This is a genomic window from Candidatus Thorarchaeota archaeon (assembly GCA_013388835.1).
GTDB lineage: Archaea > Asgardarchaeota > Thorarchaeia > Thorarchaeales > Thorarchaeaceae > JACAEL01.
Genome location: JACAEL010000026.1, coordinates 115,343 through 167,857 on the forward strand (window position 1 = coordinate 115,343; position 52,515 = coordinate 167,857).

Sequence of the window (52,515 nt, forward strand, 5' to 3'; positions counted from 1 at the left end):
TCCCTCGACGAATTCCGCTATCTCCTCGACGACCTTTCGGAAGTTGCGACCCTCTTTGGCCACAAGCGATGGGTTTGTTGTCACTCCGTCACACATGCCTCTGTCGTGGGCCTGACGGATTGCTTCAACATTAGCCGAGTCTATGAAGAACTTCAAGTATGGTCTCCTCCTTCAACTCTCCCCTGCAGCCGCCCGTAGCTCCCTCACTGCCTTCGATATGTCGCCTGTCCCAAAGACCGACGAGCCTGCAACGAAGAAGTTAGCACCTGCTTCCCTCAGGCTTCTGATGTTGTCCTTGCTGACCCCGCCATCAACCGCAATCTGGACTGATGGCTTGCTGCTGTCCAGAAGCTCTCTGAGCCGACGAATCTTTCGGATGGAGTCCGGCTGGAACTTCTGTCCTCCGAATCCCGGGCAGACTGACATCACCAACACGTAGTCAATCCTGTCGAGCAGAGGTTCCACCCACTCTGCAGGTGAGCCCGGGTTCAGCGTAATGCCCGCCTTTGCTCCGAAATCGGTTATCAGCTGCACTGTCCGATATACATCGTACGTCGCTTCCACGTGGGGGTATATCAGTTCCACCCCGGCATCCACAAACTCAGGAATGTACTTGTCGGGGTTCGTGATCATCAGATGGGCATCCAGAGGGGTCTTTGTGATTCTTCTCATCGTGCGTGCGACGATTGGCCCAAATGATATATTCGGGACGAAGTGACCATCCATCACGTCGATGTGGAAGTAGTCAGCTCCGCCTCTCTCCGCGGCCTTGATGTCGTCCTCCAGACGAGCGAAGTTGGCAGACAATATGGATGGAGCAATTATGGTCTTCATGTGTACGGTCTCCCGCTGGCATGGGGGCTTGGGGGGAGGTCGATGAGGGACCAGCCGTCGTGCCGTATATCGTTTGCTATTAGGCGACAGAGACAGCAGGCATAGCCAAACCGGTCTGGGGATTCTTCAGGAGATGTCGACGCATCAGGATAGACTGGGTGCTCCTGCGTGAGGCGGTTGATGTGTGCAGTCTTGTGTGCTAGCAATCAATCCCGTCAAGGCGATGACTCGCGGCGTCCCCTGTGCCATACAGCGAGCGGCAGACTGACATCCCGACTCTGCAACGAGCGGCGCATTGTAGACACGGGCTCATGGTGGAAACGCGTTTTGCCACAACTGGGAACAAGAAAGAGGGGTATGCAGAGGATTGTGCCCCTGCATACATATTCCTAGACTAACAGCGTAGGTCTACCAGACAGTCATGCCGACGCCGTACGCCTTGTAGTAGTGGTAGAAGTACGCGTCATGCATGGGGTTGAACTGGTATCCGAACATGTAGTCGGCTTCCACATGGAATGACTGTGCCTGGTACGCCCAGATGTAAGCGCAGTGATCCACTATGGCGTCCTGAATCAGACCATAGTACTGCAGTCGGAGGGTGGCGTTCTGCGTCTGAGCTGCAGAGTTGATCCAGCCATCGACCAAGGCGGCATTCCAACCCGGTGAACCCGTAAGACCGATTCGGAGCGGGTAGGTACCTGTGCTCTTGACGAACGGACCAACGTAGTTGTCAGGGTCTGCGTAGTCAGGAGCCCAACCCAGGAAGAAGAGCGGGAGCTGCTTGTTCCTCACCTGGTAGAGGTATGACGCCCACTCAAGCGCATTGACATTGATTGTCAGTGTCTGTGCCGGCTTGGTGGAGTCCGGGTGGTTCAGGATGGCAGTGATACCGTCCTTCATGAGGAGACAGGCTCTCTCGCGGTTGGTGTTGCCGCTGTTGTAGTATATGTCCAACGTGTAGCTCATGTTGGCAAGGATTGCGGGTAGACCCTTTGTCATGGCCTCGTTCCACTTATCAACAGCCTTCTCGATGTCGTACTCGTACATGAAGAGACTGTCGTTGTGGCCGAACATGCCTATTGGGATTGGTCCCTGTCCTTGCTGACCAAAGCCATTCAATACGTTGTCAATGTATGTTTTGTAGTTGAATGCGTAGGACAGTGACTCACGGAGCTCCTTTATCACAAACGGGCTAAGTACTGTATTGCCGGAACGGTTCAAGTACTGGTTCATGTTAAATCCGAGGAACATCACATCGTAGGTTGGTTCTTGGGCCCACAGCTTCAGGAACGGATTGGCTGACTTCAAGTTGCCGTCGCCGCTGGGACCAGTCACACCATTATAGATTTGTGTTGCGTGGCTGACAGGCCAGTAGCCGATGTCAGTCGTGTGGGACTGGAGGTTCAGAATCCTGCTGCTGACATCCTCGTTGGTCTTGATAGTGACCCTAGTGATGTTGCCTGCGTACGGGGTGACCTCTGTCTTTGCTGAAGCGGCACGCCAGTAGTTGGGGTTGACATCAAGCTGGATGTACTGGTCTGGCACCCACGCCGTGACCATGTACGGTCCGGTGCCACAGGTGTGCGAGTCGACGTAGTCGTTGTGTTCACCTATTGTGATGCCACCATGCGCCTCAACCCATGTTGGGCTCATCTGCGCACCGACTTCGTAGGTAATCGCGGCAAGGAATGCAGCGTATGGGTAGGCAAGGCGGAACCTGATGGTGTAGGTGTCAAGGACTATGATTGCACCTGTCCCTGCGTCATTAGCAGCCTTCCATGCAGTGTAGTTGCCGGCATGTTGTGGACTTCCCTCACCATACTCGTATGCGGCATCCTCAATTGCCTGTCCACCAAGGATTGGCTCGGCAAACATCCAGGCCGGTCCGAAGGTGTCGAAGAGTGCCATCACGCGCTCGAAGTTGTACTTGACACAGCTTGCATTGAAGGGTGTCCCGTCGTGGAACTTGACATTCTGGCGGAGAGTGAAGGTCCAGTTGAGGCCATCACCGGATACGGTGTATCCTGTAGCAAGCAGCGGCACTGATGGTGAGGTGTCAGCTGAATCCCAATCATACGTGTACAGGGTTTCATAGACATTGTACGAGATCCATGAGCCGAATGACTCGTAGTCAGTATGGGGATCCAGATACTCGGGGTTACCGATTGTTTCATACACGATTTCGTTCTTTGCGGTCTTTATCTCCGGTCTGACGGGTTGCATGAACAGATAGGCCACACCGACAGAACCGACGATTACTACCACAATTACTATCGCGATAATCTGGTTCTTCTCCAATTTTCTTCCTCCTTAGAGAGGCTACTCGTCCGGGGCGCAACCACGCCCGGATCCCTTGTGTAGTCCCCGCCATCTGAACAAAGTATCACTAGATGACGAGTCGTCACACATAGGCCAATGCATCCGGTTGTGGCATCTAATATAGCTTACTACTTCCGCTTAGTGGTTCTAGTTAGAGAACTGGTTGCAATGCTGCGGAGATTGGACATATGAAACGCACTCTTGCAAGACTCCTATCTTTGAGTGCGAACGGTGTTACCGTTCTAATGCGCTTCTTGGTGAAGAGCGCATCCCCGGGCGGTTGCCAGATGTCGCTAGAACGATCTCAATCTTACAACGAGCACCCACATCGGGTGAATGGTAGAAACTCATCGTAGATGTGCCGCGATACTGCTTGCCTGTGCGTACTAGACTCAGGCATCAGTGCACATGCAACATGTGTATCTGATAGTAGTTTGTATAAAGCAACCGCAGCCTCATTGTGCTTAATCCGTAGTCGTTTTAAGGTGCCCACGATGGCATCTAATGTGCTGGGAGTGTGCCCCGGCAGTCAGTTAGCCTTAAGTGTCGATTCAGTGTGGCGGGGCACAATCCACAACAGGCAGGACCGTGAGCCTGCTTCATAGTCCCCGAGGCACAAGACATGAAGTTGCGTGATTTCATAATCAGGAGGATTCTCCTCGCCATTCCAGTGATTTTTGGAGTGGTCACAATCACATGGTTCCTGGCTTACATCGTCGGTGATCCGGTTGCGATGTTCGTCACTGAGAGAACACCTGACTCTGCCGTGCCCGGAATACGGCTCAGGTACGGGCTTGATGAGCCATTGTATGTTCAGTACTTCATATACCTCCGGAACTTGCTTCAAGGTGACTGGGGTCGAAGCTACAGCGAGGCTCAAGACGCGCCCGTCTTGACCGTGATTGCACAGAAGTTCCCTGCGACCATTGAACTTGCGATGATTGCCATGGTATTCGCAGTGATTCTCGGCATCCCACTGGGAATTCTCTCTGCCACCAAGAAGGACAGACCGGTAGACCATGTGACGAGAGTGTTCTCGCTTGCTGGCGTTTCCATGCCCATCTTCTGGTTTGGGCTGATGCTCAAGTACGTGTTCTTCTACCAGTTCTGCATCAGCGGACTACCATATCTACCCGGAGACTCGCGGTTTGATCCAAATGTGTGGAGAGTTATGCTCGGGAACAATGAGGGGTATGTACCTATCACGAATTTCCTGCTGCTGGACTCCCTTCTCTATCTATCCCCGGCGTGCTTCGTTGACGCGCTCAGGCACTTGATTCTTCCCGGATTCTGTTTGGGTTACTTGACACTGGCCATAATAACAAGGATGATGCGATCCAGTATGCTTGAGGTCCTCAAGGAGGACTACATCACACTCGCCCGGTCCAAGGGGCTGAAGGAGCGGACGGTCATCTACAAGCATGCTCTGAGGAATGCTCTCATTCCTACAGTCACGGTAGTTGGTCTTGCATTCGGTGGCCTCATGTCAGGAGCTGTGCTAACCGAAACGATTTACAGCTGGCCCGGACTTGGTCGCTGGGCGACTAGGGCCATACTCCAGTCGGATCTCGCCGCCATCAACGGGTTCACTCTGCTTGTCGCTTTCATATTCGTGACAGCCAATCTACTCGTTGACCTGCTCTATGGAACACTGGACCCACGAATCAGGTTCGGATAGGAGGATGAAAAACGTGAAGAATGACCAAGGTGCGACCTCTCATGTCTCTGAATATGGGTTATGGGGAAGACTCCTTCCGATACTGCAGACTGTGTTTGTCTTGACTGTCATTGCTTGTTCACTGATTTCGCTCGTGGGGCCCATAATCAGCTTCGTAATCTCTGTACTCGGATACACCATAGGCATTCCAGCAGTCTTGACTGGTTGGCCTCTGCAAGCATTCATTCTCATAATACTTGGCTTCATTGGCTTTGGCAACGCCAAGGCCATGTCTAGCTACGAGTCTTTTGCTTACTCCTCCACACTGCAGATGAACCTGCTGAGTGCAGCTGTTCTCATTACGATCGGTCCCTTGGGCTGGACACTGGCTCCAGTGTCCGTACTTCTGGTTGTCCCCATGTTTCACAAGAACCTCAAGCCCCTCTGGTACGCAGAGTTCAGGGAGGACATGGGGCCCCGAATGAAAGAGCTGAGGTATAGCCTTCACCTGGTCCGCAAGAGCCCGCTTGTCGTCGTCGGTATTCTCATCATACTTGTGTTCGTGGGGATCGCAGTACTGGCTCCGTTCATTGCACCTTATGGCCCAGAGGAGCGAGTCTGGACGGACCCCAAGGCTCCCCCCGGTGCAGTGTCTAATTCTCCCAAGTTCTCCCAGAGATACGTCGAGCGGATAAACAACACGGCTCCGCTGTACCTGCCGAACGAGACCTACATTCAATTCACTGTGACACCTGAGGAAGTTCGACTCCTCGAAGAACTCCCGAATGTGTACATGTCTCTGTCCGTGCGTGGGACAAATGAAACATACTATGCGCAGATTTATGCTGCCGTATACGATGTTGGGCGGGCACAGCTCCTCTCCATGACCCCTGAGCAGAGAGCCCTCCATAGAATCGCCGAGAAGTACGATACCAACACACTTAGAACAACAGTCACTCTCAAAGACGATTCCCGTGACTATACCTGGCACTACTGGTTGAACGTCAGTCATCCTGCGATGCCTTGGAACCTCACAGGTGCACTGGTATTGAGATACAACCACTACTATCCGATTCACATCTGGGGTGCCGACGAGAACGGTGGTGACATCTTCAGCAGGATTGTCTGGGCCGCGCAGGTCGACCTTAGACTATCCGTGACCATAGTCGTCGTGGCCGTAGTGATAGGTGCGATGATAGGAGCCGTCGCAGGATACTACGGTGGAAAGATAGACGAGCTGATGATGAGGGTCACGGACATATTCTTCGCATTTCCAGGCCTGATACTCGCGATGGCCATTGTGATGGCACTGGGACAACGAAACCTGGAGAACATATCTTTGGCTCTAATGGTGACATGGTGGCCCGTTTATGCAAGACTTGTGCGGGGGCAAGTGCTTACGGAGCGTGAGAAGCTCTACGTTGAGGCCGCGCGGTCGGTCGGAGCCAGCGATATGAGGATTCTGCTTGTTCACATCCTTCCTAACACATTCCAGCCTCTGATAGTGCAGGCCACCCTAGACACTGGTGGAGTACTGCTGACTGCTGCAGGCCTGTCATTCATAGGTTTTGGAGCACAGGCTGGAGTCGCTGAATGGGGGTTGATGATTTCCACAGGACAGCTGTACCTCACTGAGGCTCCATGGATGTCCCTCTATCCGGGTCTTGCCATTCTCATGACTGCGCTCTCTTTCAATCTGGTAGGAGATGGAATAAGGGACATATTTGATCCCAAGCTCAGACGGAGGTAGAGAGAGATGACAATAGCACAGAGTGAACTTGCCCTGAAAGTGAAAGGACTTCGTATGAACTTCTACACGTACGAAGGTGTTGTGAAAGCGCTCGACGGAGTCGAGATACGCCTCAAACGTGGTGACACAATGGGCATCGTGGGAGAGACTGGCTGTGGCAAGTCTGTCACTGCCAAGTGTATCCTTCGTCTGATAGAGCCGCCCGGACGAATAGAGGGCGGCCAGGTCCTGATATACGACACCGACCCTCAGACCGGAAAGGTTGTGGAACGAGACATTCTGAAGCTGACAACCGAGGAGATGCTCGATATCAGGGGCAACCGCATCAGTATCGTCTTTCAGGACCCTGCCACCTACCCGAACCCGGTCTTCCGTGTAGGCGACCAGATAGCAGAGGTTGTCCTTCTGCACCAAGATCTTCGGAGAGATGCACTTCAGCTGAAGATTGACGAGCTGCGAGGAATGCTGTCTGCAGCAGAAGGCGATGCAACACAGGTTGGTGAGCACAAAGACTCATGCGAGTCAGGGGAACCCGTGAGAGCAAGGAGCCTGTCTCCAGAGAAGATGGCGAAGATACGAGAGCAGATTGCCAAATACGAGTCGATGCTTGAGAATCCTCCAAAGCCTGACAAGAAGTACGCCAAGAAGGCGGCCATGCGTCGAGCAATAGAGATGCTGCGGATGGTTAAGATGCCCTCTCCCGACAGGGTAGCAATGCAGTATCCCCACGAGCTCTCCGGAGGTATGCGCCAGAGAGCGCTAATCGCCATGGCCTTGGCGAGCAACCCCTTACTCTTGATCTGTGACGAGGCTACGACGGCACTGGATGTGACTGTCCAAGCTCAGGTCCTCAATCTGCTTAACGAACTCAAGAAAGAGATTGGCAGCTCAATCATGATAATCACGCATGACCTCGGTGTCGTGGCGGAGACGTGCAACTCGGTCACTGTGATGTATGCGGGCAACACAGTCGAGAGTGCCTCTACGAAGGAGCTGTTCGAGAATCCTGTACATCCATACACAATTGGGCTGCTCCAGGCAATACCCAAGCTCCATGAGAACAAGGAGCGGTTGGACCAGATTCTGGGCACGGTGCCCAATCTAATCAACCCTCCTTCAGGCTGCAGATTTCACCCTCGGTGTGAATATGCCACAGCAGAGTGCTCCGGGGTCAAACCGGAACTGAAGGAGGTGCGCCCCGGTCACTGGGTCGCGTGCTACCATCCTCAAGGCAGAGTCGGAGGCGAATGAGATGACAGAAGCACTTGTGAAGGTCATAGGCCTTAAGAAGTACTTCCCGCTGACTGGCGGCGTCTTCAGAAAGGTCGTAGGCAAAGTACACGCGGTTGATGATGTGAGCTTCGAAGTATACAGGGGAGAGACCCTTGGGGTTGTTGGTGAGAGTGGTTGCGGCAAGACGACACTGGGCCGAACCATCCTTCGTCTGATCAATCCCACGGCCGGACAGATCATCTTCGACGGCCAGGACATCTCACGCCTCTCAGCAAGGGCGATGAGAGAACTGCGCGGTCAGATGCAGATAGTCTTCCAAGATCCCATGGCATCACTGGACCCGCGAGTCACCATCAAGAACTCTGTTGGAGAACCTCTTGTTGTCAATGGCGTTGCGCGTGGCCCAAAGATGCGTGAAATGGTACTCTCGTTGCTCGAAAAGGTCGGTCTCACAGAGGATCACCTGAACCGGTTCCCGCACGAGTTCTCTGGCGGACAGAGACAGCGCATTTGCATTGCCAGGGCCCTCGCTCTGAACCCCAAGTTCGTGGTCATGGATGAGCCCACCTCGAGCACTGATGTTTCAGTCCAGGCGCAGACACTGAATCTAATGAAGGACCTTCAACATGAATTCAAGCTCACATACATGTTCATCTCCCACAATCTCAGTGTTGTCAAGCACATGAGCGACAGGATTGCAGTCATGTACCTTGGTAAGATAGTTGAGCTCACACCGCATGACATCTTCAGGAAGACCCTGCATCCCTACACGTTCGCTCTGGTGTCAGCAGTACCTGTGCCGGACCCGAAGTTTGCCGGGAGAGCACAGATCCTTCCGGGAGAGGTCCCCAGCCCCATCAATCCACCTGTGGGATGCAGATTCAATCCACGTTGCATATTCGCACAGGAGATATGCAGAACGCAGGAACCGGAGCTTAGAGACATGGGTGATGGGCATCTGGTCGCTTGCCATTTCGCGGGTGAGCTTGACTTTGGCAAGAGCTCCCAGATGGAGTATGCTCAGGCCGACACTGCGGCGCAAGGGTTGTGACAGCTCGCCCGGGAGAGCGCCCAGAGAAGCCTCAGTACCTCAGGAGGTCAAAGACCCCGTGAGAGAGAATGAAGACGGTGACCACACCATAGAAGAGCGTACTGATTGGGATGAGTATGTGCACATCCCGGAAAACAGGCAGGAGAGCGTGAGCCTTGAGCTGAAGGACTATGTCGCGCTGTTCATAGCAGCACTGCAGACAGTCTTCCTGCCGCTGGTCATTCTCTCCGTACTTCTCGTCGCAGCCGCTCTGGCCTTCACATTTCTCTGGTGAACCATCATGCCTATCGACTGGGAACGGTACAGGTCTGTCATGGAGCCAATGGCAGTGGCCTCTGCCATCTCTGTCTTTGACCTACTCCTAGCACTGGTTGTCTTTCTCTTCGACCCCACGAGGAACGTGTATTTCATTGCCTCAGATGCGCTCTTCCTGGAGTTCGGCGTAATGCTGGTTCTAGGGGCTTGTTTCATGTCTAGGGAACCAATCTCCGAGGCGGCCCGGCAGAAGGCGGATGGGACTCCTACGACGTCATGGCGTCTCTCACAGTTGGGCAAGAAGATACTGTATTCGACGGTCTTTGTCTTCCTCTTTGGCCTGTTGTTTGTAATTGTCGGCTATGCACTGAAATGACTACCATCGCATTCCTGACGCCATCTCTTCCTCTTCCGACCGCCCTCCACTGAAGCGAGTCCAGACTGCCCGGGGTATGATGTAGAAGGCAAGCACTATCACCAGACCAATGTACACCATGGCAAGTGCCAGACTCCAGCCTGCGAGTGTTAACGCGGGGTACAGGACGAGATACACTATCAGAGTGGAGATGCAGTGCGCTACCAGTGTTGGCACTTCTTGAGCCCAGGGCGCCAACAGGATGAACGTGATGCCAATGATGGCGGACCTTGCAGTCCACTGACGGACGGAATCCACTGCAATCTTGAAGTAGAGATAGTCATGCGCACACAAGCTCCTCCAGTCTGCTTTGCCCAAGTCCTCAAGGTACTTCTCGGAAATGCGGGGCCCGGAAGGTCCCAGTATTACCAGAAAGGTCATGGCGAAGACCGCCACTGCTCCACCAAAGAGCGCGATGGACTCTACTAACAACAACGTGAGAATGACTGCTGCACTGCTCATGACCAGTGCAATCACAAGGAAAGCGGCTAGCGTACGAGTGTTCAGAATGTCCTCAAAGAAGAGTCTCAGGTGGGTAGGTCTGTCAGAACTGATGTTCTCCATGGCCCACTTGTGAGAGTAGCACTCAGAGGGAACACCCTGCGCTGATGGGTCGAGGGATGAGACATCATAGTACTGGCGAATCCTGTCTCCGTGCTTCTCCAGTTGTACTAGTCCTCGTCCTCTGATTGCCGTTCGCACCAAGACTAGTACACCGCTGACAATGAACGCAACACCGAGGTCCAACTCTCAGCATCTCCAGCTCTACAGTGAATACCTCTCCCGTACCAGTCCTTCCAGTACGATGAGCCACATGCATCCAAGCAGTTCTCTTGAGGAGTCACCGCCTGTCTGCGCAGGCAATCCCAGAAGCAACACGACGTCCCCTCTGAGGGCGTTCTCAGCGTACTGCCCAGTCTTGAGTCTGAAGAGGCTTCCGTCTCCACTGATAGAAAGCCCCAGATCATGAAACGTCCTTGGACTATCACAGTACCTGTAGTCGAAGTCACGACTGAGGTCCGGCAGAATCTGGGTGTCTGGTCCAGATACTCGTATCCGAAGCCTGAACTGGCGCAAGACATAGTGAGCGACCAAGTCCTTCCGACCAGTTCCAGCCGGTATCAGAATGGGCCTGCCCTCCGGCCTCTCGACCAGACGCGCCTCGACAAGACCGGAGAAGTCACCACATTCACCTGTGAACACAACCTCATCATGGCGGTCGATGTCTACAGCGAGATCCCCTATGACTTCTCTCTTCACTCCCTCAGGGTTGTCCTTGGTCTCGGCGCCAGGTTCCCAGTGAAACCACGGGACGGTCAGCATCGGGAGCATCTTGTCCGGGTATGACCGCTTCCGCTCCATGATCTTCTGCGTGGCTGGATTCGTCACAAACAGAGCAAGTGAGAGAGGACGAACGCTTCTCAGATGTTCCTTGAGGAACTGAACCGCAGCTCCTCTGTCCGGGCACAGCGACCTTGTCGCTTCCACAAGCTGAGCAATGGTCAGCTGAACCTGTCCTGCGGTGTCTATCTCCTGTTGCTGCGAGTAGTTCAGGGCGAAGCTGACTCCAAGTCGCTCTGACACAGCGTCAAGAGATCTGGAATCCAATCTGACTCGGGCTGCCACACTCGAATCGTCTGTGAGTCTAGCATAATCCTTCCGGTCTGCGCCACCCAATGGATATCTTGAATACCGCTACGAGTCTGGCAATCCCGAGCCGATTTGACAGACGAAGCCAGTCACACACGCAGCAGCCATATCGACAGATGGCTGAGAGTCTTTAACGGAGGCCAGAGGAACAGTGGCGACACTCAGCCATTGATTCAACAGGACTTGGTGCGACTCGTAAGAGACCGTGTTGTGGACTTCGACGCGCTTCATCTCTCAACCAGAAGACGGACCCCCGTTGCTGCTTGCAGACTGAGCGTTTCACCCGTTCGAGGGTCGATGGCTCTTGCAGACCTAGCATACCTTCCCGGGGAGCGCGAATCCGCGGAGTCGTTGATGGAAGTCGGTCTTGCAAAGGCGAGGGAACAAGGTCTCTCAGAACTGGTGATGTGGGTCAGCGAGAAGGCAACAGCAATCGCTGACATGACTGCGTGCTTCTGCTTTGAAGCGAGAAAAATACGGGCTAGGTATGTCAGAACACTGGCCGCCGAAGGAGAACCACCGACAGGTGAGCAGTCGTGCCGCACGGAGCCTGCAACAGGCCCTGGCCGCCTCTCTCAACTCCTTCTTGGGGGCGTCCCCAGTCTTACAGACCTCGTCTCTGAGTGGAAGAGCCCGTTCACAGTCGCTGTCAAGGACACAGATGTCTCCGTGAGCGTCTACGAGTCCGAGGACTCTAGGAGAGAGTGCTGGATTCACTTTCATAGCAAGAATCCGACAGACTGCAGAATGAGCATCTCCGTATCCACCCTCGAAGCCGTATTGGCTCTGCTGTACAGAAGAGGGGTCCGAAATGTCAACACCGAGGTGTGTCTTGATCATCACTTGAATGACTCACTCTCGCAAGCGGGATTCGAGCTCGTTACAACATACTATGAGATGGTGATGTCGTTACAACAGGCCGAGGACTAGACGCTACAGAATTACTCACACTTCGTCTGTCGGTATGCTCGTGGCTGTCGAGCTTGAGGTAGTGTTCTACATCTTCACATCGTCTCACATGGCATACCAGTCGAATGAGCCAGTCCACACGGTGTTATGAAGAGACTCGACAGAAGCTCGGCGCCTGTTGGCATCCAGCAAGACGATGAAAGACTAAAATCCTCGTTGTTAGCATGCGCGGGCGTGATGAACACTATATGTTATCCCGCTCTGCGATCGTGCTGATGTTATTGCTTGAACTCATCTGCGGTCTGCAGGTCTATCAGCGGCTTTACCAGGTCTTCTTGGTGGATGGGGGAGTGATATTTGGAGATGTTACTTGCCACTACTTCCCGGCAGGCATGGCCATCATCAACGGGCATTCTCCATATGATAGTCCATTCATTACTCATCCGCCGCTGATGTTGCTGTTGTTCGCGGCTGCCGTGTATGTACATCCAGCCCCGTACTCGATTGGCATCCTCATCATGTGCACATACTTCCTATTGCCTCCGCTGGCTCTTGTGACTGCATTGCAGCGTCTTAGCGAGCGCCTATCGGTTCTGACTGCGTGGGTTGTCACGCTCAATCCACTGACTACTCATGGATTCGTTGTGCTCATCGACGATGACGTGATTATCATGCTCGGGCTGCTGGTAGTCGTATGCCTCTATCCTCGTCACCGTGTTGCATCCTCATTGGCTGCTGCCATCTTTGGGGGAATGAAGTTCGTTCCCCTTCTGGCTGGTGTGTTCTTGGTCATGTTGGACAAGAATACCTGCCTGGCGTGTCGTCTTCGTCTTCTGTGCCTTCAGGCTGTGGTCTTCTCATGTATCATGGTGTTGGGCACCGCGCTCTGGGGGTCGGTGACTCTGACTCGCTTGCTTCACTACACTTCCTACGTGAAGATTGACTATCCCGCCATGAACCCCTACTACGTCCTCTTCGTCTTCTGCCATGTACCTGAGTACCTGCTTAGACTAGCGTCGGGCGTCGCAGCGGCCGTTCTAGTCAGCGCCTACTTCCTCTTCCGGAGGAGATCTCAAGGCGAGGGTCCGGATTGGACTGTGCTGGACGCAACTGTCGCCTGTGTAGTGGTGCTCTTGGGCAACGTTGAGACGAGCTACATGTACTACTCTTGGTTGATACCACTTGCCTCACTAGTCGCGCTTGGTGCTCTGGCCCAGAAGCGTATCGTGACTTCCCTCTGCCTGCTAATTGAGTGCGTGGTATTTGGCTATCTTGCCTCCGAGTGGGCCTACTACACATGGGCCTACGGGGAATCCTTCTTGGTATGGGCATACGTGGCGTCATGTATTGCCCCGTTCGTCCTTCTGTGCGTCCTGGCAGTCGCTTGTACATCAAGAACGCAGCAGGATGCGGGCTCAGTTACCTTCAAGAGGACTATGCAGTGGGAAGGAGTCGTTGGAGTGCGATGAATGACGAGGTCATCCTGCGCGTCAGGAATCTGAGAGCGTTCTACACATCTTCTAAGGGTCTGGTCCGGGCTGTAGACAATGTCAGCTTCGATCTGAGAGAGGGCGAGTGCATCGGCATACTGGGGGAGTCAGGATGTGGTAAGAGTTCCATGGCACTCGCGATAATGGGTCTTTTCGAGAGAGTCGCTCGCTATTCTGCAGGTACCTCGAATGTCCCTGGTCTACGTCAGGAGTTTGATAGAGGTCTTACTGCAGCGGGAGAGAGTCGGCCGGGTGTTCAAGGGAAGGTGTTCTTCAGGGACTTGGAACTGACCGCCCTTCCGGAGGAGGAGTTCGTAAAGATCCGGGGGCGGCAGATCTCATTGATTCCCCAAGGTCTCCAGCATGCGCTCAATCCTCAGTACAGCATCGGCTATCAGACTGGGGAGCCTGTTGAGGTCCACGAAGAGAACATTCGTCTGATACAGCTGAAGCGTCGTGTACTGGAGTACCTCGGACTGGTCAGCATCGCAGACGCAGGCACAAGGTTCGTCCTTGACCCGAGTTCTTTCTCTGGTGGCGAGGCGCAACGGATTCTCATTGCAATGGCCCTGATAGCCGGGCCCCATGTGGTCATAGCTGACGAGCCCACGTCTGCACTGGACGTCACCATACAACGTCAGATCATGAACGTCATGGCGATGATTCGTGATGAGTTCAGTGTTAGCCTGATACTGATAAGCCATGACGCTGGTGTGATTGCTGAGCTTGCTGACCGCGTCGCTTGCATGTACGCAGGCAGGATCATGGAGATTGGAACCGCAGAGCAGATGTTCCTGAGACCTTCACATCCTTACACTATGGGTCTGATGAGTTCGTTCCCCACCATTGCAATGATGAGAATGAAGGCAGGCGGGAAGAGACCCGTCCTACGAGGGATTCGGGGCGACCCGCCAGACCTCACGAACGTGCCGAGCGGATGTCCCTTCCATCCCCGCTGCGACTACGCCATTGACCGATGCAGGACCGAAGTCCCGGAGTTCAGAGAGGTGGAGAAGGACCATTGCATAATGTGTCATAGGTATGGAGAACTCACCACCTGACCTGCAATCACGACCTGTCCTATCGCCACACAGTTCAGCGTTGTCCAACCGCGCGTTGCCAGCGACCTTCCGACAACAGGACGATACTGAATCGGTAGTGCCTCCTGCCGTTGGGCTAAGTTGCGTAGGCGACACCGAGGACTCACGCTCAGCCTGATGTTGCGGTGGACCTGACTGCTGAAGAGGCGACTAGAACTCGGGCAGTCGCTCGTATAGGTGGCAGGCAACCCAATGGCCCGGTTCGACCTCTCTGTACTCTGGCACTTCCTGACGACAGACCTCATCGCAGTACTCGCACCTGGGGTGAAAGACGCATCCCTTAGGGGGGTTGGTCAGGTCTGGGGGCGAACCCGGGATGCCTCGTATTCTGAGCCCCTTCTGACGTATCCGCCACATCATCTCCATGGAGGGATTGCTCATGACGAAAGCCCTGGTGAATGGATGACCGGGTGACTTCAGGACGCGCACGGTGCGGCCGAACTCCACAATCTTTCCCGTTGTCATCACTGCAACGCGGTCAGTGACGGCAGCTTGGAGTCCTTGGTCGTTGCTTATCATGAGAAAGGCAAGGCCGACCTTCTTCCGAATGAGGTCAATGGCGTCCATCACACGTTGTTGAACACCTGGATCGAGTCCTGTTGTTGGTTCGTCTGCAATCATCAGAGAGGGTCTGGTAATGAGAGCCATGGCTATCATCACACGTTGGTCCTCTCCAACGCTGAAGTCACTTGGCTTGAGGTCCTTTCTCAGGTCCACCTCCGCCAGGTCCACAAGGTCTAGGACCTCCAAGACCCTCCGAAAGACCTCACGCTCAATCAGTATGTTGTCCTCATCGTGGACCCAGAGAGACTCGGCAGTCTGGATGTTGATGGTGGTGTAGGGGTTCATTGACTTCTTTGTTCCCTGCGGTACGTATGTGATCTCGTTTCCCCTTATCTTGCGATAGTCCTCCTCGCTCAGAGCAAGCAGGTCTTTTCCCTTGAACCATATGTGACCCTCGACACCAGGGAGTGTCACTCCGAGATCGGTTGATGACAGACCCTTCCGTCTTGCCTCGTCCCTCATCTCCCAGAGTCGCTTGTTGTGCTCGTCTCCCGACGATGAGGCGTAGTACCTCGAGACTTGGTCGAAGATGCCCATTATGGCCAATGCCACAGATGTCTTGCCCGCACCAGACTCTCCGAACAGCCCGACTGACTCACCCTCGCGAATGTCAAACGACACATCATCGACTGCCCTTACAAGTCCCTTCTTGGATGTATAGTACGCTCTGAGGTGTTCAACTCGAAGAACGGTCTCATCGTCTGCACCAGACATGCTCCGCTGCTTGGACGTCGAGTAAGAAATATGCTGTGGCTGGCGCATCGCAGGGATTGTGCTGTGGACTTGACTGAACACGAACTGCTGGAGCTCCCTCGGTGTAGTAGTCTTTCGGCGAGGCAATCCATGCGCCCGTCAGGTCGAGACTGTGTTGAACGGACCACTACCTTAATACTACCGCCACACGGCGAAAGACGGGCAAGGCACAGTCCATGTCTGATTCTTCCGCTCGACTGCTCCCAGTCTACGTACCATACCTGCTCCAGTCAATGGCGCAGGCCATAAGCTGGCAGTTCGTTACGTACTTCGTCAAGCACGACCTCGGCGTCGAGTCCTTCCTGCTTCTCACCGTAGTGTGGGCGGTTCCTGCGCTGGTCACAACGGTTGCCGTGAACGTGTGGGGGGCGGTTTCCGACCGGATTGGGAGGAAGAAACCATTCATGCTGGTCGGTTTCATCGGATATGCTTCCACATTCCTGTTGTACTCTCAGGTCACGGACGCTGTCCAGTATCTTGTCGTCGCCTGCTTCGGAGCGCTGATGGGCTCTGCCTCAGTGCCGGTCGGTCAAGCATACGTGACGACAGGGACAGAAAAGCGGGGTGAACGCCTTGGGTACTTGCTTGTCGTGCAGTCCGCCGGATGGTCCGTCGGAGCATTGTCCAGTGGTGTCTTGTATGACGTGGTCGGAATGCGCGTCCTCTACGTTGTGGCTGCCTCTCTGGCCATCGTAGCCACGGTGAGCTGTGGGCTGTTCGTCATGGACATGCGTATCCATGTGACCTCGACGGAAGAGCGTGTCAGGTTCTCAGTAGTGATGAGACGGCCGGGGATGGCCAGACTGACTCTTGCGGCCTCTCTCAGCGCTATCGGGAACAATGCCATTGCCTGCATGCTGATGATCATGGTTGTCGATGAGCTGGGCGGCACAGAGGGCATGGTTGGCCTTGCCAATGCGCTGGCGACTCTGCTTGCCGTCGTGTTTACAGGTTTCGTTGGTAAGCTCACCGACCGCAAAGGCCCTGTCAAGGTGCTCGTGATAGCTTACTCATCGTATGTCTGCTTCGCCACGGCATTTGCACTTGCGACGGACCCGTGGGTGGTCACTGCGCTCTATGCATTGCCAATCTACCCGTTGGCGTCCACCGCCGCATTCGCCTATGCAGCAAGGGTCTCGAAGGAGTCTGAGCGGAGTACATCAATGGGACTAGTCAATGGAGCGCAGAACGCAGGGGCGGCACTGGGGCCCATTATCGGTGGTTTGTCTGCAGAGTTCGTCTTCCTTCGTGTGCAGCCAATCTCGTGGCTGAACATGCTGTTCAACCTGCTTGCACTCCTCTTCGCTCTCTCTCTGTTGAGAGTCTGGGCCGGTCTTCACGCGCAGGACAGGGCCACTGACACGCACTCCGTCAGGAGCCCCATCGAGAAGGTGTCAGGCCTAGTCGAGGGGAATGTCTCGTCCGTTGATGAACACACGGACGGGCTTTGAGTAGAAGTCAAACGGGTCCCCGGACCAGAGGACTATGTCCGCATCCTTTCCAGGCTGAAGAGAACCAACTCTGTCTTGAAGTCCGAGAATCTCCGCCGGGTTGATCGTCACACACCTCAGTGCCTCTTCATAGCTGAGCCCGTGTTTGATTGCATACATGGGCAAGAGCTGGAAGTGAAGCATCGGAGTGAGCGAGTCGGTCTGCAGTGCTACCTTGACGCCTGCACGCACCAGCTTGACCGCGGTCTCAAAAGAACGTTCTCTGGTCTCGGGCTTGCTGACCCAGTACATTGTTGGACCTACAACTGCTGGAAAGCCTGACTTCGCTATGAAGTCCGCAATCTTGTGCCCCTCTGTGCAGTGGATGAGTACCAGTCGCAGGTGGAACTCATTGGCAACACGAATCACTGTGGCAATGTCGTCTGCACGATGTGCGTGCGCATGAAGCGGTATCTCCCTCTTGAGGACCTTGGCGATGGTCTCCAGGCCCAGATTCCGCTTCGGTGGATTTGGCGGGGTCTCGCCCTTCTCTCTCGCCTCTCTCGCCCTGTCCCCGTACAGTGTCCACTCGTTCAGATAGTCCTGGCCTTCGGTGAGAGTCCTCCTGAGCAGAGCTGCGACTCCCATCCGGGTTGAAGGTGTGCGCTTCTCGGTGCCATGCACCCTCTTGGGGTTCTCGCCCAGCGCGACCTTCAGCGCAGAGGGAGCAAGGACGAGCATCTCATCGACGACGCCACTCGGTATGGGCTTGATCACGAACGACTGGCCGCCAATTACATTGCCTGACCCGGGTCCAGTGTTGATGCACGTCACCCCTCCCCGGACCACTTCCTTTAGCGACGGTTCGAACGGGTAGAAGGAGTCGATGCCTCGCATGTCCGGCGTGATGGGGGTGGTCATCTCATTCCCGTCCTCTCCCGCCCAGCCGATAGAGCCATCGAACAGTCCCTGGTGTGTGTGGGCGTCAATGAATCCCGGAGCGACGAACATCCCCTTCCCGTCAATCACTTCGGCTTCTGGTGGCGGCTTGGTACTCTCCCCGACCGCAACAATGCGTTCGTCGAATACTATGGTGCCTCCCGTGATTCTGCCTCTTACAGGGCAGACGACTGTCGCATTGACAATGGCTTTAATTCCTCTGTCTCCCTGTGACCAGGGTCTGCCCTAGGAGAAAAGGATTGCGCACAGCATACCGAATCGCTTGAATTGGCTGCACATGCCGTCCTAGACTGAGCTGAATGGGAGCGCAGTGTCATCACCACGTGGTCCGACGCTCCGGCTGTTGTCACTGTCATCGACTACATTTTCTTGGCAATGATGGAGACCAAGTCTGCAAGTCTCTGCGAGTAACCTGCTTCGTTGTCGTACCAAGCCATGACCTTTGCCATGTTGCCAACCACGAAGGTAGAGAGCGAATCGTAGATGCAAGAGTGAGTATTGCCTATGAAGTCCGAGGAGACGAGTTCCTCGTCAATGTACTGCACAATTCCCTTCATCTTTCCGTCGGCAGCCCTCTTGAAGGCGTCGTTAACGCTCTGCACCGTGACCTCCTTCTCGAGGTCCACCACTAGGTCCACAAGGGACACGTCCATTACCGGAACGCGGATAGCAAGTCCGTCCAGTTTGCCCTTCGCCTTCGGATAGACAAGACCTATCGCCTTTGCTGCTCCCGTCGTCGTGGGCACGATGTTCCAGCATGCAGCCCTAGCTCTCCTCAGGTCACTGTGCTGCATGTCAAGTATCCGCTGGTCGTTGGTGACAGCGTGTATCGTGGTCATGAGACCGCGCTGGATACCGAATGCCTAATCCATTATCTTGACCATAGGAGCCAAGCAGTTTGTCGTGCAAGAGGCGTTGGAGATCATGTGATGCTCTGCAGGTCGGTAGTCGGCATCATTGACACCAATGACGACCGTAAACATCTCCCCCTTTGCAGGAGCGCTGAGAACCACCTTCTTTGCCCCAGCAGTGAGGTGCTTCTTGCAGTCCTCGGCCCCACGAAAGACCCCCGTCGACTCCACCACTATGTCAACGCCCAAGTCCTTCCACGGCAGCTTTGTGGCATCGCGTTCCATCAGTGCCTTGATCTTCCTTCCGTCAACGACAATCTCCCCGGCACCATGAGTCACCGAGCCGTTGAATGTGCCCATCACCGTGTCATACTTGAAGAGGTGGGCCAGTGTCTTTGCATCAGCAAGGTCGTTGAGTGCAACGACCTCGTACTCCTTCTTTCCAAGCGCAGATCGAAGGAAAAGACGGCCTATTCGACCGAACCCGTTGATTGCCACTCTAACAGTCATTTGTCACTCCACCGAGGCCTCAAGAGACCTGAGGGAGTCGCCGTCAGCTCGGCTATATATCTTCCGAAATCCCGACTCCCTTAGACAGCCGAACGACTCCAGACGATAGTGCAGTGTTGGCGATTGGTGAGGTGACTTGCGACTCTCAGTCCGAGGAAGTGACTAGATAGGGCAGTGGTTCGCCAAACTGATGCTCAGGACAGAACGAGCCCATGACGGGTGAGTGAGAGTGGCGACAATCAATGTGGGCGAACAGACGGACCCGGTCACTGTCTGGCACGCCCGCAGGCTGCCAGGGGGGATTCGTCATGGTGCCCTTGGTGGTCGATGCACATTTGTGAACTGTTATTAATGAGGGAGCAGAGAGATGACGAGTGACTCGGGAGGTCACAATATGGGTGATCATAGCAACCACATGTGCGACTACTCAAAGCATCACAGCGTCGAAGAGATGAGAGTCCGGGTGAAGGACCCGAAGTGGATCTGTGAGGTCTGCGGACGGACTGCAAACAACAAAGAGTACCTCTGCAGGCCCGTAGCGCTGTGAACCAAGAATGGTGGAGAGGTGTCCTCGGAATCCGAAACACCTCTCACCTACTATTCGTAGACTACTTGCATATCAGCAGAGGTCATGGCAGTGGCGGGGTGATTATGCAGTCCTTCTCCCACTCCACCTCAAAGCCATATTCCACTTGGAGTTCCTTTCCAGGGTCTATTGTGGCTTCCCACTCGAGTACTCCCATCTCGAACTTCTTCTCCGGAAGCGAAGGGGGTGGTTGCAGAGTGACTGTTATCTTCTCGGAGCCACTGTAAGGAATCCTATCAACAATGCGAATCTCAGCAGGGTTCTTCGAGAAGTTCTTCAGTTCAAGCCTGTACTTGTAGGCCCGCTTCTTCTTCCCCTTGGTGATGCCCGCCTTCTCGGTGTCCTTCAGAGCCAGCTTCTTCTCCGCCTTGATGTCATATGCAGTCCGGGTCCCGATTCTGATCTTCTCACGCGGGGCCACGAGATTGATGTGGGTCTCGCCGATGAAGTCACCGTTTGCATAGACCCTCACCTTCCCTGGGAGCATCACCGAGTCGCCGTTTGTCACCTCGTCCTGAGCTACCACTTCCGACATCGCATAGGCGTTCCAGTAGTATAACACCCTTGACACGAAGGTCTCCTCGGTCAGAGTCACTGGATGAGGCTCCCTTCCGGACTCGATAGTCACACGACCTGGGACCGCGTAGATGACTGTGCCACCCAGTGATTCGGAGACCGCGGCGAATGACTCCTCGATTTCCGTGGCACTCGTTTCCTGCTCTTCAGCACGCTCGTACTCGTATGCACCAGCCTCTTCCTTTGCTCCCGACTGAGGCTCCGCCATCCTCTTTCGGTCTCTAAGGGCAAAGGCCTTTGGTAGCTGTCGCGCCGCCCTCAGCACGTCCACATAGAGTGGTTGGGCCTTCACTGCCTCTACTCGTGTTGCCGAGGCAGTAGACACAGTGAGGGACACATCGTCCCAGTCCTCGAGCGTGTTGTTCCAGACTGTCGCGATTCTCTTCACACGCGAGGACTTCTCAGACGTGTCAATGTCGTACATTGGTGTCCATCCTGACTGTCCCAGCTGGTATGTGACCTCAAGCTCGAGGTCCGTCGCACTGCTCGCATTCACTGTGATACTAACATCGGTCAGAGTCTCTGTGCGCCTCTCTCCTTGGACTCGGTTCAGGTTCTGCTCGGTCGCCTGAATCGCAGAGGTGACCTCTCTCAACTCCCTCGACAGGTCTCTCAGTCTCTTCTTTGCGTCACGTAGTATCGCCGTTGTCGCCTTGTCCATCTCAGACAGGTTGTCCATCTTAGACTCTCCAGCAGCATACCATTTGCCGAACTCGGAGGAGAACTGGAGTGACATTGAAGATGCCCTCTTGACACGTGCTTGCTGTTGCGCGATTGCGTCGTTGATGTCATCTCTTCTGCGCTGCAGTTTGAGGAGTTGGTCTCGCAGCGTCTTGAGTTCTCCCTCTGGTTCATATGTCCTACTCACATGTTTGACGTCAATACCACGCAGGACTGCATTGCCCTTGCCCTTCACTCTGAACGAGTTCTCTTCAGCATATGCGCTGATGCCCGAGACCATCAGAATCTGCTCGCCCTCTACTAGCTTTGCCTTTCCCCTCCTTGTGATCCTAGCACCGTCTCTGAAGACCGTGACCTCAGATATTCTTGTCTCAATGTTCTGTGTCAATACTCACTCATCTCCTATACCAGCGGCGGACTGACTGTCACGCCCTTCTCCCAGAATACCTCGTAGCTGTACTCGATTGTCTCCTTCTTTCCGATGTCGATGGTCTTCTTCCACTGCATGACTCCAAGTTCATACTTCTCAAGACCTAGCCTCTCCCAGTCGACCTTCACTTCAATTGCCGGGTTCAAGCTGTGCGGGACCCGGTCAAAGACTTCTATCTCTATGGGCCGCTTGGAGAAGTTCTCCAGTTCGAGTCGGTAGGTGTAAGACCTTCTCAGCTTGCCTCGTGTTATCCCCGTCTTCTCAACCTCTCTCGACACCATCTTCTTCTTCGCCTTCACGTCATATGCGAGTCGAGTGCCCATCTTGAACTCCTCGCGTGGCGATACGAGGGGCATCAAGGACTCTCCGATGTAGTCCCCCTCGGCATACACTTTCACCTTGCCGGGAAGGATCACGCTATCGTTGTTTGTCACTAGGTCCTGTGCCACGACCTCGGACATCCCGTCTGCATACCAGTAATGTATGGTCTTGGTGGCTAGCTCCTCCTCTACGAGCGTCACCGGATGGCGGTCATCGTCACACGGTATGGTGACAGGCTTCGGGAGCTCGTATACTGACACTCCCGATGCGGCCTCCGATACCTCCGCGAACTCCTCTAGCATCGGCGGCGCGGGCGGTGGTCGGGCTGCTTCGACTTTGAGTGACGGAGCTGCTATCGGCATGGTCTCCCCTGGCATGGAGGGTGGCATGCCGCCGCCGGTCATGCTCCGACTTGGACGTGGAGGTGGAGGAGAGTAGACGTCGATTATGAGTGGAGTGGGCTCGACTGCCTCTACAGGCTGTGCTGTCGCGGATGAGACAACCAGCCCCACTCGCTCCCACGGTTCCATCGTCTGGTTGGTCACCATGGCCACCCGTCGTATCTTTGCCTTTGTTGGAAGGAGGTCCACGTCATAGGTAGGAATCCATCCTGCCTCGTCGCACTGGTACGACACTTCGAGCTCAACTTCGGCTCTCTGAGAGACCTCCAGATTCACCTCGACGTTGTAGGAGACCTTCGTTCGTCTCTGGTACTCGTCACGACCAAGGTTCTGTCGTACTACATTCATCTGGTCCTCCAACTCACGCATCTCTCTCTCAATGTCTCTGAGCTTTGACCTTGTCTCCGCAATCATCTTCCCCGAGGTCTTGTCCATCTCTGTCAGAGCGGTGATGTCCCCCTCGTTCGCGGCAAACACCATGCCAAAGGTGCCTGCAAACTCGTTGTTCATCGCTTCGAGTTGGCTCAGTCTGGCTGTGTGGAGTTCGTGGTCGTCCTTGAGCTGCTGATACTGGTCTTGGAGACGCTCGAGTTGGTCCCGGAGTGCCTGAATGTCCCCTACGGGTTCATAGACTTCGGTGTGGCGCTTGACATCAATACTTGAGAGTGATGCAGGTCCTCGTCCCTTCACCCTGAAGCTGTCCTCATGTGCATACTCGGTTATCCCCATGATCAGTACCTTCTGAGGTCCCGCTTCAAGGGTCCGTTTGCCTACGCGCGTCACGCGGGCTCCATCCCTGAAGACAGTGACACGCTTGATCTTCGTTTCCATTTCAGTCAAAGGCAATCTCCGGTCCTTTCGGTATTCATGTGAGCTTTTATTCTTTCACCATGACAGTCTCTGTTGCGGAAACCAGGTCCGGAGTGAGCAGACGCGCCGGCATTACCAGATTCGCATCGAGTATTGAGACTGAGAACCGTCCCCTGCGTCAGTCTCAGCCATGCGATAATGGTCATGACGACTTATGAAACAGGGTCGTGTGCAGATGAAGACGCCCGAACGCTTTCCAGTCTGCATCCTCTATGCACGGCGAGCTCTCTGAACAAGGGCGATGAGCAGGAACATGAGCAACAGAATGACACCGGTGGAGAGCAGGATCCACTTGATGGCGGTGAAGGAAGCGGACAGCAATACGTTGGCCTCTGCCACAGCAGGATATGAGTGGATCATCATTGCGATTGCTATGTTCTCAAGGTAGTCGAAGAACGCTGCCAGTAGGGACAAGAGCGCCAAGACGCGATAGCGGACAAGGTATTCGATGCCATTTGCCAACCGAAGCGTCATCAGGCAGAATGCCAGGCCATATGCAGCTGGAAAGACCGAGTCGAGGAGCTGCAGCTGCCCGTAGAGTGACAGTCCTTCTGGTCCCAGAGCACCGAAGAGCTGAGTCATCTCGTCATAACTGTAGAATAGCCTCATGTCAAGTATGGGCAGTCCTCCTGACAACCCGACTATTCCGGGTACGAGGAACATCATCGCAGCTCCTGTGACTAGCGCGATGATAGTCACGACATACAGAACGTACGTCCGAGCCCAGTGATCCAGAGATCGAATCAGACGCATGGCTCTCTCGTTCTCGTCCAGACTACATCTCCTGCTTAAAACGATGACTGGGAGATCGTAACGGATGCACACAGTCAGAGACATGCCCTTGATTGTGCCGGAAAAGTGCCTTTCATCATAAGTATGATATCCATTAGTATATCCTTTATGCTCTATATCGCTCTTACAGGACGGAATATACCCAGATTGTGTATTAAATCGTATTCCATTGCATTATGGACGTCAGTGGATATATGAGTGTGTAATGTGGCGATGCAAATCCCATAAGTGCGCTCGTGCCTAAGTCATTGACAGGCTGCGGACACAACGGAGCAGATCTCAAGGCACACCTGAAGTATCACGAGCTAAGGAGCAACTCGCACATGACGATGCTAAAACGACTGGTCAAGATGGTTGCCGAGAAGAAGGCACACGCTATCGACAAGATGCTCGAGCATCAACAGGAAGTGATGGAGTCAAAGCTGACGTCCATACTCCGAAGGCACCATGACACAGTCTATGGAAGAAAGTATGGGTTCGAATCTATCAGAACCGCCGAGCAGTATGCTGAGCGGGTTCCACTGGTTGACGCTGAGAAGCTCAGGCCCTATTTCGGAATGACTTATGTGGACCCGAAGGGGGGAATACTCACCAAGGACCCTGTGATATGGTACCTGCAGACCTCCGGGACAACAGGACACCCGAAGCGAGTACCCATAACCCGCCCCGGTCTGAAGGACTCGTCCAGAGGCTCTGCCATGACATGGATGTCATTCATAAACGCGGAGGAGGAGAACGCAGACATCCTGGACGGGACACTTGTGACTTTCGGTGCTGCATCAGTGCTCGATTGGGTGAACGGAATACCGGTGGGTTATGCGACGGGTGTCTATGCTCGCCACCAGAACCGGCTATTCCAGAGGCTCATCAAGCCGGGTGAGGACATCTTCAACATAACTGACATGGACACAAAGATGAGGGCCTATGCTCGGATTCTTGCGACCGAGAACGTGACAGGACTTCAGGGTATCACGACGCTTTCGCTATCTCTGATCAGACGGATGCAGGACCAGTATGGACCTTGGCTTGCAGAAGAGCTCAGCAATTCCGAAGGCAGGAACAGGATTCTAGCATCTCTTGACGATGAGGGTCGACTTGATGTCAGTCAGCTCTGGCCTAATCTGAGGCTCTTTCTGGCCAGCGGAATCGACACCACTCCCTACAAGGTCTGGATGACGAAGACCTTTCCCAACCTGAGCGTTGTCGAGATTTATGGTGCATCAGAGGGTGTCTTTGCTGGTCAGCTTCTGGAACCCCAAGAAGGGATGCAGCTGTTTGCAAACACGCACTACTTCGAGTTCATTCGAGAGAATGACGCCAACGAACCCAACCCTGCTGTGATTCCTCTCTCCGAGGTCAAGGTCGGAAGCAGGTATGAGATTGTCCTAACTAACATTCAGGGCTACTACAGATATCGCTTGGGGGACGTAATGACCTTCACGTCCACTGATCCCTATTCTGTGAGCCGGATATCAAGAAGGGGAAAGGTGGTGAACCTGTCAGGTGAGAAGGTGTCTGATGCGCATGCGTCGATTGCGATGAGTGAGGCCTGTCGGAGGACGGGTGCACAGGTGGTTGACTACACCCTGTTAGGAGTGATAGAGAATGGGATTGGCCACTACACAATCGCTGCGCTGTTCCGAGACGACTCAGTAGACTCCATAGAGTTTGTCCAGACCTTTGAGGAGTCCATGATGAGCATAAACCCAGAGTTCAGGGTGGTGAGAGAGGTTGGTGCACTGGGCCCAACCGTGCTGAAGAGGCTTAAGGTACCGTACTTCGATGAGGTTGTCAAGCAGAGCCACCTGCAGGCAAAGCCTCATTGTCTGACGACCAGCAAGGACGTACTCTCGCTATGCGAGTCGTGAGCAGCTCTCCGCTCTCATGATGCGCGCTAGGAGCCGACGGAGTGTCCCGGCAGATGGATTCCGAGAGCTCCTAGCCCTCCTGCATACTGGTTGTGGGACTGGGAGCAGAAACGCTCCCATGGTACCACGGATTGATGAGTGCTACTGTCGCTATGAGTGTGGCCAGTACGTTGATGGTGTCTGCGACGAACACAAGCCCCATCGCAATAAGAGATACACGCGACAGCTGGCTGACGATTATCAGTGATAGGGATACCAGCATGAGTTCGCTGCGGACCTCCTTGAGCCGACCGGTTCTCCACGTCACGGCAAAGGTCGCTGCGAGACCGAACATCATCACGACGAGGATTGGAATGAGGAGAGCTTGGACCGTCGTGCTATCGGGAGCCAGAAGAGCTACGAGAATCCAGTAGACCAGCAGGGCCACGAGTATCTTTACGTGGTGGCGCTTCTGTCCAGGGAGCCAGATTATGAGAAGCGCAGTCAGCATGGGGAACGCGGTGCCTGCTATCACCAAAGCCCTTACACGTAGAACCTCCAGACTATCGGGCAATATGGCTGCTGCGACCAGCGTCTGGATGAGCATGTTGATTGCCTGCATGATGAAGGTCACTCCGAACAGAAAGGGAAGGTCTGACAGCAACCTCGCTTCCTGCCTGGACCACTTGAACAGCAGGTAGCCCGACAGTATGAAGCTGATGATCACAGCGAAGAGGGTGGACATCACATAGAGCGTCGTTATCTGCATCTTCTCACCTCGGCGACCGTTTCAATGCCTTTTCTCACGGCCTCCTATTTAAGCACGTTGTGACTGACTCTCACGAACCAATGTTGCCCTCAGCTGCAACAGAGCCCGCTCCATGTCCACGACCGTACGCTTGGAGAATAGCACCAAGTAGAATGAGAACACTACTATGAAGGCCATCGCCATCATGCCCATGAGAACAGGGTCATTGAAGCTGAAGTCCGGGCCCTGAACTGAGCCTTCAGATCCGACCTTGAATCCCTCGTTAAGGAAATTGATCAGAGTGTGTGCAACGATATTACCAACGAGACTGGTTCGTAGAGAGAATCGCTCGTAGTAGACTCCGAACATGGCTCCTAGAAGGCCGGACAGCAGAATCATTGAGACCCACTCGGTCGGAGGCGCTCCATTGGCCATGGGCCAGCAAGCGTGCCAGAAGCCAAAGACTATTGCGGAGAGCAGTATGGCTCGACGGACTGCCATCTTCTGGCGCAGGGAGTTCTGCAACATGCCTCGGAAGAGGGTCTCCTCAAAGACGGCGTTGACAAAGAAGAAGAAGAATGAATACAATAGCAAGGACGGGTAGACGACGCTGAGACTGAGGGAGTATTCGGGATTCACAAACAGTCCGTACGCGACCGTGCTGCCGACGATGACCAAGAAGAAGACTGAGAAACCCACTAGTAACCCGGAGAGGACGAGAGGTCTCAGGTGTTTCTTGCTGAGACCTAGCACCGATTCAATCTCGTTCCGTCTGTAGACCCACACGACTGTCAGAATCACAGTGAGGGGACCAAGCTTGGATGGGAGAATGTTCATCCACGTGTTTCCAAGCTGCAGCACAAACACATCCACGACACGCCACATCGCTGACATGAGAAGAATTATGCAAGTCAGGGTCAGTAGACCGATGCTGCTCAACCGTCTCTTGGTTTCAGTGTGCACAGGCAAGTCATGCTCGGTAGTTGTAGTCATTCCATTCCACCTTATTGTTGCGACATATCGAGGTGCTCTCGGCACAATATAAGGTCCGAAACTGCCCGGTTTCTGAACTCGTCCACGTCTTCATGCCGACTCTTCATTGCCCGTACCGGAGCCGCAGGGCTGCACAGGGACAGTGCGAATGCACATTGCATGAGAACCTGATGGTGCATTCTCCCAGTATTCGGCAGTTCTAGCACTGAGGCACTTCGATGAGTCGTCGCAGTAACGGATCGGGCTGAGGCTTCAGACGTCCTACATGATGGAATCTTGATATGTCAGGCCAACTGCTGGAAGGAGACCTGAGCATGAGGCCGTACAAGTCCCGCACATTGACGGACGAACCAGTGTATTCTGAATCCGGCCTGACTAGCCAACTTTCTCGAAGTCTTCCTTTGCGGCGCCGCACATGGGGCAGACCCAGTCATCAGGTATGTCCTCAAACTTCGTACCTGGGGCAATACCACCATCGGGGTCACCAGTGTCCTCATCATAGATGTAGCCGCAGACCGTGCATTCCCACTTAGCCATCTGTCTTTCCTCATTGGTGATATGGTGTGGCTGAAGGCTGTTCCCTCAGCTTTTCAGTCCAGTCAGCCATCCTGTGTTAAAAGGCTTCGGATGTAGTTCATCGTACGTGGATGTTCGGGTGACGACTCTTGCTTGGTCCTTCTCGACTCTGAGGATGCGACGTTCTGCGCTTGCACCCAGGACGTGACTGTTGTGACAGAGCGTCTGATGGGGAAACGTTAATCTTGAACCACTCTATCAGGTCTTCGACCCCACTTCCGGGATGCCGCAGGGGTGACATTACGCATGGCAGAAGATGGCACATATCTGAGAGCTAAACTGACAGAGATCAACGTTGCTATTGACAGGCTTACGGACATGATGAACCGGATGGTCGAGGTTATGACCCGGCTCAGTGAGTCAACGCAGTCTCTGGACAGTCTGAGCAGGTCCGTGGCGGGAAACAACGAGAGGCTGGACGAGCTGATGAAGACGCTCAAGGGTCTGTCTGCGGGGGGTGGCCTTACTGCTGAGGGGCGCGGTGCTGCTGACAGGGGTCAGCTCTCTTCGCTCGCGGCAGTCCTTGACACACTGGACAGTCAGATAAGGGACGGCGTCATCGCGAGTGACCTGGCCAAGAAGATTGATGACTCTGCAACAATGATGGAGCAGAAGGGAGGTGCTGCAGCCCTGGTGGTCAAGATGCAGCGCTGGGTCCGAATCCTCAGGACTTACGGGAGGGTCGACCCGATAAGCTCCGCTGACCTGTCCAAGCTTCGGGCGGATCTGAAAGAGTGGCAGAAGGAAATCAGCCAGATGCGTACATAGGATTCATCGGTATTGTGTAATGCCAGTCAGTTTATCGTCACCGCATGCAAAAAAGGCGTATCTAAAGCCACATGCTGAATGCTTAATAGGCGAAGAGAGGACAATAAATCTGACTTCGCCGGGATAACCAGAGGTGCACGTTGATGATTGACTCGCGGACTGACGATGCCATAGGTGGTATAATCAACGAGTTCCCACAGCCCTACCGAGATGCGACCATGCGACTGTGGGAGCTCTGGAAGAATACAGACCCAACGCCACCTTATTACCTCTCATGGTCTGAGTTCGCTTCGAATCACGACGACGCAGGAGCACTCTACACAGAACAGAGAGTGTACAACAGAAGAATCACCAATGAGCTCAGGTCGCTTGAAGTACCAAGGACGCTACGCCAGAGAGTAGCACACGCTCTGGCAGCAGTCGCAGGGATCTTCCTGGTCGTGTTTCTAGCGCTGTCACGAGCACTCAGAGCTGCAGAGTGAAGCGAGCACCACTCGCTCTGCCTGAGAGTCCTCCTTATAACCAGTGAGGCAGCTGTGCCCATAAGATATGGTCGAACTGCTAGATGAACTGCCGTCCGACATGGTGTGTCTGCTAGACGAGGCAGCCGCCGCACTGAAGGGCGCTCGAAGAGGACTGGTGGTCTCGCACAATGACGCCGATGGTATATCTGCCCTTGCTATCCTTCTCACAACGCTTCAGCGAGAGGGCATCCCCCACGTATGGAGGAACATCCACCAGCTGAACTCGGACACAGTCCTCGAAGTGGCAGGGCTTGTGAGAGAACACAGTCCAGACCTCGTCGTATTCACGGACCTTGGGAGCGGCCAGATGCCACTGATACTGGACAATGTGACCCCGGAGATGGGTGTCACACGAGTGATTGTATTGGACCATCACCTGCTCCAAGACCGGGCAGAAGACGGTCTCCCCGAACATGTGACAGAGCTGAACCCCAACATACATGGCATGAGCGGCAGCAACGATGTCTCAGGGGCGGGCATGGCATTCCTGTTGTCCGTGGCTGTACGAGCGACCAACACGGATCTGAGTGAGCTTGCTGTGGTTGGCGCATCGGGTGACATGCAGGACTACTACGGCAAGGGGTTTGTCGGACTCAACGCACGCATTGTAGATGCGGCTAAGAGAGCCGGTTACATTGCCGTCGAGAGAGACCTCACATTCTTTGGCATCAACACGAGACCCCTTGCTCAGCTCTTGGAGTACGCTACGGAGCCGTACCTCCCCGGCCTGACGGGCAATCGAGATGCATGTTACAGCTTCTTCACGGAGCGTGGCATCCCATTGAAGAGCGGACCCGACGAGTGGAGGACATGGTCCGACCTGAACAAGGAGGAGAAGCAGCTAGCAGTTCAGGGTCTCATCGACGTTATCCTAGAGCACTATGCGGACCCATCCATCGCACGAGGGATAATCGGTGATGTGTTCGTACTATGCAACAGGCCACGGAAGTCTGAGATGAGAAGCGCCAAGGAGTTCTCGACTCTGCTGAACGCCTGCGGACGGAATAGAAGGGCCGAGGTCGGTGTTGAGATCTGTCTAGGCTCCGAGGAGGCGTATGAACTCGGCAAGGCGCTTCTCCAGAGGCACCGAGCAAACCTTGCTGACGCGCTTCGGAGGCTTGAAACCGGTGGGGCCTCTGACAGACGAGGGATGTATTATGTCAATGACCCGCTGACGCCCGATACAATAGTGGGCATCGTGATTGGCATGGCGCAGGCAGCGAGGATAGTGCCCGATGACAGACCGGTGATTGGTGTGAGCACAAACACGACCGCCAACACCCAGAAGGCAAAGCTGTCCGGTAGGGCTCCACGCCATCTCGTGGACCGCGGTCTCAGTCTCAAGGAGGTCTTCGCCAACTCAGCAAAGAGGCTCAATGAGAGACATGGTGAGATGCTGGCAGAAGGAGGTGGTCATCCGATGGCTGCGGGTGCCTTTGTCCGTGTCGAACATCTCGATGAATACGTCAGTCTGGTCTCAGATGAGATTGAGAGGATGTTGGCACAAAGAAGAGGGTAGCGAATTGGGAGGCCCCCCTCCCCAGTGGACTATTAGTACTCCTCTGCCGTCAGAGAAGCGCCGATTACTCCGGGGATGAAGAGCAGACCAAAGGATGCCGCCAAGTCTATTGCAATTGTCTGGGCGAGGTTGGCAAGTGCCGTGGGTTCGAGTGCCATGCTCAGCGAGAGGGCTGCGTATCCAATGAAGAACAGGACTAGAGCAATGATGGACACGAACAGCATTCTCACTCCGCTCTTAGAGATGAGCCCGGCGATAAACCCGGCCACGCCAAGAGCGACAATTGGAGCGTAGACACCAGAGAGCGCAAAGTGATAGGGGAATATCAGCTGAGCAAAAAGCAGCGCCCCCTGATACTTTAGAGCATCAGTCAGACTGGGTGAACCGAGGATTGCCTGTATGGCAGCAATGTCGAGACCCAGTATCTGAAAGGCCCCAATCACTATCGACACGATTAGTGTGATTAGAAGTGCTATTATTGTTCGGAACATCTTGATTCAACTCCGAGAGTTGACTGCGTACAGGCAGGTTCTAGTCCACTTATATCTGTTAGCACACCTGTTCATGCCAAGCTGAACCGGTCCTCAGACGAGGTGGTCTCTTCAACCGGTCGCGGGACTCCTCTCAGATTGATGCCAGCGAGTCTGGTATGGGTGCTTCAGACTGACATGAAGTACATCTTACACAGGATATCTGCGAAGCAGTCTGGGCTGTGGGAAGCGAGACTTTGAAGCTGGTATTGCATATCGAACAATGGGCCTTGATGTAGCCTCGCAGCTCAATCGATTTGCGCCATGCTCGTTCAGCTTCAGTCCTCTGTCCTCGTCTACCGAGTTCCACTGCCAGCAACACCCATGGCGCGGCTGAGTTCGGGTCGTGCTCGGTGGCTCTTCTGAGGCACTCAAACATCTTCTCGTGCTCGCCAAGTCTGAGCAGTGCATCACAGAGCCGGTACCAAGAATCACAGTCCTCACATGTGAGACTCCACGCCCTCTCAAGATACTTGTTGCTCTCTTTCTCTGCTCCCAGGTATTTCGATATGACCGCAAGTCGGCCCAGTGCCTCAACACTATCCGAGCTCATCTTCAGTGCGTCGCCAAACAGTGTCTCAGCTCTGTGATAGAGTCCTGACTGGAAGTAATACTCTGCAGCCAGCATCTTGGTCCTGTAGTCATTGGGGGCCATTGCAATGGCACGCTCCACAAGTGGGGCCGCCTCCTCAAAACGCCCCAGGATCACCGACGAGTAGGCGTAGTTGGTTAATGCTATCAGTGAGTCAGGGTTGAGGTGGAAGAGCACACCCCACTCTTGTGCAGCCTCAGTGTAGTCGCCTTGCTTGTGCAACACCATCGCTCGCAGATTATGCAACGCAGAGTCGTTGGGGAACCGACCGACTCCCTCGTCCAGTAGCTTGGCTGCCTGACGGTAGTCAGTTCGCTGATAATGCACTTCCGCAAGATCCGCCCATGCTTCAGGCACATCTGAACCCAGTGCCAGTGCCCGTGTCAGGTACTTCTCTGCGCTGTCGTAATTCTCAAGGGCCTTGTACGCTCTACCCAGGAAGAGGCACAACACACAGTGTTCTTCGACCAGTTCTTCAGCCTTCGTCAACACCGAGACTGCGCGCTGGGGTTGCGCAGACTGGAGGTATGCAAGTCCCAGAAGCACCATTGCATCCGGGTTGTCGTCGTCTTCCTCTAGGATTGCCTCCAAGACGTGCATGGCCTCTTCGATGCGACCGTCTTCAAGCGCTTCCTCTGCGAGCTTGAGTCTGTCGCTCTTCACCATATGTGCCTCTGTCCTCAGCCAATCCACGAGTGACGACGTCGTGATTCTGGCGGCTAGGGCTGACTGACCACAAGTCTCGATATAAGTACGAATCGATGTGGCAAATGTGATGTACGCCACTCCTTTCTCTCTGTTAAACGGCGTCAGTCTCCTCAGCCAGAAGTCAAGGCTGGCAAAGTTCAGGGATGCGCTGTCAAGAGTGGTCCGACAGGACTCTCTTGTGATCGACCTCGGGTCGGGATCTGGAGTCCTTGCGCTGCTCGCCGCCAGAATGGGTGCCCGACGGGTGATTGCAGTCGAGATAAACGAGAGCACTGCGAACTACGCCCGACAGGCTGCACGACTGAACGGACTTGAACAGAAGGTCGAGTTCGCAGTATGCCACTTTGCGGACTTCTATCCTGATGAGCTCGCGGATGTTGTGGTCTGCGAGATGCTCTGCTCGATGATGCTCGTCGAACAGCAGGTTGCGGCAAGTCATCATGCAGTGAGGCATCTGCTCAGACCGGGCGGGGTGTTACTCCCAAGACGCGCGGACGTGTACGTTGTGCCCGTTGAGTGTGAGGATGTCTGGAGACGGTTCAAGTTCGACACTCTGGTCTTTCCGCCGATGCCTCAGACGGTAGGTGTGGGAGAGGCCCGGGACCTTGCAGACCCACAGGCCGTCGCACACTTGGACTTTATCTCTTCAGCACATCAGACGGTCGATGCGTGTATAAGCTTCCGGATTGCTGAGGACGGGGTGATGCATGGCATCTGTGGGATGTTCGAAGCGTTCTTGGACGATCTGACAAGACTTGACATGACAGACGGCTGGCGCGACCTGTTTGTACCACTAAAAGACCCAGTCGAAGTGACCGCTGGTGACTCGGTCGTGATAGAGTTGTCCTACACACCGGGTGAACTGCACACATTGAGACTTGTCGCCCGGCGGTGACGGGAGGCACTTGACTAAGGTTTTTAACCGGACACTTCTGCGTCTGGACTGCTGGTGATGCCATGGAGCTGAAAGGTCCACTGTGTTATGTCTTGGACTTCGACGATGTATACAACTATGCCTATCAGACTTCGCTCAAGATAAAGGAGTCAGGCTGGAGACCGGACGCCATCGTGGGTATTGCGCGAGGTGGTTGGGTACACGGCCGAGTACAATGCGATCTTCTCGGAGTCAAGGACCTGTTCAGTGTCAAGATTGACCACTGGGGAGTCACTGCCACAAGAGACGGACGTGCGAAACTCACCTGCCCACTCAACGTTGATGTGCATGGCAAGAAAGTCCTGGTTGTCGATGACATCACGGACACTGGTGAGAGTCTGACCACGGCTGTTGAACATGTCAAGTCCTGTGGTCCCGCCGATGTCCGCTCAGCAACACTGATGCACATAGTGGGCTCCAAGTTCGTGCCGAACTACTTCGGCGTCGAGGTGACTTGGGCATGGGAGATATTCCCATGGAACTTCTTCGAGGACGTAACGAATCTCGTCATGGAGATATTCAAGGGTGAGAAGACTGACAGGATGACGACCGCCGAACTCAAGCGTCACCTCAGGGAATACAACAACCTTGTACTCTCCGATGAACAGATGACAAAGATAAAGGCGCACATGGAGTACCTTGGAAAGCTGGAGAAGACCGGTGCTGGCGACTGGAGGGTCGCCAAGTAGGGCTCTGTCAGGACTTGGAATACTCCTCTCAATGGCGCAGAAACAGATCCCATATTGCGGGGAGCGAAAGAGGGACTACTCCCAGTCGGTGGGCAGAGCCGCCAGTCCGCTCTTCAGCTTCACTCTCAGTACGAGCGCAACAATGCCCAATACGAGGCCCCCATAGGCAACAGGAGACGTGGCTGCGTCCAGTGTGACTGAGAGTGGTCTTGTCGTCACGATGATCTTGAACTCCTTCAGGTATTCCATATCCACAGGAACACCTCCGATCCACGCACTGACTCTGTACTGACCTTCAAGGAGAGGAATGAATGAGAACACGACTCTGTCATTGGAGTAGGTCTGGACGGAACGGTTCAAGACCAGTGAATCGTTTACGTCGTACACACTGATGTGCATGCTTCCCCTCCAGCTCTCATCCACGCCCAGGATTCGGATGGTCAGGCTCAGACTTGTGTTTTCACCTACGTACGCTGGTGTCAGCTGCTCGATGTCAATGGTCTTCACAGGTGTGACTGTGATGTTGGCAACGAGGTCTGCGGGTGCGATTGACTCAGAGCCCTCGTAGTAGGCGACCAGCATGTACTCGTCCGCAAGAAGTCCCTCAACACTGAAGGCAGCCGTTCCCAGCGTGTTAGTTGATGCAGTCTGATTCAACCTCAGCACGCCGTGACTGAGGAAGCATATCCTCACACTCACCCCGACTAGCGGCGCGAGCGACGTCCGGAGCGTTACTGACACGTGTATTCTCTGGTCGTATGGTGTTGCTTGCGGGGCATCCAGGTCAATGAGCGCCTCGTGACGGGTCAGGACGTCGAGGCTCGTGGTTGCGTTTAGGTACCTGCCAGTACTCTGGAAGACTATGACCAGGCGATAAGTCCCAGTCTGGGAAGGCCTCCACGCGACCTCCACTGTCCCAAGCGAGCTGACCACAAGTTGCGTCTGAGTCGTCAGTGGATTCCCATAGACCTCAGCGCCCGTCGGATTGAACAGACTGACAAGCACGTTATGACCCGACATGGGTGAGCCAAGGGAGTCGGACACGAGGACGACCACTCTGTGATCATGGCTGAGAAGGCCTGGGATTTGAGCCTGAACCACCTCGAGCGCCACACGACTGGTGACGACCAGTGAGGACTCGTACACACAACCCAGACGCTCGGCTGTGTCCTGGACCCGTACTGACACACTGTAGTCGTCTGGCAACAGACCTGTCAGGTTGAGCAAGACCTTGTCTCTCGCAAAGACCAGACGCCCTCCCAGGTCAATTGGACCGGACGCGAGACTCAGGACAATCTCAATCTCCAGTCCTGTAGGGTCTAGGGGCACACCGGTCTCATCCAGAACTTCGATGACAGCAGACACCAAGTCACTTCGGTCGAGTGACTCGGGTATCTCTGCATTGATGCTTGTCGTTCCTCTCACGAAAGCGGTCACTGCCACAGACGAGGCGTGATAGTGTTCGGTGCCCTCAAAACGAACTAAGACTGTGTAGTTGCCCATTCTCTGAATGAGGATGCTTATGTTCTCGGGCAGACTGCTTCTCTGTGTCACCCCGCCAGACAGGACAAGTCCGTACTCATCGTGGTAGACATCATAGAGAATCTGCCGACCCTCCAGTACTGCGCCCTCAGTGTCCTGGAGCAGGGCGGTCAAGACCAGCGGCACTGTGCCTGCAAGTGGAGCACTGCCTTCCACAATCGCGACAGTGATCTGTGTGCCGAATCTCACATCCACAGTCACTGACCCGCTTGACGGCAGGTGAATTCCAAGACCTGAGAATGACACCTCGAGAATCCACTCGCCCTCTGAAGGTATCGCGACGCTGTACGTGACCCATCCGTCAGGACCGGTCACAAGAGTGACCGGGCCAATGTCAAGAGATCCGGGGCCATCCACCATTACAACCAGTGTCATGTCCGCCATCGGGAGCGAACTTGAGTTGCTGAGGCTGATGCTTGCGTTCAGGCAGCCTCCCACCTCAATGGTCTGAGTCACATTGAGAATCTGAATGAATGTCGGAGAGTAGACGACATGATACTCCTCGACGGTGAAAGCATGAGTGCTGGGAGTACCACTGGACGAGACCGTCACCCTGTAAAGACCTGCGAGCGATGGAGTGAAGGGCACGGTGGCAAGTCCGTTCTGGAGTGTGACCACCACGTTCTGGGTGAGTGCACCAAGTCTGACCGGGTTACCAAATGGGTCTCTTAGAGCGACTGTGACCGACATCCCTGAGATTGGGACTCCCAGTTGGTCAAAGACCATGACTTCAATGTAGACTTCGGTGGCCAGAGTAGGTGGATCCGGCAGGAAGTCCGTGGTGACGACGCATTCGCTCACTGCCATGAACTGTATCTCTGCATCTGCACCCAGCAGGAACTGCCCCTCAGTGGGTCCGGCTCTCACCATGAGGGTGCCACGGCTATGCTGCACCAGATACATACAGCGCAGGGTGCCATTCGCATCTGTCAGGCCAAAATAAGTCCATACTGGGACGAGGTTCACATCAAGGACCTGAATGCGGACACTGACGCCCGCGTCCTCACCGGGGCACTGAATCTCGTAGGTGATGGAGAGGTTGTCAAACAGATTGACCGTGGATGAACTCAACTCAAGCACCCCCTCGGCAATCTCCATTACAGATAGAGTACTGGACGTGGAGTTGTCAAGGTAGTACGTGTCACCGGTGTGCGTGGCTGTCACCTGTGCCACGCCTCTGGCTGAGGGATACCATGTCACCTGAGCAAGTCCCTCCAAGGAGACAATACCGGCCTCGAACACCTTCTCATCGTCCATCCATATGGCAACCACAATGCTTCGGCCCACGACAGACCGGCCCAACGCATCCGTGAGACCGACTTGTATCTGAATGGAGCTTCCCAGCAGGACTGTGAGGTCGTGCTGTACGACGAGGTTGGGTGTCACTCGCACCCTCTGAACCATGATGCAGGAGGAGGGGGCATTCTCCTCTTCTCCGCCGAATTGAGCAGTGAGAATGAAGTCTCCCACCTCATCAAAGTAGTGCGCAAGACTGCACGTACCTCCGGTCCCCGTGGTGCGAACCACCGAGTCACGAAGGGTGCCATTTGCCCACTGGACCGACAGCGTGACCTGGTACCCCACCATGGGTGTCCCCTGCCAGTTCACAAGCTGAGCCACAATGCCAAGTGTCGTACCCTGTGTGATAGGGTTGCCAGAGAGAAGCAATGCTAGAGTAGTCCTGCCACGGACGCTCCACACAGTGGTGTTGACGAGTCCTCTGAGGCAGTCCTGATCTGGCATGTCCAGTGCGACTGATAGGCTTCCCGGTTCTTCAAGGCCGACTTGAACCTGCAGCGTCCCAGACTGCGTAGTCGTGCCGAGAGTGTCAACGAGGACTGCTCCATTCAGTTCGACTCTTATGGACACGTTTACCCCTTCAATGCCAACACCATGGAAGCCGACAATGGTCACTTGAAGCATGACATTGGATACAGCCTCGAGAGTGTTGCTCCACTCCAGTTGGAAGTCTGCTTGTTCATACACGTCGGTAGTCCTCTGCGCCATGGCAGCCTCATACACGCCCTGTCTTGCGGACTGAGCAGTCACCGTAGTGGGTCCCCTGGCATCGGGGGTCCAGATAACGACCAACCAGCCATCGGAGCCGGTTGTACCCGTCGCCTGATGCACGGTGACCCCCTCGCGGACAATCATGACCTCGACCAGAAGTCCTTGGACTGGCTGCCCCATGTGATCATTTGCACGCAGTGCGATTGCTTCCTCTTCTCCCACTTCGAGTATCATTGGTGACAGACTGATTGTGACAGGCAGTCTGGTCTCGGTGCTCATCTCGCCGCTGGCAGCCCCTCTAGATAGAGACCCCGGGTACTCGAAGCGGATGAGATAGCTGCCTGCGCTATTTGGCACCCACTCCCAGGACACATGCCCTGTCGAGTTGGTGGCAAGGCTTTGGAACACCACCTGGATGTCTGGAAGGAACACTATTCGTAGCTGTATCTGTGAATTGACAAGAGGAGTCCCTGCACTATCTGTCAGCCTTGCCCATGGTCTGTACGACTGACTGACAAGTGAGTCTGCCATGACCCCGCCAACTGTGATAGTCGTCGACGACCAGGACACGATACCGACCGTCGTGTCCGAGCCGAGCAGGTGAACCGAGCCCAAGAACTGCCCGGTGACAGTGTACTCTCCGTTCTCTCCCAGTTCGAGCAAAAGCATGACATAGCCTGTGGCGTTCGTTGTAAGTTGGGCGTCGAACACCACCTGTGCAGACGGACTGAGTACTATCGCATGGACGGACATTCCGGAGAGACCGTAGCCCCGCGAGTCGATGAGGCGCAGAGACATATCTGCCGTCGAATACTGGTTAACAACTGATGGACCGGAGTAGAGCATTGCAGTGTTCTCGGCGACGACAATCTGACCGGAAGCACTGGAGGATTCAAGACTGCCATTTCTGGCGAAGTAGATTGTGAACGTGAATTCGCCTCTGTCAAGGGGCGACCAGACAAACACACTCTCCCCGTAGGTTGAGACCGCCGAGTCGCTGTGGACTAACTGGTCCGCGCTGTCCCATATCTTGATGGTGACATTCTGCGAGGCAACGGCGCTCCCATTGGAGACCAACCTCAGAGTCCAGGGGATTGAGATCTCATCTCCCAGCACTCCTTCGATACTTGACTGCGTGACTATCTCAGTCTGTAACGGTTCAAGAACCGTTATCACGTCGCTGAGCACTAGCATGTCACAGTGGGTCCGCTGGACAGTGACTGTGATAGGATGGGCTCCATCCCCCATGTCATCAGTGCTTACCGAGAAGTGGAGAGGGCTCTCAGTTGCATAGTTCCACTCTCGGTAGACTGGTGGTTCCCCTAGCCGCACTGTCACTTGACAGGGGCCAGCGGCAGCCCCGCCCTCCAGATACCAAGTCGCAGTCCCGTTCACCAACTCCCCTCTCATGACTGTGGGTGTCTCAACTGTCAGGTCGCCAGCAAGAGAACTCCTCACCTCGACATCGGACGCCGCAAATGACCTGCTGACCCTGACATCCGACACCACGAGCGACACTCTCTGAGACCCCAGCAAGGAAGCGTCATATGGGACCGGGACAGAGATCACGTCGAGGCTGCTCAGGCCAGTGTACTCCGTCCAGCTTCCAAACGCGTTCACGAACACGGTGTGGGTCGGGGAGGCTGAGGAGATGTTCAGACTGACACTGAATGCCTGTCCGAGGGTGGCAGTCAGCGGGAACGTGACGTCCAGCGTGGACCCCGTCGCGTTGACCATTCTGGTACGCAGGCCGAGAATCGACACCATGCGGAGCACGTCCGCTGTGAACACTGGCTGCCAGCCTGTGGTTGAGTTGAACCAGCCATTGCTGATACCCGCGGAGACAGCGTCAAGCACCTCCGAACTGTTGAACAACTGAAGTGCTGAGGGCGAGACCAGACCCGCAGAGACCAGTAGCGCAACACTCGACACATCCAAGCTCAGTGCCCACAGGTCATTGTACTGGACTCTGGTCTGGATGACTGTGAGTATCTCGCTGGCCATGATGGAGTCGATGAGACCGAGCCGAAGTGCCGCGCGCATGCTGAGGAAGTCAATAGCTGTTTGGTGTCCCGAGAATGGCCTGAGTGTCCAGCCCTCACCGGACCACATCCCGCCCTGATATGCGGCGAGTACAGCCGCGTTGAGTTCATCTCTGTAAGTGATCGAGTTCATGAAGCCGAGCGTGTATAGTACCTCGACTGCGGCGGCGGTGTACTGCATATGGGGTGTGCCAATTGGTACGTTGGTGAGTCTAAAGTGACCGCTGGAGTCCTGGGACTGCAGGGCATATGTCGCTGCAGACGATGCGAGCGGTGTCGGATACATCTTGAGGACCTGTGCTGACCCAATCCCAAAGTACTGTGTCCACACGCTCTGAATCCGATACTGGGACTCTCTGTACTCAGGCGAATATGGGTATGCCGTGATGTTTGCCCATGTCGGGTACTGAGCCCATGTGGAAAAACCTGTCAGGTAATCGGCGGCAGAACTCAAGTCCACCAAGTCTGAGGAGTGAGTGGCTCTTGCACTCAGCGTGAGCCAGTAGGTCCACATCAGGGACGGGAGCGGCTCAACAAGCTCAAAACCCACCGGGCTCTCACAGGTGTTCACGAAGCCAATGATGCCTTCTCCGATGGCACCGGTGGCGTTGAGGTCGAAGAGGCACGATGCAACAAGCGCAGTCTGCTCTCCCTTTGGCAGTATGTCTTCCGACTTCGCCGTGATGGAGAATCCGCCCGAATCGTGCTGATTGAGAGCAAACCACTCGAGTCCTCGTGTCCTATTCTGTGTGCTCAGTGTGCCCATTATCGCCATTGTGCTCAGCGCCGCAGATGTGCCCGCGACTCTCTCGGTTGACATACCGAGCTGTTCTCTGAAGGAGCCATCACCAACCATCATGCGCGTGATGAACCACGAAGTGAGCTTCAACGGGTCGTTGTGGCTCTTGCCAATAAGCTGTAGCGACCTGACGTACCTTGCTGCGTACGAGCTGCGCGGCGAAATGCTTGTTGGGTTGTTCCCGATGGCTCCCCAGAGGTCGGGATTGGAAGTCTCCTGGCCGTCGATGACACATGCACGTAACCAGACCTCGGCCTGAGCCGTGTCTATCAGAGCCACCTGCCCCGCCGCATGGAGCCCCTCAATCGAGTACCACGTCCTTGTGATGTCGTTCTCAAAGCCTCCAGAGGCGTCTTGCCTCGACGCGACGTAGGAACTGAGTTTCTGGCTGTCAAATTGGGCAGTGAGACCCATAGTGTGGACAAGCCACAGACCCTTTGCCGTGCTGTGAAGGGACGCACTGACATCAATCTGGTCCTTGAAGCAGGCCTCGCTACCAAGATCGGAGTAGAGGTGCGACAGCACTGACTGAACCAGCTGCTGATGCGAGTCACGCCAGCCTTCCCACATTGTCGTGTTGAGGACTGACTTTGCTGAATGAACAGCATAGTAGGTCCCGTCAAGTGTTGGTTGGTGCCAGTAGGAGAAGCCTCCGGCCAGAGGCGAGTCTGGGCTGCTCTGGCGACCAGCAACTGTAAAGGATGTATCAGATTCCCGTAGAGCTGGCATGTAGGCCAGCAGGTTCACCACTAGATCCCACGCCTCTGTGGTCCAGCAGGAGGGGTCTTCAGGTCCAAAGAGAAACATGTCGAGGGGCCACGAGTCGTATCGCAGCGGAGCAATCCTGATTGATGGGTCTGCCTCGGTCAAATTGACAAGAGCTGAGTACTCTGTCACGACCGAGTCGACAGGCAGTTCTAGTGATGACTCTGATGTGAGTGTGATCCCATTAGGGATGAGGAAGGGTGAGGAGAGGTAGACCGCTCCACCATGTTCGGGTGTGGGTTGAAAAGTAGTGTCTAGTAGAGCGGTCTGGGTGGGTTTGGTAGTTTCTCTGAGCCTGTGCAGAACCCATGATGCTCTCCCCAGAACAAGTGCAGGTCTGTCATAGCTCAAGAGCGTCCTGATGAGGTTCTGGTCAACAGCCTGTCCCTCGTCGCCGCCGAGTGACGCATCAAGAATGATGACTGCGTCTGCTAGGACCTGTGGCTGTGCGACGGCGTCCTGGGCAGACAGTACTTGTGTGACCAGTCCTCGAAGGGTCAGCTGGCTCCCGATGTACGCACCATGTGCAGTGATTGAGGAGTCCGGCATCTGCAGTATGACGAACAGGGCGTGCGAAGCCGGTGTACCATCGCTCAGCGTCTTCAGCTGACCCTTCTCTATATGGCCTGAGCGGCCCAGCGTGACATGGTCTGGCTCCGGTGCGACGGTCAGTCCAGTCGAGATGATGAACAGTGTAAGCATGAGTGTCAGTATAAGCGACCTGCGGCAGTTCACGATGACTCTCCTCCAGATTCTACTGCGGATGTGTGTCTTATCTTGCCTGAGCGATACTCTGACTCCTGACGCGGTGACTCTGCGACACGGACGAGGAGTGCGTTTGTCATTCGCCGGTGCAAAGTCCAGTGACAGCCACCCCTCAGGAGATCACCCCCACTAGCTGCGTATGCAGGATGACTATCATCACCAGAACAGTGACGAGCTCAATTGCCCCGGACCGTGGCCTCTTCTTCAGAGATGCCAAGAGCACCGAGAGGTCTCCCGATCGCACGGATGTGTTGAAGAAGACTCCCAAGGCCACGTACCAGCACACCAGTACTATGGGTGGGTTGGACACCAGCAGGGTTGCCGGGAATACAATCATTGAGATTGCTACGAATATGGACAGGATGATGGTAGAGTACAGAAACACGAGGAGTACCGCGACGCGAGGCGGCTTGTCTATCCGCAGGAAGATGTTCAGCTCCCCATAGGCGGCAGAACCAGCGATATCTGCCACATCAATGCCCAGTATCTTGCACAGCACGTACCTGATGGCGATGTACACAAGTGTGCCCGGAAGGAAGATGATTGATAGGAATGATAGGAGCGAGTTACGCGTCCATCCCTCGAACTCACGCTTCTGACCGGTCAGCAGTAGAATCCCTTTCAGTGTCCCCACTCCTATCACTACGAAGGGAGCACACTGAATCGAGAATACCACTGTCAACAGACCCAGTGTCAGTACATCCGACTGCATGTCGTGTCTTCCTCGTGCTGATATCTGCTCGTGAGTATGGAATCGATGCAGGATTAGTTAAGAATATGGCATTGACACAATAAGCAGGCATAAGTCTACAGCCGTTGAAATGGATGTCCGAACGGTCTTGGACTATAATTCACGGGTTATGAAATGCAGATGAGATTGGAAAAAGGCTTTAAATGAATACTTCTCAATGCCACTTACGTTGAAATGACCAAAAGACCAGACCAGAACGACAGGCAAAGGAGTCGTGTGATCCCTCGTGGACTGTGGTACAAAGACGACCGCACACAGGTGGTCAAGCTTCTCGGCCGGGCGCGACCAGCCATCTCGAACACAGTGGGGTTTGAGAAGCAGATGGGTCTGCGGAGCCTGTCGATGGAACCTCTCTCATTCGACGAGATAGACATAGCTCTGAACTACCGAGAGAAGATGAAGGAGCTCGGTCCGGACTTCGGTCTGCCTCTTGGAAGGACTCTGTGGGAACAGATGGCCTCTCTGCTGCCGAGAAGTCCGCAGTTGACTGCGACTTACGGGCCCAACAGTGTGTCAAGAGACCTGCTCACCACCCCCGAGATCAATGCGAGTTTCATCGAGTTGTTAGGAACGGTCCAGTTCAATGACTCGCGACTTGGTAGGAAGAGGAGACCCATCAAGGACAAGGACGAAGATGACTCTGCAGATGACCACAAGAGACGCAGACAGAGACTGACCCCGGAGGCACTGAAGGCCGAGAAGAGACGAGAGGCTGCCAAGAAGCTGATTCCGCAGTGGGAACGCATTGAGGTGAGACTGCGATGGTCACTGGCCTACGTGATGGGCAGGGTTGTGATGGGCGATGTCTATCCAGACCCCAGAGTTGTGGACGCCTATCCTTCCCTTGACCCCATGACACACGCCCTGCTGTCAGTGAAGAGCACGGCGGACGCGTGCGGTCAGCGGATTGACTGGCTGTCCTTCTTGGAGCCATCATCCTCAGTGGCTCCGGCACGGTCTTCAACATCGGTAGAGCCTGATGCCACAGTGGGCTTTCCGTGGCGGAGGCATATTGTGAACTACAGGCGGCAGATCCGGTCTCTGTGCGTGGACGAATTAGTGCAGGCGTGCAAGAACCTGAGGACAAGGACACGCCACAGTATGTTCCCTCTTGCGTACTCCGGGACTGGAACGGACGTTCGAGCACTGATTGACAGACTGCTCACCGAGAGGACCTTGGTCTCGCCGACGAATCTCGGTCTTCAGATAAGAATGCGCTTGAGGACCAGGAGGAAGACTGGTGGCAGGCGCGTAGGCATCGCCGAAGCGATGACTGTTGTCCACGACAGATTCAGGAGGATTGAGCTCCATGTTGAACCGCTAGGAACAGACATTCCCGTACGGCTCCTCGACAAGGGTGAGGTCACTTGTGTGTTCAACTCTGAGACCGTGTCGATGAGAATGGATATGCATCATTCCGAAACCGGATGGGACTTCAGACCCTACGAGGCAGAGGAGGCCGACCCACATGACAACCAGTTGTGGCTGTATCAACAGTCCCCTGAGCCAACAGCGAGGGCTGGGCCTCAGACTCCGCTCAGGACACAGTTATTGGGTTTCCTGTGGGGCTTTAGGGGTGGACCACTGTCTAGGAATCTGATGTTGAAGCACATAGGGGTCGCCAGGGCGTCGTTTGAGCGTGCTGTAGGAGACATGTACAAGGCACGACTGATATCTGTCATGTACCATCCCAGACTGGATTACGCAGGACTGCCGTCAAGCGCGTTCGCATTCGTCACTGATGCGCGTCCGACAAAGGCCGACAAGTTCGTGAGATGGTTGACGTCCTCCATGCCTTATTCCAGGGTCCTCACTTCCTCTGACCGTTCCTCGGTCTTCGCTGAGGTCTTCTTTCCGCAGGGCTACGAGGACTCTGTGATTGATTTGCTTCAGGACACGACGGAAGCAATCTCGGAGCAGCATGCTGCGGCGCTGATTATGAACTCGAAGAGCTACATGTTCACGGTCTTCAACAGACTCCTGCGCACAAAGAGGTCTGCATGGAGGAACCCATGGGAATAGGCGTTCTCCCCACTGTCTGGTATCATGCGAAACTGACGCCAAGAGTGTGGCTGGACTCGGTCGAGTCCCGGTCTGTGATCTCCTAGGACCTATGCTTTGTAGAACCCATGACAAGCCTGTCATAGGCCTCGCGCGCCACGCGACACTCCGGATGCATCTGCATAGCACGGGCTGCTGCACGGACCGCTTCGCGTATGTCTCCTGCATCAGACGCAGCTATGCTCAGCATGAGCCACGCCCAATAGTTGTCAGGCTCAGCCTCCGCCCTGACACGCATTGCCCGCTCTACCTCGTCCTGCATTCGCCTGTCCTCAAGGGAGTCGCCATCACTCACATCCATTCCTCCAAGTGCGTCTGTTCCACCCCAGAGCCTTTCCACAACACCATCAGTTCCTTCACCATATGGCTTGCTCGGTCTGTACCAGTCACTGACCTGAGAAGGTCCTCCAGGCGGGAAGCGACTGGCGAGCGAACGGAGAGGTCCACTCCGTCTGTTGACAGGAAGTCCACCTCGTCATACACGTCTCGTGCCTTCCGATACGACACTCTCTCATCCTCTGCGACTCCCCTCGCCTTCAGGACTGCTTCGAGGTCTCCGTGTCTTCGAAGCTCTATCACGCCCCTGCGGGGTCCAATTCCCCTGAGTCCGGGATGAAAGTCACATCCACACAGCACTGCAAGGTCACGGAGTTGAGACATGTTCAGTCCTGTCGAGCTCTGCAGCTGAGCGAGCGTGGCACACTCGACACTGGACTCACTCAAGTGGAGCGCTCTTGTAACGTGGTGACTGCCAAACAGCAATGCGTCTGCATCATTGGAGACGACTGTCCCGACCATGCCGTCAGCTGCCAGACGCGCGGCCATCATCTCTGCCTCGGTTGGCGAACTGACAGCTGGCACTCCCGTCCAGACGCATAGGTCTCGAAGGTGGGCCACGCTGAAGTACCATCGCAGAGCCCGACTGTCGGAGAGCGCCTCGGATATCGCGTCATCGTAGCTGTCACCTGACTCTCGGAAGTCCGAATAGAGTTTCTCTGCGCGACTCACAAGAGCAGGGTTACTCGGACGCTTCAGAGTCTCCGGTGGGCCATCGAAGACGAACACGGGCAGCAGTCCGACTCTAAGACATGACCGCACAATGCTCAGGAAGATGAACACATGATCAAGAGCAATCCTTGGTCCCGAGATGGCACCGCGTGTGGACAGTCGCCGAAGCATGTAGTTCGGAGTGTCGAACGCGATGGTACGGGGTCTGACAAGTGTGCAGTCAGCCCATGTCCACGAGATCAACTCAGACCAGTTACGTACGCCCATCCTGCTGTCTCACCTCGGTCTCGGCGGACTCGAAGCAGTCCGTAGTGTATTTCATGCGAAGCCCCGCTCTGGGTGTCCCGTAGGCACTTCTCTCGAGCGCAAACATGACAATGTCTGGCTGCAGCAAGGAGCGCTCAATGCGAATCACGTTCTCGACGCCGTGCGCGAGCACGTTGCCTCCGACGGGGGAGCTCTCACCCGTGTCCCACTCCCGGTTCATGTGGTCTGTCATGAGGACGTGGACGCCAGTTGCGTTTACCGCGCGACGAAGACATTCAAGAGCGCCGTAGAGCGACCTCGCCCGTCCCTTCGTGCCGGGGCCCTCAGTCAGATTCAGTGCTCCAACAAGACTGTCAACCACCACCATGACCACGTCGCTCCTGCCTGAGATGTAGTCTGCAGCGTCCCTGAGGTCCTGCAATGATAGTACTCTTGAGAAGACGGTCCTGCCGAGGATGTCTTCCAGGTCAAGGCCACTGCTGAGACCTCTTGTCAGCCTGGCGCTGTAGTTCCTACCGGAGTCCAAGAAGACAGCAACCATGTCTCTGTTGGACTGCAGTGCGGACACGAGCACAGAGTGGGCGAAGAGTGTAAGCAGTGCGCGTTCCGGGCCATAGGCCACTGTCATCTGGCCCCCGCAGAACACGCCGCTCAGTAGTGCGTCGAGTTCGACCGGTCTGAGGATCAGTAGCGGCTCAGAGCGGGGTGGAAGGTCGTCGAGCCTCAGCATCTCAGGTGACACCCACCACGACCTCCATGCGAGCGGCGTTGTATTCACGACCCAGGACTGTCATTACTGCCTCGCCTCTAGACATCCTGCGTACATCCATGCCCAGTGAGTCTTCGCGTCTCACCACTACTGCGACTCCATTGCCCTTTGATGGTGGGAACGCGGTGACTCTGCTCGGCGGCGCCTCCAGTATCATCTTCACCGCATTCTCCTCCGTTGCGAGACAGTACCCATCAAGCGGCAGACCGTGATTTGCCTCGAGCTGTGGGAGATAGAGGATGGCCTCTTCGAGCATCGAGGGTGCGAGGGCCGGGTCCAGTCCAATCTCTCGAAGTACTGACTCGACCCCTCTGAGTATGTGGTCTTGTCCCCCGGTGGCCACCACAAGTGCATCAAGCGAGTCGAAGTGAGTCACAGTGACAGGGAGCATCGGGCGCTCGACAAGGAGTCTCAGAACTGCTCGCAACGAACCCGGAGGAAGTATGAGGACACGGAGACCTCGTCGCTCAATCACTCTTCGAATTGCCTCACTCTCGTCGGCCGGGGTCCCAAATGGCACGTCCAGTCCGTGACGCTGTGCAGCGGAGACAGCCGACTCTGCAAGGGTCGTGATGACCCCGGGTTGTCTGAGCGTGTGGCAGACAGCAGCAGTGACTCCTGCTGATGCGACTGCGAGGGGAATGCCCCATGGCAGCATCCCGAGAAAGACGATGAGGAACAGGTACACGAGAGAGGAGTATGCCAGCACATTAAGGAGTAGAGTCATGACCCGTGAATGACCCTTGGTCAGTTCCATTCTCCCGCTGGAATACATCAGCACCATCGTCACTGCCAGCGTGAAGAGAAGAGGCAGCGGGTTTCCGTCTCGAAGTGAATGGACCGCAGAAGACGTCGCCTGAATCAACTCCGCGCCGAGTGTGATTGCTACCGCTCCTACTATCGCATACTTGAGCAGACTAAACAGCGACTTCCCTAGCAATACCTCTGGCCCTCCCGTTGAGTGTTTCGGACTGAGCCGGTTCCCATATCAGTCCACACGAACCCATCAGGTGCAGATGACCGAGCATCTCCTCTCGGTCCTTTGATGTGCGTTCGTAGACCTCTGAGGCATGAGCGAATGGTCTGCGTCGGAGCACTAGGTCTCTGTCCACCCACCTGAGGATGGACTCGTAGTGTACTGCGACAGGTCTTCCGCTCACCTCTCTCATTTCCGAGACAACGACTACGGTCACGCTTCTGGTAGTTGTCAGTGCTGCCAGTGCAGGGAGTATGTCCTCTATCAGTTCGCGCCCCCACATGAGGTCTTCTTCCCTTGACATGTCAAGGACCCTCGTGATGGGGTCTATCACCAACAGGACCGTAGACTCGTCGAGACGGGATGTCATCTCGATCACTGTATTGTATGCCTCTCGGTGACCCTCGGTCACTACGACATCGACTGAGTCGATGGCACACTCATGGTGCTCTAGGATGCTCCTCAGTCTCCGAAGAACCGACATCTTGCCATCAAGCGAGAGCCATACGACCCTGCCCCTGGAGACCGCAGCAAGAGCCATGTAGGCGGCCAAGAGGGACTTTCCGCTGCCTGCAGCGCCCCAGATGTGGATCAGTCCTCTCAGACTGGCTGGATCCGCGACTTCTTTAGGTTCCAACAGGCTCAGCCTCCGTGCGGCGTGGTGATCTGCTACTTGACTGCTGACGGCGAGGGCCCTTGGATGCCATGCTTCGGGCTCTAACCTGGTCTGATGTCAGCACTCCGTTCCTGACTCGGGTCTCCGGCCTTGCCCCGTCAACTTCGTCCACTATGGGCACTGTGCTCTCGACCGCCTGAGATGACTTGACTGTGTCCGCCTGATGCGCCACTTCCGCCGGGACCACAGCTGCTGGCGGTGGGGTGGTGCCAGTGTCTTTGACCGTGTATTGGGGACTCTTGCCTGCTATCTCCTCGGCAAGACTCAGCTCCTCAGTGCTTACTTCCGTGTCGCGATGTGGACCCGATCCTTCAGACATGGGCACAATGTCTGGTTGTCCAAGTTCCCGTTCCAACGACTCAAGTGCGGACTTGGCGGCCTTGCGGTTGAGGAGTTCATCAATCGAGTCCTTTGCAGTCGGACTGAGAAGCCCTGACCTGTATAGTGCATGATTCAGCACGGTCAGATACTCGAGAAGGTGCTCCGGTGAGACCTTCTTGTCATCGCCCCTCGAGAGAGCAACATAGGCGAGAGCCAGCCTCTTCTCATCCTCTTCTGCCAGCGCTCCAAGAGCATGGAATAGCCCTAGGAACGCACTCAGGCCAGCGTCCATATCAATCGACGTGTCCCTCTGGGGTGACAGACGGACACACTCATCAATCACAGCGGCTGCTCGTGCGATCGCTGTGAGCGTGTCGCCCTCAGAGAATGCGGAGGCCGCCTCGGCCGCCAGACTCGACACCACAAAGTTGAGTTCAGTGACCAGGCGAAAGAGCCTCTCGTTCTCTGCCAGTGCTCGCTGTACCAACTGTCCTTCTGCGAGCCTACACACTCTCTCATCCTCCACTCGTAGAGCGTCGGCGAACCTCCTTGCGCTTGACAGTCCGGTCCTGAGATAGAGAGCGCTGGCAAGTCCAGACAGGATGAGAGTGACCGCAGGCAGCAACAGTGTGCTGGCGTTGGTCATAAGCGCATTCAAGACTCCTACACCCGCAGCAACCGAGAACAGAAGCGCGAGGAGACCGTACCAGCCGCGTGTGCTCTTCCGCAGGTACTCCCACTTCTCTGCAGAGATGGTTGACTCCGCGTCACTGATGTGTGCACGCATGTCGCTCCTTCTGATGAATGCGAATTCGGACGCGTCAACAATGTGACCGGCCGGTGTGAACCATGTCAAGTCCCGAGAAGGTCTGACACCAGAATAGACCGCGTACGTGGTGCGCGTTTCCCGAACCGCCGAGAAGCCTCTCCCACTGTCAAAAGGCAACACGGGTATTGTGATGCTTCCACGAACTGTCCGCATCTTCCGGTATCTGAGTTCCCTGTTGCACACATCCCGAAGAACTGAGTCCAGCTCCCTGTTGACAGTGGACAGGACTGCAGACTGGATGGCCAGGTTCGCGCGGTCCATAGCGCGGTTTCGCGTGTCAAGGACGTAGACAACATCAGCCAGGACCGTCCGTGTGTTCTTGATGCCCTTGAGACTGACTCCGATGACCAGGCCGTTTGGCAGTGCGACTGCCTTGTGGCCGGTCGATTCAAGGGCAAGCACTATGTCCTCGCCCTTCGAGTCAGTCCCGCTCTCACTGTCCACACAGTCGGGTGTTCGAACAATGTCATCCGAGGACGGTGTGGCACTATCACTGGTCTCCATCTGTTATGACCTCCTTTGTGACAAACCTTGAGTCGATGATGTTGTATAGCTGTCTCGCCAATTCGCATACATGTGTCATGCCGCCCACTTCTGCTACGGCGGCGGTTGAGTGAAGCAGCCATCGGAACCGTTCGAGCAGCGCGAAGACATCTCCAGCTGACTGCTCTAGGGTACGTGCAATGTCAGCAAGTGACGCACTTGTATTCACGACGTGGCCGATGACTGCATCCACAAGAGTGTCCTGTTCCTGTCCCGACTCGACAAACATCAGGTGCTTCAACAGGGCCATCATCTGCATGTTGCTGTCGACGAGCGGAAGCATTGCGAGCATCTCTCGTGCAGTCTGGATTCGCAGGTACAGCCTGTTGACAGTCCGGCCAAGCCGGGTTGGCGCAACCCTCCCGTCGCTTGTACCCTCAATCAGTCCGAGGCGTGACAGGGCCTCAAACGGGCTGGACTCGCTGAGCGCGAGGGGGATCACATAGTCCGCAAGTGATCCGAGTTGGGTCGAGGCCTCAATCCCCAGTGCCACGAGATGCTGGCACAGTATGCCATCCTCGTCGAGACCACGTCCACATGAACACATAGGTCCCTCGACGATGTTCCCTGACGACAGGCGTGCGGAGAAGCGACAGGTGAACTGACCACTCATCTGCTCGGCAACAATCCCACCGATGACATCCTCCCCTACCTCGCGTATTCGTACAGTCCCGACGGAACCCTGCCGGGCGGCGTGCACGGTGTCGCTGAGAGCATGCAATTCGATGGCCGCACTTGCTGTCAGAACACCCAACTCAAGATGCCGCATTGGTGTGCGTGAGATGCCCCGGCGGGAATAGGTGTAGTAGGAGTCGGCCAACACTTCGTCCTGCATATGTTCGAGTGTAGACCCCTGCATGTGGTCCAGGAAAGCAAGCAGCTGTTCGGTGAGAGCTGCGCTCGTTCCCAATGCGCTATGAACAGGGGCATATCGTGGCTCGAGGAGAGTGCGCCCTGTAGAGTCATCTCCGGTGTGATAGAAGTAGTGTTCCACTATCGCGTCTGCCTCGCCTCTGCTACCGGCAACGATGACTCCAAACCCTTGCTCATCCCTTCCGGGACGGCCCGCCCTGCCAAGCATCTGATGAACCATGTTCACCGGAAGCATCTGTCGGTAGTCAGACGGTGAGTGTACACTTGAGACAATCACCAGCCGAGCCGGCAGGTCCATCCCCGCGGCGAGCGTTGTTGTAGCACAGAGCGCTCTGATCATCCCCCTCCGGAAGAGGGACTCCACCATCGCTCTGCCTCTCGAACTGAGCCCAGCGTGATGATAGCCAACCCCGTCGTGGAGCAGAGGAGTGATCTCCGACGGCAGGCTGGCATCCCAGTTCTCCACCGACGTCAGCTCAGCGTCAACGGCAGTCTTCTCGTTCGCAGTCATCTGCCTCTTGACATGTGCGGCCAGTCGAAGTGCCTGAGTCTCACACTCCTTGCGTGTACGGAAGAAGACAATCACCTGCCCGTTATGCTGGACGGTCGTCATGGTCAGGTCTCTTATCGTCCTGTCCCTGTCATTAGTCGGTACCACACTGTACTTCAGAGGCACTGGGCGTTCTGTGTTGAAGATCAGTC

General features: G+C 55.2%; 42 protein-coding genes and 1 pseudogene (1 of these 43 running past the window's edge). 18 read left to right on the top strand and 25 right to left on the bottom strand.

Annotation, left to right across the window (positions count from 1 at the left end; translation table 11 throughout):
* The 3 genes from fsa to HXY34_05475 all read right to left on the bottom strand — a co-directional run.
* Window positions 1–156: the beginning of a fructose-6-phosphate aldolase gene (gene fsa / locus HXY34_05465; GenBank protein NWF95569.1), read on the bottom strand. The gene continues 492 nt to the left of window position 1, outside the view; the window shows 156 of its 648 coding nt (coding positions 1–156); it begins with the start codon at window positions 154–156; the stop codon falls past the left edge of the window.
* A gap of 15 nt (window positions 157–171) precedes the next feature.
* A complete protein-coding gene (locus HXY34_05470) occupies window positions 172–834 on the bottom strand; it encodes a ribulose-phosphate 3-epimerase (protein NWF95570.1) in 663 nt (220 codons plus the stop codon).
* A 408-nt stretch (window positions 835–1,242) separates the two neighbouring features.
* A complete protein-coding gene (locus HXY34_05475) occupies window positions 1,243–3,132 on the bottom strand; it encodes an ABC transporter substrate-binding protein (protein NWF95571.1) in 1,890 nt (629 codons plus the stop codon).
* Window positions 3,133–3,775: 643 nt separating this feature from the next.
* On the opposite strand from HXY34_05475, the gene HXY34_05480 reads away from it, so the two are divergent.
* The 6 genes from HXY34_05480 to HXY34_05505 are packed head-to-tail and all read left to right on the top strand — an operon-like array spanning window position 3,776 to window position 9,475.
* On the top strand, window positions 3,776–4,831 hold the full coding sequence (locus HXY34_05480; protein NWF95572.1) for an ABC transporter permease: 1,056 nt from the start codon (window positions 3,776–3,778) through the stop codon (window positions 4,829–4,831).
* 4 nt (window positions 4,832–4,835) lie between these two features.
* On the top strand, window positions 4,836–6,560 hold the full coding sequence (locus tag HXY34_05485; protein NWF95573.1) for an ABC transporter permease: 1,725 nt from the start codon (window positions 4,836–4,838) through the stop codon (window positions 6,558–6,560).
* A 6-nt stretch (window positions 6,561–6,566) separates the two neighbouring features.
* A complete protein-coding gene (locus HXY34_05490; protein ID NWF95574.1) occupies window positions 6,567–7,811 on the top strand; it encodes an ABC transporter ATP-binding protein in 1,245 nt (414 codons plus the stop codon).
* A 1-nt stretch (window position 7,812) separates the two neighbouring features.
* Entirely contained in the window at window positions 7,813–8,844 is a 1,032-nt protein-coding gene (locus HXY34_05495; protein ID NWF95575.1) for an ABC transporter ATP-binding protein, read from the top strand.
* A 58-nt stretch (window positions 8,845–8,902) separates the two neighbouring features.
* Window positions 8,903–9,118: a hypothetical protein gene (locus tag HXY34_05500; GenBank protein ID NWF95576.1), complete on the top strand. Its 216-nt coding sequence runs from the start codon at window positions 8,903–8,905 to the stop codon at window positions 9,116–9,118.
* Between the two features lie 6 nt (window positions 9,119–9,124).
* Entirely contained in the window at window positions 9,125–9,475 is a 351-nt protein-coding gene (locus tag HXY34_05505) for a hypothetical protein (protein ID NWF95577.1), read from the top strand.
* Here the strand turns inward: HXY34_05505 and HXY34_05510 are convergent, their stop codons facing one another.
* Together HXY34_05510 and HXY34_05515 are read right to left on the bottom strand one after the other, a co-directional pair.
* Window positions 9,476–10,261 (bottom strand): hypothetical protein, encoded by a 786-nt coding sequence (locus HXY34_05510; protein NWF95578.1) that lies wholly within the window; start codon window positions 10,259–10,261, stop codon window positions 9,476–9,478.
* Window positions 10,262–10,279: 18 nt separating this feature from the next.
* On the bottom strand, window positions 10,280–11,122 hold the full coding sequence (locus HXY34_05515; protein ID NWF95579.1) for a hypothetical protein: 843 nt from the start codon (window positions 11,120–11,122) through the stop codon (window positions 10,280–10,282).
* 114 nt (window positions 11,123–11,236) lie between these two features.
* Between HXY34_05515 and HXY34_05520 the strand changes: the two genes are divergently transcribed.
* The 3 genes from HXY34_05520 to HXY34_05530 all read left to right on the top strand — a co-directional run bounded on the left by HXY34_05520 (window position 11,237) and on the right by HXY34_05530 (window position 14,624).
* On the top strand, window positions 11,237–12,094 hold the full coding sequence (locus tag HXY34_05520; protein NWF95580.1) for a hypothetical protein: 858 nt from the start codon (window positions 11,237–11,239) through the stop codon (window positions 12,092–12,094).
* 260 nt (window positions 12,095–12,354) lie between these two features.
* The gene (locus tag HXY34_05525; protein ID NWF95581.1) at window positions 12,355–13,542 is read left to right on the top strand and encodes a hypothetical protein; all 1,188 of its coding nucleotides are present in this window, start codon (window positions 12,355–12,357) and stop codon (window positions 13,540–13,542) included.
* Window positions 13,539–14,624: an ABC transporter ATP-binding protein gene (locus HXY34_05530; protein ID NWF95582.1), complete on the top strand. Its 1,086-nt coding sequence runs from the start codon at window positions 13,539–13,541 to the stop codon at window positions 14,622–14,624. Before HXY34_05525 ends, HXY34_05530 begins: the two co-directional genes overlap by 4 nt.
* A 189-nt stretch (window positions 14,625–14,813) precedes the next feature.
* On the opposite strand, the gene HXY34_05535 is transcribed toward HXY34_05530, so the two are convergent.
* Complete coding sequence (locus tag HXY34_05535) at window positions 14,814–15,941, bottom strand: ABC transporter ATP-binding protein (protein ID NWF95583.1); 1,128 nt, start codon at window positions 15,939–15,941, stop codon at window positions 14,814–14,816.
* A gap of 215 nt (window positions 15,942–16,156) precedes the next feature.
* Here HXY34_05535 and HXY34_05540 point away from each other — a divergent pair, with 215 nt between their 5' ends.
* Window positions 16,157–17,431: an MFS transporter gene (locus tag HXY34_05540; protein NWF95584.1), complete on the top strand. Its 1,275-nt coding sequence runs from the start codon at window positions 16,157–16,159 to the stop codon at window positions 17,429–17,431.
* Here HXY34_05540 and HXY34_05545 read toward each other — a convergent pair.
* Both HXY34_05545 and gap read right to left on the bottom strand, forming a co-directional pair.
* Window positions 17,381–18,421 (bottom strand): amidohydrolase, encoded by a 1,041-nt coding sequence (locus tag HXY34_05545; protein ID NWF95585.1) that lies wholly within the window; start codon window positions 18,419–18,421, stop codon window positions 17,381–17,383. The genes HXY34_05540 and HXY34_05545 overlap by 51 nt on opposite strands.
* A 308-nt stretch (window positions 18,422–18,729) precedes the next feature.
* Window positions 18,730–19,731 (bottom strand): annotated as a pseudogene (gap, locus tag HXY34_05550) (type I glyceraldehyde-3-phosphate dehydrogenase).
* Between the two features lie 394 nt (window positions 19,732–20,125).
* Here gap and HXY34_05555 point away from each other — a divergent pair.
* Window positions 20,126–20,278, top strand: coding sequence for a hypothetical protein (locus HXY34_05555; GenBank protein ID NWF95586.1), 153 nt, complete (start codon window positions 20,126–20,128; stop codon window positions 20,276–20,278).
* A gap of 82 nt (window positions 20,279–20,360) precedes the next feature.
* Here the strand turns inward: HXY34_05555 and HXY34_05560 are convergent, their stop codons facing one another.
* The 3 genes from HXY34_05560 to HXY34_05570 all read right to left on the bottom strand — a co-directional run bounded on the left by HXY34_05560 (window position 20,361) and on the right by HXY34_05570 (window position 24,349).
* Window positions 20,361–21,962, bottom strand: coding sequence for a mucoidy inhibitor MuiA family protein (locus HXY34_05560; GenBank protein NWF95587.1), 1,602 nt, complete (start codon window positions 21,960–21,962; stop codon window positions 20,361–20,363).
* Between the two features lie 14 nt (window positions 21,963–21,976).
* Window positions 21,977–23,566, bottom strand: a complete 1,590-nt coding sequence (locus tag HXY34_05565) for a mucoidy inhibitor MuiA family protein (GenBank protein ID NWF95588.1) — start codon at window positions 23,564–23,566, stop codon at window positions 21,977–21,979.
* Window positions 23,567–23,806: 240 nt separating this feature from the next.
* Window positions 23,807–24,349: a hypothetical protein gene (locus HXY34_05570; protein NWF95589.1), complete on the bottom strand. Its 543-nt coding sequence runs from the start codon at window positions 24,347–24,349 to the stop codon at window positions 23,807–23,809.
* A gap of 362 nt (window positions 24,350–24,711) precedes the next feature.
* On the opposite strand from HXY34_05570, the gene HXY34_05575 reads away from it, so the two are divergent.
* Window positions 24,712–26,256 (top strand): GH3 auxin-responsive promoter family protein, encoded by a 1,545-nt coding sequence (locus tag HXY34_05575; protein ID NWF95590.1) that lies wholly within the window; start codon window positions 24,712–24,714, stop codon window positions 26,254–26,256.
* A 70-nt stretch (window positions 26,257–26,326) separates the two neighbouring features.
* Here HXY34_05575 and HXY34_05580 read toward each other — a convergent pair whose 3' ends face one another.
* From HXY34_05580 to HXY34_05590, 3 genes are all read right to left on the bottom strand, one after another.
* A complete protein-coding gene (locus tag HXY34_05580; GenBank protein ID NWF95591.1) occupies window positions 26,327–27,004 on the bottom strand; it encodes a hypothetical protein in 678 nt (225 codons plus the stop codon).
* A gap of 48 nt (window positions 27,005–27,052) precedes the next feature.
* Entirely contained in the window at window positions 27,053–27,976 is a 924-nt protein-coding gene (locus HXY34_05585) for a CPBP family intramembrane metalloprotease (protein ID NWF95592.1), read from the bottom strand.
* A gap of 375 nt (window positions 27,977–28,351) precedes the next feature.
* On the bottom strand, window positions 28,352–28,513 hold the full coding sequence (locus HXY34_05590; GenBank protein NWF95593.1) for a rubredoxin: 162 nt from the start codon (window positions 28,511–28,513) through the stop codon (window positions 28,352–28,354).
* Window positions 28,514–28,798: 285 nt separating this feature from the next.
* Between HXY34_05590 and HXY34_05595 the strand changes: the two genes are divergently transcribed.
* The 3 genes from HXY34_05595 to HXY34_05605 all read left to right on the top strand — a co-directional run bounded on the left by HXY34_05595 (window position 28,799) and on the right by HXY34_05605 (window position 31,363).
* Window positions 28,799–29,320 (top strand): hypothetical protein, encoded by a 522-nt coding sequence (locus HXY34_05595; protein NWF95594.1) that lies wholly within the window; start codon window positions 28,799–28,801, stop codon window positions 29,318–29,320.
* A 143-nt stretch (window positions 29,321–29,463) separates the two neighbouring features.
* Window positions 29,464–29,802, top strand: coding sequence for a hypothetical protein (locus HXY34_05600; GenBank protein ID NWF95595.1), 339 nt, complete (start codon window positions 29,464–29,466; stop codon window positions 29,800–29,802).
* Between the two features lie 67 nt (window positions 29,803–29,869).
* Window positions 29,870–31,363, top strand: a complete 1,494-nt coding sequence (locus HXY34_05605) for a DHH family phosphoesterase (GenBank protein ID NWF95596.1) — start codon at window positions 29,870–29,872, stop codon at window positions 31,361–31,363.
* Between the two features lie 32 nt (window positions 31,364–31,395).
* On the opposite strand, the gene HXY34_05610 is transcribed toward HXY34_05605, so the two are convergent.
* Together HXY34_05610 and HXY34_05615 are read right to left on the bottom strand one after the other, a co-directional pair.
* A complete protein-coding gene (locus tag HXY34_05610) occupies window positions 31,396–31,854 on the bottom strand; it encodes a hypothetical protein (GenBank protein NWF95597.1) in 459 nt (152 codons plus the stop codon).
* Between the two features lie 133 nt (window positions 31,855–31,987).
* Window positions 31,988–33,151, bottom strand: a complete 1,164-nt coding sequence (locus HXY34_05615; protein NWF95598.1) for a tetratricopeptide repeat protein — start codon at window positions 33,149–33,151, stop codon at window positions 31,988–31,990.
* Window positions 33,152–33,260: 109 nt separating this feature from the next.
* On the opposite strand from HXY34_05615, the gene HXY34_05620 reads away from it, so the two are divergent.
* Window positions 33,261–34,088 carry a 50S ribosomal protein L11 methyltransferase gene (locus HXY34_05620; GenBank protein NWF95599.1) on the top strand — a complete coding sequence of 276 codons (828 nt, stop codon included), beginning with the start codon at window positions 33,261–33,263 and terminating at the stop codon, window positions 34,086–34,088.
* A 62-nt stretch (window positions 34,089–34,150) separates the two neighbouring features.
* On the top strand, window positions 34,151–34,816 hold the full coding sequence (locus tag HXY34_05625; protein NWF95600.1) for a phosphoribosyltransferase: 666 nt from the start codon (window positions 34,151–34,153) through the stop codon (window positions 34,814–34,816).
* 75 nt (window positions 34,817–34,891) lie between these two features.
* Here HXY34_05625 and HXY34_05630 read toward each other — a convergent pair whose 3' ends face one another.
* Together HXY34_05630 and HXY34_05635 are read right to left on the bottom strand one after the other, a co-directional pair.
* Window positions 34,892–42,676, bottom strand: a complete 7,785-nt coding sequence (locus HXY34_05630; GenBank protein NWF95601.1) for a hypothetical protein — start codon at window positions 42,674–42,676, stop codon at window positions 34,892–34,894.
* Between the two features lie 175 nt (window positions 42,677–42,851).
* Complete coding sequence (locus tag HXY34_05635) at window positions 42,852–43,451, bottom strand: hypothetical protein (protein NWF95602.1); 600 nt, start codon at window positions 43,449–43,451, stop codon at window positions 42,852–42,854.
* A 213-nt stretch (window positions 43,452–43,664) separates the two neighbouring features.
* Between HXY34_05635 and HXY34_05640 the strand changes: the two genes are divergently transcribed.
* Window positions 43,665–45,512 carry a hypothetical protein gene (locus HXY34_05640; GenBank protein ID NWF95603.1) on the top strand — a complete coding sequence of 616 codons (1,848 nt, stop codon included), beginning with the start codon at window positions 43,665–43,667 and terminating at the stop codon, window positions 45,510–45,512.
* An 82-nt stretch (window positions 45,513–45,594) separates the two neighbouring features.
* Here HXY34_05640 and HXY34_05645 read toward each other — a convergent pair whose 3' ends face one another.
* From HXY34_05645 to HXY34_05675, 7 genes are read right to left on the bottom strand one after another with little or no spacing between them, the layout of a single operon-like run.
* On the bottom strand, window positions 45,595–45,846 hold the full coding sequence (locus HXY34_05645) for a hypothetical protein (GenBank protein NWF95604.1): 252 nt from the start codon (window positions 45,844–45,846) through the stop codon (window positions 45,595–45,597).
* Window positions 45,843–46,826: a hypothetical protein gene (locus tag HXY34_05650; protein NWF95605.1), complete on the bottom strand. Its 984-nt coding sequence runs from the start codon at window positions 46,824–46,826 to the stop codon at window positions 45,843–45,845. The genes HXY34_05645 and HXY34_05650 overlap by 4 nt, the downstream gene beginning before the upstream one ends.
* Entirely contained in the window at window positions 46,813–47,556 is a 744-nt protein-coding gene (locus tag HXY34_05655; protein NWF95606.1) for a hypothetical protein, read from the bottom strand. The genes HXY34_05650 and HXY34_05655 overlap by 14 nt, the downstream gene beginning before the upstream one ends.
* 1 nt (window position 47,557) lies before the next feature.
* Window positions 47,558–48,535, bottom strand: coding sequence for a hypothetical protein (locus tag HXY34_05660; GenBank protein ID NWF95607.1), 978 nt, complete (start codon window positions 48,533–48,535; stop codon window positions 47,558–47,560).
* Window positions 48,513–49,208 carry an AAA family ATPase gene (locus HXY34_05665; GenBank protein NWF95608.1) on the bottom strand — a complete coding sequence of 232 codons (696 nt, stop codon included), beginning with the start codon at window positions 49,206–49,208 and terminating at the stop codon, window positions 48,513–48,515. Before HXY34_05665 ends, HXY34_05660 begins: the two co-directional genes overlap by 23 nt.
* Window positions 49,198–50,901 (bottom strand): hypothetical protein, encoded by a 1,704-nt coding sequence (locus HXY34_05670; protein ID NWF95609.1) that lies wholly within the window; start codon window positions 50,899–50,901, stop codon window positions 49,198–49,200. Before HXY34_05670 ends, HXY34_05665 begins: the two co-directional genes overlap by 11 nt.
* Window positions 50,888–52,426 carry a hypothetical protein gene (locus tag HXY34_05675; GenBank protein NWF95610.1) on the bottom strand — a complete coding sequence of 513 codons (1,539 nt, stop codon included), beginning with the start codon at window positions 52,424–52,426 and terminating at the stop codon, window positions 50,888–50,890. The genes HXY34_05670 and HXY34_05675 overlap by 14 nt, the downstream gene beginning before the upstream one ends.
* Between the last annotated feature and the right edge of the window lie 89 nt (window positions 52,427–52,515).

Coding starts and splice junctions, on each gene's coding strand:
- HXY34_05630 (NWF95601.1), bottom strand. CDS start 42,676: ATGCTTACACTGTTCATCATCTCGACTGGACTGACCGTCGCACCGGAG.
- HXY34_05470 (NWF95570.1), bottom strand. CDS start 834: ATGAAGACCATAATTGCTCCATCCATATTGTCTGCCAACTTCGCTCGT.
- HXY34_05605 (NWF95596.1), top strand. CDS start 29,870: ATGGTCGAACTGCTAGATGAACTGCCGTCCGACATGGTGTGTCTGCTA.
- HXY34_05555 (NWF95586.1), top strand. CDS start 20,126: ATGGGTGATCATAGCAACCACATGTGCGACTACTCAAAGCATCACAGC.
- HXY34_05575 (NWF95590.1), top strand. CDS start 24,712: ATGACGATGCTAAAACGACTGGTCAAGATGGTTGCCGAGAAGAAGGCA.
- HXY34_05570 (NWF95589.1), bottom strand. CDS start 24,349: ATGCGTCTGATTCGATCTCTGGATCACTGGGCTCGGACGTACGTTCTG.
- HXY34_05635 (NWF95602.1), bottom strand. CDS start 43,451: ATGCAGTCGGATGTACTGACACTGGGTCTGTTGACAGTGGTATTCTCG.
- HXY34_05600 (NWF95595.1), top strand. CDS start 29,464: ATGATTGACTCGCGGACTGACGATGCCATAGGTGGTATAATCAACGAG.
- HXY34_05540 (NWF95584.1), top strand. CDS start 16,157: ATGTCTGATTCTTCCGCTCGACTGCTCCCAGTCTACGTACCATACCTG.
- HXY34_05620 (NWF95599.1), top strand. CDS start 33,261: ATGTACGCCACTCCTTTCTCTCTGTTAAACGGCGTCAGTCTCCTCAGC.
- HXY34_05490 (NWF95574.1), top strand. CDS start 6,567: ATGACAATAGCACAGAGTGAACTTGCCCTGAAAGTGAAAGGACTTCGT.
- HXY34_05615 (NWF95598.1), bottom strand. CDS start 33,151: ATGGTGAAGAGCGACAGACTCAAGCTCGCAGAGGAAGCGCTTGAAGAC.
- HXY34_05610 (NWF95597.1), bottom strand. CDS start 31,854: ATGTTCCGAACAATAATAGCACTTCTAATCACACTAATCGTGTCGATA.
- HXY34_05485 (NWF95573.1), top strand. CDS start 4,836: ATGAAAAACGTGAAGAATGACCAAGGTGCGACCTCTCATGTCTCTGAA.
- HXY34_05480 (NWF95572.1), top strand. CDS start 3,776: ATGAAGTTGCGTGATTTCATAATCAGGAGGATTCTCCTCGCCATTCCA.
- HXY34_05595 (NWF95594.1), top strand. CDS start 28,799: ATGGCAGAAGATGGCACATATCTGAGAGCTAAACTGACAGAGATCAAC.
- HXY34_05585 (NWF95592.1), bottom strand. CDS start 27,976: ATGACTACAACTACCGAGCATGACTTGCCTGTGCACACTGAAACCAAG.
- HXY34_05590 (NWF95593.1), bottom strand. CDS start 28,513: ATGGCTAAGTGGGAATGCACGGTCTGCGGCTACATCTATGATGAGGAC.
- HXY34_05535 (NWF95583.1), bottom strand. CDS start 15,941: ATGTCTGGTGCAGACGATGAGACCGTTCTTCGAGTTGAACACCTCAGA.
- HXY34_05625 (NWF95600.1), top strand. CDS start 34,151: ATGGAGCTGAAAGGTCCACTGTGTTATGTCTTGGACTTCGACGATGTA.
- HXY34_05545 (NWF95585.1), bottom strand. CDS start 18,421: ATGTTCGTCGCTCCGGGATTCATTGACGCCCACACACACCAGGGACTG.
- HXY34_05495 (NWF95575.1), top strand. CDS start 7,813: ATGACAGAAGCACTTGTGAAGGTCATAGGCCTTAAGAAGTACTTCCCG.
- HXY34_05530 (NWF95582.1), top strand. CDS start 13,539: ATGAATGACGAGGTCATCCTGCGCGTCAGGAATCTGAGAGCGTTCTAC.
- HXY34_05580 (NWF95591.1), bottom strand. CDS start 27,004: ATGCAGATAACGACGCTCTATGTGATGTCCACCCTCTTCGCTGTGATC.
- HXY34_05655 (NWF95606.1), bottom strand. CDS start 47,556: ATGCTGAGGCTCGACGACCTTCCACCCCGCTCTGAGCCGCTACTGATC.
- HXY34_05640 (NWF95603.1), top strand. CDS start 43,665: ATGACCAAAAGACCAGACCAGAACGACAGGCAAAGGAGTCGTGTGATC.
- HXY34_05650 (NWF95605.1), bottom strand. CDS start 46,826: ATGGGCGTACGTAACTGGTCTGAGTTGATCTCGTGGACATGGGCTGAC.
- HXY34_05675 (NWF95610.1), bottom strand. CDS start 52,426: ATGACGACCGTCCAGCATAACGGGCAGGTGATTGTCTTCTTCCGTACA.
- HXY34_05670 (NWF95609.1), bottom strand. CDS start 50,901: ATGGAGACCAGTGATAGTGCCACACCGTCCTCGGATGACATTGTTCGA.
- HXY34_05505 (NWF95577.1), top strand. CDS start 9,125: ATGCCTATCGACTGGGAACGGTACAGGTCTGTCATGGAGCCAATGGCA.